The organism is Roseateles sp. NT4 (assembly GCF_051857475.1).
Classification (GTDB): Bacteria; Pseudomonadota; Gammaproteobacteria; order Burkholderiales; family Burkholderiaceae_C; genus Pelomonas.
Genome location: NZ_JBPZGZ010000002.1, coordinates 781787 through 833539 on the forward strand (window position 1 = coordinate 781787; position 51753 = coordinate 833539).

The 51753-nt window shown below is 68.0% G+C and carries 59 protein-coding genes (2 of these 59 only partly in view); 29 read left to right on the forward strand and 30 right to left on the reverse strand.

Going from position 1 to position 51753, the window contains the following annotated elements:
* Positions 1-88, forward strand: partial view of a LysR family transcriptional regulator BsrA gene (bsrA, locus tag ACS5PN_RS13220; RefSeq protein ID WP_439464422.1) — the end only. Its footprint begins 842 nt before the window's first position; the window shows 88 of its 930 coding nt (coding positions 843-930); the start codon falls outside the window, past its left edge; it ends in the stop codon at positions 86-88.
* Here bsrA and ACS5PN_RS13225 read toward each other — a convergent pair.
* The 5 genes from ACS5PN_RS13225 to ACS5PN_RS13245 form a co-directional block, all read right to left on the reverse strand.
* Positions 85-1317, reverse strand: coding sequence for a hypothetical protein (locus ACS5PN_RS13225; RefSeq protein WP_439464423.1), 1233 nt, complete (start codon positions 1315-1317; stop codon positions 85-87). The two genes, bsrA and ACS5PN_RS13225, sit on opposite strands and share 4 nt — an antisense overlap.
* Positions 1318-1508: 191 nt before the next feature.
* Positions 1509-2303, reverse strand: a complete 795-nt coding sequence (locus ACS5PN_RS13230) for a hypothetical protein (RefSeq protein WP_439464424.1) — start codon at positions 2301-2303, stop codon at positions 1509-1511.
* Between the two features lie 4 nt (positions 2304-2307).
* Positions 2308-2868, reverse strand: a complete 561-nt coding sequence (locus ACS5PN_RS13235) for a hypothetical protein (protein WP_439464425.1) — start codon at positions 2866-2868, stop codon at positions 2308-2310.
* 141 nt (positions 2869-3009) lie between these two features.
* On the reverse strand, positions 3010-3786 hold the full coding sequence (locus tag ACS5PN_RS13240; protein ID WP_439464426.1) for a helix-turn-helix domain-containing protein: 777 nt from the start codon (positions 3784-3786) through the stop codon (positions 3010-3012).
* Positions 3783-4163 (reverse strand): phosphopantetheine adenylyltransferase, encoded by a 381-nt coding sequence (locus tag ACS5PN_RS13245; protein ID WP_439464427.1) that lies wholly within the window; start codon positions 4161-4163, stop codon positions 3783-3785. The genes ACS5PN_RS13240 and ACS5PN_RS13245 overlap by 4 nt, the downstream gene beginning before the upstream one ends.
* A gap of 112 nt (positions 4164-4275) precedes the next feature.
* Between ACS5PN_RS13245 and ACS5PN_RS13250 the strand changes: the two genes are divergently transcribed.
* The gene (locus ACS5PN_RS13250) at positions 4276-4578 is read left to right on the forward strand and encodes a DUF2834 domain-containing protein (protein ID WP_439464428.1); all 303 of its coding nucleotides are present in this window, start codon (positions 4276-4278) and stop codon (positions 4576-4578) included.
* Here ACS5PN_RS13250 and ACS5PN_RS13255 read toward each other — a convergent pair.
* Together ACS5PN_RS13255 and ACS5PN_RS13260 are read right to left on the reverse strand one after the other, a co-directional pair.
* Positions 4527-5147 (reverse strand): HD domain-containing protein, encoded by a 621-nt coding sequence (locus ACS5PN_RS13255; RefSeq protein ID WP_439464429.1) that lies wholly within the window; start codon positions 5145-5147, stop codon positions 4527-4529. The two genes, ACS5PN_RS13250 and ACS5PN_RS13255, sit on opposite strands and share 52 nt — an antisense overlap.
* Complete coding sequence (locus tag ACS5PN_RS13260; protein WP_439464430.1) at positions 5144-5506, reverse strand: VOC family protein; 363 nt, start codon at positions 5504-5506, stop codon at positions 5144-5146. The genes ACS5PN_RS13255 and ACS5PN_RS13260 overlap by 4 nt, the downstream gene beginning before the upstream one ends.
* A 102-nt stretch (positions 5507-5608) precedes the next feature.
* On the opposite strand from ACS5PN_RS13260, the gene ACS5PN_RS13265 reads away from it, so the two are divergent.
* Positions 5609-6322, forward strand: coding sequence for a pirin family protein (locus ACS5PN_RS13265; RefSeq protein ID WP_439464431.1), 714 nt, complete (start codon positions 5609-5611; stop codon positions 6320-6322).
* Positions 6323-6433: 111 nt separating this feature from the next.
* On the opposite strand, the gene ACS5PN_RS13270 is transcribed toward ACS5PN_RS13265, so the two are convergent.
* From ACS5PN_RS13270 to ACS5PN_RS13285, 4 genes are all read right to left on the reverse strand, one after another.
* Positions 6434-7090, reverse strand: a complete 657-nt coding sequence (locus ACS5PN_RS13270; RefSeq protein WP_439464432.1) for a hypothetical protein — start codon at positions 7088-7090, stop codon at positions 6434-6436.
* A gap of 234 nt (positions 7091-7324) precedes the next feature.
* Positions 7325-8995 carry a long-chain-fatty-acid--CoA ligase gene (locus ACS5PN_RS13275; RefSeq protein ID WP_439464433.1) on the reverse strand — a complete coding sequence of 557 codons (1671 nt, stop codon included), beginning with the start codon at positions 8993-8995 and terminating at the stop codon, positions 7325-7327.
* 1 nt (position 8996) lies between these two features.
* Positions 8997-9866 carry a DMT family transporter gene (locus tag ACS5PN_RS13280; RefSeq protein ID WP_439464434.1) on the reverse strand — a complete coding sequence of 290 codons (870 nt, stop codon included), beginning with the start codon at positions 9864-9866 and terminating at the stop codon, positions 8997-8999.
* A gap of 7 nt (positions 9867-9873) precedes the next feature.
* The gene (locus tag ACS5PN_RS13285; protein WP_439464435.1) at positions 9874-10584 is read right to left on the reverse strand and encodes a TetR/AcrR family transcriptional regulator; all 711 of its coding nucleotides are present in this window, start codon (positions 10582-10584) and stop codon (positions 9874-9876) included.
* A gap of 111 nt (positions 10585-10695) precedes the next feature.
* On the opposite strand from ACS5PN_RS13285, the gene ACS5PN_RS13290 reads away from it, so the two are divergent.
* Entirely contained in the window at positions 10696-11145 is a 450-nt protein-coding gene (locus tag ACS5PN_RS13290) for a nuclear transport factor 2 family protein (RefSeq protein WP_439464436.1), read from the forward strand.
* A 447-nt stretch (positions 11146-11592) separates the two neighbouring features.
* On the opposite strand, the gene ACS5PN_RS13295 is transcribed toward ACS5PN_RS13290, so the two are convergent.
* The 4 genes from ACS5PN_RS13295 to ACS5PN_RS13310 form a co-directional block, all read right to left on the reverse strand.
* The gene (locus ACS5PN_RS13295; RefSeq protein WP_439464437.1) at positions 11593-11817 is read right to left on the reverse strand and encodes a cysteine-rich CWC family protein; all 225 of its coding nucleotides are present in this window, start codon (positions 11815-11817) and stop codon (positions 11593-11595) included.
* A complete protein-coding gene (locus ACS5PN_RS13300; protein WP_439464438.1) occupies positions 11814-12224 on the reverse strand; it encodes a DUF1801 domain-containing protein in 411 nt (136 codons plus the stop codon). The genes ACS5PN_RS13295 and ACS5PN_RS13300 overlap by 4 nt, the downstream gene beginning before the upstream one ends.
* Before the next feature lie 16 nt (positions 12225-12240).
* Positions 12241-12927, reverse strand: a complete 687-nt coding sequence (locus ACS5PN_RS13305) for a hypothetical protein (protein WP_439464439.1) — start codon at positions 12925-12927, stop codon at positions 12241-12243.
* Between the two features lie 74 nt (positions 12928-13001).
* Positions 13002-14327 (reverse strand): DUF4397 domain-containing protein, encoded by a 1326-nt coding sequence (locus tag ACS5PN_RS13310; RefSeq protein ID WP_439464440.1) that lies wholly within the window; start codon positions 14325-14327, stop codon positions 13002-13004.
* 227 nt (positions 14328-14554) lie between these two features.
* Between ACS5PN_RS13310 and ACS5PN_RS13315 the strand changes: the two genes are divergently transcribed.
* Positions 14555-16606, forward strand: a complete 2052-nt coding sequence (locus ACS5PN_RS13315; protein ID WP_439464441.1) for an FAD-dependent oxidoreductase — start codon at positions 14555-14557, stop codon at positions 16604-16606.
* Between the two features lie 240 nt (positions 16607-16846).
* Here ACS5PN_RS13315 and ACS5PN_RS13320 read toward each other — a convergent pair whose 3' ends face one another.
* Complete coding sequence (locus ACS5PN_RS13320) at positions 16847-17053, reverse strand: hypothetical protein (protein ID WP_439464442.1); 207 nt, start codon at positions 17051-17053, stop codon at positions 16847-16849.
* A gap of 251 nt (positions 17054-17304) precedes the next feature.
* Here ACS5PN_RS13320 and ACS5PN_RS13325 point away from each other — a divergent pair, with 251 nt between their 5' ends.
* A complete protein-coding gene (locus tag ACS5PN_RS13325) occupies positions 17305-17682 on the forward strand; it encodes a cupin domain-containing protein (protein ID WP_439464443.1) in 378 nt (125 codons plus the stop codon).
* Here ACS5PN_RS13325 and ACS5PN_RS13330 read toward each other — a convergent pair.
* Complete coding sequence (locus tag ACS5PN_RS13330) at positions 17679-18344, reverse strand: DNA alkylation repair protein (protein WP_439464444.1); 666 nt, start codon at positions 18342-18344, stop codon at positions 17679-17681. The two genes, ACS5PN_RS13325 and ACS5PN_RS13330, sit on opposite strands and share 4 nt — an antisense overlap.
* Before the next feature lie 48 nt (positions 18345-18392).
* Here ACS5PN_RS13330 and ACS5PN_RS13335 point away from each other — a divergent pair, with 48 nt between their 5' ends.
* From ACS5PN_RS13335 to ACS5PN_RS13345, 3 genes are all read left to right on the forward strand, one after another.
* Positions 18393-18821: a MerR family transcriptional regulator gene (locus ACS5PN_RS13335; protein ID WP_439464445.1), complete on the forward strand. Its 429-nt coding sequence runs from the start codon at positions 18393-18395 to the stop codon at positions 18819-18821.
* Positions 18818-19237 (forward strand): nuclear transport factor 2 family protein, encoded by a 420-nt coding sequence (locus ACS5PN_RS13340; protein WP_439464446.1) that lies wholly within the window; start codon positions 18818-18820, stop codon positions 19235-19237. The genes ACS5PN_RS13335 and ACS5PN_RS13340 overlap by 4 nt, the downstream gene beginning before the upstream one ends.
* 70 nt (positions 19238-19307) lie before the next feature.
* On the forward strand, positions 19308-20855 hold the full coding sequence (locus tag ACS5PN_RS13345) for a thioredoxin family protein (protein WP_439464447.1): 1548 nt from the start codon (positions 19308-19310) through the stop codon (positions 20853-20855).
* On the opposite strand, the gene gstA is transcribed toward ACS5PN_RS13345, so the two are convergent.
* Both gstA and ACS5PN_RS13355 read right to left on the reverse strand, forming a co-directional pair.
* Complete coding sequence (gene gstA / locus ACS5PN_RS13350) at positions 20856-21467, reverse strand: glutathione transferase GstA (RefSeq protein ID WP_439464448.1); 612 nt, start codon at positions 21465-21467, stop codon at positions 20856-20858.
* Between the two features lie 44 nt (positions 21468-21511).
* The gene (locus tag ACS5PN_RS13355) at positions 21512-22408 is read right to left on the reverse strand and encodes a LysR family transcriptional regulator (protein WP_439464449.1); all 897 of its coding nucleotides are present in this window, start codon (positions 22406-22408) and stop codon (positions 21512-21514) included.
* Positions 22409-22503: 95 nt separating this feature from the next.
* On the opposite strand from ACS5PN_RS13355, the gene ACS5PN_RS13360 reads away from it, so the two are divergent.
* The 3 genes from ACS5PN_RS13360 (at position 22504) to ACS5PN_RS13370 (ending at position 25158) form a co-directional block, all read left to right on the forward strand.
* A complete protein-coding gene (locus ACS5PN_RS13360) occupies positions 22504-23379 on the forward strand; it encodes an amino acid ABC transporter substrate-binding protein (RefSeq protein ID WP_439464450.1) in 876 nt (291 codons plus the stop codon).
* A 1-nt stretch (position 23380) separates the two neighbouring features.
* Entirely contained in the window at positions 23381-24079 is a 699-nt protein-coding gene (locus ACS5PN_RS13365) for an aspartate/glutamate racemase family protein (RefSeq protein WP_439464451.1), read from the forward strand.
* Positions 24080-24141: 62 nt separating this feature from the next.
* Positions 24142-25158, forward strand: a complete 1017-nt coding sequence (locus ACS5PN_RS13370; RefSeq protein WP_439464452.1) for a DUF3667 domain-containing protein — start codon at positions 24142-24144, stop codon at positions 25156-25158.
* On the opposite strand, the gene ACS5PN_RS13375 is transcribed toward ACS5PN_RS13370, so the two are convergent.
* Positions 25155-25439: a hypothetical protein gene (locus ACS5PN_RS13375; protein WP_439464453.1), complete on the reverse strand. Its 285-nt coding sequence runs from the start codon at positions 25437-25439 to the stop codon at positions 25155-25157. The two genes, ACS5PN_RS13370 and ACS5PN_RS13375, sit on opposite strands and share 4 nt — an antisense overlap.
* An 88-nt stretch (positions 25440-25527) precedes the next feature.
* On the opposite strand from ACS5PN_RS13375, the gene ACS5PN_RS13380 reads away from it, so the two are divergent.
* Genes ACS5PN_RS13380 through ACS5PN_RS13395 form a run of 4 tightly spaced genes read left to right on the forward strand, consistent with a single transcriptional unit; the run spans position 25528 to position 29415 of the window.
* A complete protein-coding gene (locus ACS5PN_RS13380; protein WP_439464454.1) occupies positions 25528-26985 on the forward strand; it encodes an alpha/beta fold hydrolase in 1458 nt (485 codons plus the stop codon).
* Positions 26982-27764 (forward strand): ABC transporter ATP-binding protein, encoded by a 783-nt coding sequence (locus tag ACS5PN_RS13385; protein ID WP_439464455.1) that lies wholly within the window; start codon positions 26982-26984, stop codon positions 27762-27764. The genes ACS5PN_RS13380 and ACS5PN_RS13385 overlap by 4 nt, the downstream gene beginning before the upstream one ends.
* On the forward strand, positions 27761-28924 hold the full coding sequence (locus ACS5PN_RS13390; RefSeq protein ID WP_439464456.1) for an ABC transporter permease: 1164 nt from the start codon (positions 27761-27763) through the stop codon (positions 28922-28924). Before ACS5PN_RS13385 ends, ACS5PN_RS13390 begins: the two co-directional genes overlap by 4 nt.
* The gene (locus ACS5PN_RS13395; protein ID WP_439464457.1) at positions 28921-29415 is read left to right on the forward strand and encodes a hypothetical protein; all 495 of its coding nucleotides are present in this window, start codon (positions 28921-28923) and stop codon (positions 29413-29415) included. Before ACS5PN_RS13390 ends, ACS5PN_RS13395 begins: the two co-directional genes overlap by 4 nt.
* On the opposite strand, the gene ACS5PN_RS13400 is transcribed toward ACS5PN_RS13395, so the two are convergent.
* From ACS5PN_RS13400 to ACS5PN_RS13410, 3 genes are read right to left on the reverse strand one after another with little or no spacing between them, the layout of a single operon-like run.
* On the reverse strand, positions 29412-29921 hold the full coding sequence (locus tag ACS5PN_RS13400; protein ID WP_439464458.1) for a hypothetical protein: 510 nt from the start codon (positions 29919-29921) through the stop codon (positions 29412-29414). The two genes, ACS5PN_RS13395 and ACS5PN_RS13400, sit on opposite strands and share 4 nt — an antisense overlap.
* A gap of 28 nt (positions 29922-29949) precedes the next feature.
* A complete protein-coding gene (locus tag ACS5PN_RS13405; RefSeq protein WP_439464459.1) occupies positions 29950-30210 on the reverse strand; it encodes a YkgJ family cysteine cluster protein in 261 nt (86 codons plus the stop codon).
* A 33-nt stretch (positions 30211-30243) separates the two neighbouring features.
* Positions 30244-31413, reverse strand: a complete 1170-nt coding sequence (locus tag ACS5PN_RS13410) for a M23 family metallopeptidase (RefSeq protein ID WP_439464460.1) — start codon at positions 31411-31413, stop codon at positions 30244-30246.
* A gap of 225 nt (positions 31414-31638) precedes the next feature.
* On the opposite strand from ACS5PN_RS13410, the gene mnmG reads away from it, so the two are divergent.
* The 7 genes from mnmG (at position 31639) to ACS5PN_RS13445 (ending at position 38570) form a co-directional block, all read left to right on the forward strand.
* Positions 31639-33588: a tRNA uridine-5-carboxymethylaminomethyl(34) synthesis enzyme MnmG gene (mnmG, locus tag ACS5PN_RS13415; protein ID WP_439464461.1), complete on the forward strand. Its 1950-nt coding sequence runs from the start codon at positions 31639-31641 to the stop codon at positions 33586-33588.
* A complete protein-coding gene (rsmG, locus tag ACS5PN_RS13420; RefSeq protein WP_439464462.1) occupies positions 33585-34211 on the forward strand; it encodes a 16S rRNA (guanine(527)-N(7))-methyltransferase RsmG in 627 nt (208 codons plus the stop codon). The genes mnmG and rsmG overlap by 4 nt, the downstream gene beginning before the upstream one ends.
* A 125-nt stretch (positions 34212-34336) precedes the next feature.
* Positions 34337-35110 (forward strand): ParA family protein, encoded by a 774-nt coding sequence (locus ACS5PN_RS13425; protein ID WP_439464463.1) that lies wholly within the window; start codon positions 34337-34339, stop codon positions 35108-35110.
* A complete protein-coding gene (locus ACS5PN_RS13430; RefSeq protein WP_439464464.1) occupies positions 35107-35646 on the forward strand; it encodes a GNAT family N-acetyltransferase in 540 nt (179 codons plus the stop codon). Before ACS5PN_RS13425 ends, ACS5PN_RS13430 begins: the two co-directional genes overlap by 4 nt.
* Positions 35639-36385 (forward strand): GNAT family N-acetyltransferase, encoded by a 747-nt coding sequence (locus ACS5PN_RS13435; RefSeq protein WP_439464465.1) that lies wholly within the window; start codon positions 35639-35641, stop codon positions 36383-36385. The genes ACS5PN_RS13430 and ACS5PN_RS13435 overlap by 8 nt, the downstream gene beginning before the upstream one ends.
* A gap of 111 nt (positions 36386-36496) precedes the next feature.
* On the forward strand, positions 36497-37525 hold the full coding sequence (locus ACS5PN_RS13440) for an OmpA family protein (protein ID WP_439464466.1): 1029 nt from the start codon (positions 36497-36499) through the stop codon (positions 37523-37525).
* Between the two features lie 19 nt (positions 37526-37544).
* A complete protein-coding gene (locus tag ACS5PN_RS13445) occupies positions 37545-38570 on the forward strand; it encodes an OmpA family protein (RefSeq protein ID WP_439464467.1) in 1026 nt (341 codons plus the stop codon).
* Between the two features lie 22 nt (positions 38571-38592).
* On the opposite strand, the gene ACS5PN_RS13450 is transcribed toward ACS5PN_RS13445, so the two are convergent.
* From ACS5PN_RS13450 to argC, 3 genes are all read right to left on the reverse strand, one after another.
* Complete coding sequence (locus ACS5PN_RS13450; RefSeq protein WP_439464468.1) at positions 38593-39885, reverse strand: esterase/lipase family protein; 1293 nt, start codon at positions 39883-39885, stop codon at positions 38593-38595.
* Entirely contained in the window at positions 39882-42158 is a 2277-nt protein-coding gene (locus ACS5PN_RS13455; protein ID WP_439464469.1) for a hypothetical protein, read from the reverse strand. Before ACS5PN_RS13455 ends, ACS5PN_RS13450 begins: the two co-directional genes overlap by 4 nt.
* Positions 42159-42242: 84 nt before the next feature.
* Entirely contained in the window at positions 42243-43190 is a 948-nt protein-coding gene (argC, locus tag ACS5PN_RS13460; protein WP_439464470.1) for an N-acetyl-gamma-glutamyl-phosphate reductase, read from the reverse strand.
* A gap of 51 nt (positions 43191-43241) precedes the next feature.
* Here argC and ACS5PN_RS13465 point away from each other — a divergent pair, with 51 nt between their 5' ends.
* The 6 genes from ACS5PN_RS13465 (at position 43242) to ACS5PN_RS13490 (ending at position 50341) form a co-directional block, all read left to right on the forward strand.
* Positions 43242-43781, forward strand: coding sequence for an RBBP9/YdeN family alpha/beta hydrolase (locus tag ACS5PN_RS13465; RefSeq protein ID WP_439464471.1), 540 nt, complete (start codon positions 43242-43244; stop codon positions 43779-43781).
* Positions 43782-43796: 15 nt separating this feature from the next.
* Positions 43797-44696, forward strand: coding sequence for a ParB/RepB/Spo0J family partition protein (locus ACS5PN_RS13470; protein ID WP_439464472.1), 900 nt, complete (start codon positions 43797-43799; stop codon positions 44694-44696).
* 472 nt (positions 44697-45168) lie between these two features.
* Positions 45169-47091: a PrkA family serine protein kinase gene (locus ACS5PN_RS13475; protein ID WP_439464473.1), complete on the forward strand. Its 1923-nt coding sequence runs from the start codon at positions 45169-45171 to the stop codon at positions 47089-47091.
* Positions 47092-47106: 15 nt separating this feature from the next.
* Positions 47107-48387: a YeaH/YhbH family protein gene (locus tag ACS5PN_RS13480; protein ID WP_439464474.1), complete on the forward strand. Its 1281-nt coding sequence runs from the start codon at positions 47107-47109 to the stop codon at positions 48385-48387.
* Positions 48388-48440: 53 nt separating this feature from the next.
* The gene (locus tag ACS5PN_RS13485; protein ID WP_439465567.1) at positions 48441-49985 is read left to right on the forward strand and encodes a SpoVR family protein; all 1545 of its coding nucleotides are present in this window, start codon (positions 48441-48443) and stop codon (positions 49983-49985) included.
* An 11-nt stretch (positions 49986-49996) separates the two neighbouring features.
* Positions 49997-50341 carry a hypothetical protein gene (locus ACS5PN_RS13490; protein WP_439464475.1) on the forward strand — a complete coding sequence of 115 codons (345 nt, stop codon included), beginning with the start codon at positions 49997-49999 and terminating at the stop codon, positions 50339-50341.
* On the opposite strand, the gene ACS5PN_RS13495 is transcribed toward ACS5PN_RS13490, so the two are convergent.
* The 4 genes in view from ACS5PN_RS13495 to ACS5PN_RS13510 are tightly spaced (at most 20 nt apart) and all read right to left on the reverse strand, a layout consistent with a single transcriptional unit that may run on beyond the window.
* Positions 50338-50724, reverse strand: coding sequence for a VOC family protein (locus tag ACS5PN_RS13495; protein WP_439464476.1), 387 nt, complete (start codon positions 50722-50724; stop codon positions 50338-50340). The two genes, ACS5PN_RS13490 and ACS5PN_RS13495, sit on opposite strands and share 4 nt — an antisense overlap.
* The gene (locus tag ACS5PN_RS13500; protein WP_439464477.1) at positions 50703-51125 is read right to left on the reverse strand and encodes a hypothetical protein; all 423 of its coding nucleotides are present in this window, start codon (positions 51123-51125) and stop codon (positions 50703-50705) included. The genes ACS5PN_RS13495 and ACS5PN_RS13500 overlap by 22 nt, the downstream gene beginning before the upstream one ends.
* Positions 51126-51145: 20 nt before the next feature.
* Positions 51146-51580 carry a hypothetical protein gene (locus ACS5PN_RS13505; RefSeq protein ID WP_439464478.1) on the reverse strand — a complete coding sequence of 145 codons (435 nt, stop codon included), beginning with the start codon at positions 51578-51580 and terminating at the stop codon, positions 51146-51148.
* A gap of 9 nt (positions 51581-51589) precedes the next feature.
* Positions 51590-51753 carry the 3' portion of a hypothetical protein gene (locus tag ACS5PN_RS13510; RefSeq protein ID WP_439464479.1) on the reverse strand. Its footprint extends 259 nt past the window's final position, so 164 of the gene's 423 nt are visible here — the last part of the coding sequence; its start codon lies off the right edge, out of view; it ends in the stop codon at positions 51590-51592.

A 51753-nucleotide genomic window follows, 5' to 3' on the forward strand; every position in this document is an offset into this window, starting at 1 on the left:
CTGGCATCGCCAGCAGGAAACGAATCGCGGCCTGCAGTGGCTGCGCCAGCAGATCGTGGCGGCGGTGGCCGGTCTGACGGCCGGCTAGGGCGCGGTGCGCGCGGCCAGGGCCTGCATCGCGGCCTCGGCGTGTTCGCGCTCGACCTCCAGCCGCGCCGACAGCGCCTGGGTGCGCGCATCGGCTTGCGACTTCAGCAAGGTCTCGCGGATCTCGGCGTAGCGCTTGTGGCTGTCCAGCGCCGCACGCCAGTGCTGCTGTGCCTCCTGCAGCAGGCAGTTTTCCAGATGCACGCGTGCCAGCGGCTCGGGCGACTGGCCTTCGCCCAGCAACTCCAGCGCCAGCGCAATATGGGACGCTGCGGCGCGGTACTGGCCGGCCAGCCTGTCCACGTAGGCCAGCCGCCACTCCAGCAGGCCGAGCTCCGGGCCTGCGCCGGTGGTGCGCGCCGACTTCACGCCACGCCACAACCACTCGCGGGCTTCGTCCATGCGGCCGAGCGCGAACATCGCGTCGGCCGCGGCGTTCACGCTCTCGGGCACGAAATGGTGGCGCTCGTCGGCGATCAGCGCTTCGATGTGGGCACGGATGCCGTCCAGCGCCTGCAGCAGCTCGTCGTTGTGCAGCGATGCATCACGCGCCAGCTCGCGCTCCAGCCGGTAGATCAGCAGGTTGCCGTGGCACACGGCGCGCAGATTGGGTTCGTCGAAGGCGTGCAGCAGGCCGATGGCCCGGACGGCAGCGTCCACCGCCTCGGGCAGGCGGCCGAGTGCGTGATAGGCGGCACCCGCGTTGTTCCACAAGATGCACTGCTCGCCCGGCAGGTCGTTCACCTCGGGCAGCAGGCGCAGCGCGCGCCCCAGCAGGCCGAGCGATTCCGCCACGTCGCCCATGCGCGCCATGCCGATGGCCTGCAGCCCCAGCACGCGCAGCAGCCGGCCCGGCGCCTGCGCGCGGCTCAGCAGGTCCATGGCCCGGTAGCCGGCCAGGGTGGATTCCTTCATGCGGCCGGCGTACTGCTGGCTGAGCGCCACCATGTGCTCGCAAATGCCTTGCGACAGCAGGTCACCTGCAGCCACCAGCCGCGGCTTGAGCGTCTGGCACAGGGACAGGGCTTCCTCGATGCGGCCGCCACGGGCGCAGCGTTCGGCGCGCGACAGCATGTCGCCGGTCGATTCTTCGGCGCTGGCCACCGCCGGCACCCGGGAAGCCTTGGGACGCCTGCGCGTGACCTCGGTCGGCACCGCGATCGGCTCCGGCACCTGCAACGCGCTCACCAGATGCGCAAAGCCGATTTCGCCGGCCGACGGCAATGCCAAGCGTTCCGGTGTTTCGCGAGTGGGCGATGGAGAAAGAGGGGGTGCCGGGAGGGGCATCGTTGCAGGCCGCGAAGAAAGGCGCGCCATGCTACGGTCAGCCCCCGACGCTGCACTCGAGGAAAGCCCGCCCTCTGCGTAACTCCCGTTGCTGAAAGCGCAGCCAGTCACGACAACTCCCACCGGCGGCCGCCTCAGGTGCCGGCCGGCTTTCTGGCCTGCAGCGCCGCCCAGAGCCGGTCCGCCGCCTGTGCGGCCTGGTTGCGCTGCATGTCCGTGAGGCGCCGGTAGTCTTCGGTGGTGAGGAACCAGTCCGCGCTCAGCTTGTCACCCGAGCGCTGCGCGACCAGGTTCCAGGCCGCGGCATCCACGGTCTGGCGCTGCATCAGATAGCTTTCTGACAGCATGGCCGCCGCATGGCGGTTGCCCAGCACATAGGCCGCCTGCAGCGCCTCGCGGGCGGCCTGCAGATAGGCAAAGCCGGGCTCGTAGCCCTGGGCCTGGGGATGGCCGTCGAACTCGAACATATAGCGCTCGGCCAGATGCGTCAGGGCCTGCACGTCCTGGGCCGCGGCGGCCCGGCGCAGCGCGTCCAGGCCCATCTTGTAGTAACGCTCGTCAATGAAATAGCCGAGCTGGCGCAAGGCGTCATTGGCCGCCTTGTCGGCCGCCGACAGGGGCGGCGGCGTGGGGTCGGTCGCGGCTGAAGCAGCCGGTGTCTGGGCCGCCGCGGCGGGCAGGCCGGCAGCCGCGACTGGCTGCGCGGCCGACGATGCCGGCCATGCCAGAGGAGAGGCCAGCGGCGTGGGTAGGCCGCTGGCCTGGGGAGGCACCGAGGCGAGCAAGCTCTTGTGGATCTCGCTCTTGCCGGCGCCGGCTGCAGGGCCTGTCGCCTGCAGTCCGGCCGAGGGCGCATCCGGGTGCTGCCACAGCGTGTATGCGCCCCAGCCCGCAATGCAGGCGACGCCGATCAGGAGCGCATAACGCATGGGCCTACAGGCTGTTGAGGCAGGTGTTGGTGCTGGTGGCGTAGCCGCGGCGCGCGTAGTAGTCACGCTGCGACGGCGTGCCATGCGTGCCGTAGTCGGCCGCGGCGCGCGCGGAACGCACCGACGCCTCGATGAAGGACGGGTAGCGCAGGCTGGTCTCGGCGTACTTGGCGAAGCTGCCGGCCACGCAATCGGCCTGCAGTTCCTGGTAGGGCGCCTGGTAGCGGATGCCGTAGTTGAACTGGATGGTGTGGCCCCATTCGTGGGCCAGCACGAACTTGGCCACGTAGCTGCCATAGGCTTCCTGCTGCTGCAGGAAGTTGCTGCCCACGCTGATGACGTAGGGGCTGCAGGCCATGGCGCTCAGCTGCTGCTCGCCGCAGGCGTAGGCGTTCAGGTAGACGCGCGGCTGGCTGTAGCCGCCGAGCAGGCGGGAGATTTCAGAGGCACTGCTCTGCACATAGCTGCTGGTGACGGTGACCGCGTTGGCGGACGCACAGGCCGCAACGGCAAGCGCGGCCGCGATGCGCAGGCGGCGCCGCATGGGTGATGAAGGCTGGCTCATGAGACGGGTTCACTGTTGAGACCGCGCGGAAGGCACGGCGCCTGGCACGCATCGCGGAGGGACACGCGCTTTTTTCAGTGTGTGGAACCCGTCTCCTGCACGGTCAAGGGTTTCGCCGAGTCTCGCAATTACCGACTGACATCACTGCGCATCTGAGGCGGGCGTGCCCATCAAGGCCGCGCGCGTCGCCTCGTCGGCCGGGAACAGATGCTCCACTTTCAAGGACGCCAGCGTGATGTCCAGCGGCGTGCCGAAGCTGGTGAAGGCGGAGAAGAAACTCAGCGTGCGGCCATCGGCCGCGCGCAGGCGCAGGGCCAGCACTGGCAGGCCGCCAGTCTCGACCGGGCCCCAGGGCTGCACGTCGGCGCGCAGCTCGTCGAGCAGGGCGCGCAGCTTGGGCAGATGCTCGGCCTCGCGGCTGGCGCGGGCCCACATCTCGCCGCACAGCTCGGCCTCGTTGACGCACAAGTCCCGCAGGCCGCCCTCGCTGAAGATGGCGCGCAGCAGGTTGAAGGGGCCGGCCAGCAGGTGATCGGACGGCAGCCCCAGCAGCCCCAGCAGCCGCACCAGGCCGGCATTGGCCATGACGAGGTTGTATTCGCCGTCCAGCACCAGGGCCGGTGTCGGGTCGTGGGCGTGCAGCAGCTGCTCCAGGGCCAGTCGCACCGGTGCCATCTCCGGCGCATCCAGCGCACGCTCGGCGTGGGCGGGTGCGTAGCCGGCCGCGAGCAGGGCCTGGTTGCGTTCCTGCAGCGTGGCGCCCAGGGCGTCGAGCAGGGCGATCAGCGTCTCGCGGCCGGCGCGGGAACGGCCGGTCTCGATGCAGCTGAGGTGGCGTTGCGAGACGCCAGTACGCAGCGACAGCTCCAGCTGGCTGACGCGGCGCGACTTGCGCAGGGCGGCGAGGGTGGCGGTCATGGTGAGGGCGTGGGCAGCAGATGCACGATGCCGGCGGCGAGCAGCAGTATCAGGGCCGCCGCGTCCAGCCTGACGACGGTGACCAGCGCAGGCGTCAGCAGGCCGACCGGCATAGCGAACAGCAGAAAGGACGCGACGCTGACCCCGCCGGCAACCAGGCCCGGACCGCGCAGCGCGGGCTGCCAAGCGGCATAGGCGAGAAAGGCGGCCAGCAGGCCGAAGAGCACGGCGCGGTGGCGCAGCAGCAACTCAAGCGCGGGATCGCGGGCATCGACGCCATACAGGGTCGACAGCTTGGACGCGCCCAGCACGCCGGCCAGTGGCAGCGCATGCAGCAGGGCGACAAGGACCAGGGCGATGGGGACGAGCAGCTTCATGGCGCCGGACCATAGGCCAGCCGGAGCGCGGCGGCGATGACCTCCGAGGTCATTGCGGCGATGCGCGCAGCTGCCGAGCATGGCGCCATCAACCACCGCAAAGGAGATCCTCATGCGAACCGCCCTCGTCATCGTCCTGGCCGCCTTCGGCCTGTTCTCGACCTATGTGATGTGGCAGGTTGGCTATCTCGGCATCTGGCAGGCCGGCATGAGCAGCGTCGGCGCCTGGCAGGTGCTGGCGGACCTGATCATCATGTCCTGGATCGCGCTGGGCTTCATCTGGCGCGATGCGCGCCAGACCGGCCGCACCGTCTGGCCCTTCGCGCTGATCACGCTGGCCGCCGGCTCCATCGGCCCGCTGCTCTATCTGCTGCTCACGCCCTCGGGCCGCGACAGCGCGCTGAGGGCCGCCTGAAGATTGGCCCGCGCGGGCGCCTCGAAGCGCTCGCGCAGGGCCGGCGTGCCGTAGAGCACCGGCCGGGCGAGAAAGCCGGCCAGGATGGCGCCCCGCTTCTCGTTGAAGACCGCCTGCGGCACGTAGGCGTACTCGACGCGGATCTGCGCTTCGTACTCGGCAAAGCGCGCCGGTGCCGCGCCGAGGATGGCGAGGTCGATGTCCACCAGCAGTTGCTCGTCAGCCGTGGCGGGCGCCACGCTGTGGCGCGTGGCCAGCACCAGGGCCGCGACACGCTCGGCCGCGTCGGCTGGGGCGCCCGCGTCGAGCAGGGCCGCGCGCGCCCAGTCGGCGCTCAGGGCTTCGTTGTCATGGCGGTGCACGTCGTAGATGGCATCGTGGAACCACAACGCGATCTCGACCTCGGCGGGCCGCTCGGCCAGATGGGCGAACTCGCCGAACAGGGCGAGGCATTCATGCAGATGCTGCTGGGTGTGATAGCCGCGATGCGGCTCGGCGTAACGGGCCAGCAGCTCGGCTTGCAGGGCTTCGCCATCGCGCGCGCCGAGCGCGGTCCAGGCCCGCTTCATGACGTCGGCTGGCCGAACATCATGCGATGCCCGTCCATCGTCCGGATGCCGAACTCGCGCATGCCCCAGGGCTCGTCGCGCAGCGGCTTGATGAACTCGGCACCCTTGGCGGTGAACTCCGCGTGCAGCGCGTCTATGGCCCCGACCTGCACATAGGCGAAATAGCTGTGGTCGCCCAGCTGGGCCGGTGGGGTCGCGTCCGGGCACTCGCCGGCCATGATGACGCAGGCATCACGCTCCAGCCACCGCCAGCCGGGGTCGCCCATGTCGTGGACGGTGAAGCCGAGCACGTCGCGGTAGTACGCGGCTGAGCGCGCAAGGTCGGGGACGGCGAGGACGTAGCGAGGCTGGGTCAGCATCTGGCCATGTTAGGCCGGCTTGCACGCCCTGGTCTCGGCCTTGTTTCGCCGTCGAGCCCGCTATAAAGCCGGTATGCAGGTTCCCCCTCGGCAGCAAAGACCATGAGCGATGTGTTTCACGATCGGCAGGCCCGTGGCTGGGCAAGGACGGGGTGGCTGCAGGCTCACTACACGTTTTCGTTCGGCTCCTTCAACGACCCGACGCGGATGGGCTTTCGTGCGCTGCGGGTGATCAACGAGGACATCGTTGCCGGCGGGTCGGGCTTTGCCGAGCACGCTCACGATCACTTCGAGATCCTGACCTTCATGTTGTCGGGGGAGCTCGAGCACAAGGACTCGGCCGGCCATCACGGGCGTCTGCGCGCTGGCGATGTCCAGCTCATCAGCTCCGGCACCGGTGTCAAGCACTCGGAGCGAAACCCCGCCGAGGCGCCAACGCATCTGTTCCAGATCTGGCTGCACGGCAACGCAGACCACCTCCAACCACGCTATCAGCTGCTGCAAGGAGCGCTGCTCGGCACGAATGGCCCACGCCTGGTGGCGGGTGCGGCGGAGCAACCGGGCGTGTTGCAGCTTCGTGCGCCAGTGAACATCTGGGCCGTGGCCGGCCAGCCCGGCGAATGCTGCAGCCACGACATCCAACCGGACCGTTTTGGCTGGCTGCAGGTGCTGGAAGGCGTCGTCCTGGCCGATGTCGATGGCGAGCCACAACCGCTGGAGTTGCGGGGCGGCGATGGGCTGCAGCTGTCGACGGTCAAGCAGATCTCGGTGGCGCCGCAAACCGAAGCTCGGTGGGTTTGGTTTGACTTGGCTTAGGCGGCTTCAGGCGGATTGCAGTCCTTCGGGCCGGCTACACCGGTGCCGACTAGCAACTCAACGACGATATTCCAGCCCGCGATCTCTGTAGCGTGGAGTGCGCCAGAAGCTCTATTCGTCCTGGCGTTGATGCGGAGCCTTTGCAATCAGCAAATCACCGATCAGCATTTGAGCCGCCTTGATAAGCAAAGGCAAAACCCGGTGAAGTTCTTGCTGCAGGTCTAAAGGTACCGGCTCAATTGTGGTGGTCACGTAATGGGGCGCGTGACGAACCGCAAATTCGCTTCCGTCGGCGTGCCCGATTTGTTTATCGCGCAGACGCAGAACGCGCATCATTGTCTCGCCGAAGGCGACACGGTTTGGTTCGTTTGGAAAAGCCAGTTCTAGAAGCCGTTGTCGAAGTTCATCGCCCGCATCGCTCTTGTTCTTCGCTACGACACCGGCAGCTGGGTTCCCACTTGAGTACAACTGGGCCAGATAGACAATGGCAATCTTGTGCAGGTGAAAGGCACCTAGGTGGCATTCGCGCGGTGTGGGGAGTGCTGGACGAAAACGCTCGAGCACCTCGGGATCACCCGAATATCCTCGAAGCCGGTCGTACGACCGACCGGTCTCGGCTTGATAAAACGCTTCGAAGTTGACTTCCTCGGCGACGACTGCCGAAGCCGACGCTGCATGGCTAAGCCGGTCAGCAAGGTCTAGTGCCTGTTTACAGTCCGCCAGCGCGTTCGACCAAAGCTGCGCCCGTCCAATTAGTTCGTCATGCATCGCAGGACTCAAGTTAGGTCAGCCGGTACGCGATTGCTGCCGTCGGCGGACGTTGGCTCCTGGTCCGCAGCGTACATCCGCCTAGGTCCATGCGAAGGACCGTTTCCGCTGCAAAAGCGGCGTAGGCCAGGGAGCCGGGGGCGACCCTCTGCTTCGGGCTTGCGGCAGACGCAGGGACGGCAGTCCGCTGAGTTCAAGCCACCGGGGGCCGCCGCGCGCGTATGACCGTCTCTGTCACCCGCCCCGCGCCTTCTCCCTCTCCTGCAACGCCCGCCACATGACCTTGCCCGCGCCGCTCTTGGGCAGCGTGTCGACAAACTCGATCAAGGCCGGCACCTTGTAGGCGGCCATGTTGGCCTTGCACCAGTCGCGCAATTCGGCCTCGGTGAGCGACTCATGGCCCGCACGCTTGACGACGACGGCCTTGACGGTCTCGCCGCGGTAGGCGTCGGGGGCCGAGATGATGCAGGCCTCGGCGATGCCGGGGTGGGCATGCATGAGGTTCTCGACCTCGCTCGGCCAGACCTTGAAGCCGCTTGCATTGATCATGCGCTTCAAGCGGTCGGTCATGAAGAAATAGCCGTCGGCGTCGGCGTAGCCGATGTCGCCGGTGCGGAAGAAGCGCTGGCCCTCGAACTGGATGAAAGCCGCCTCCGTCGCGTCGGGCCGGCCCCAGTAACCTTCGAAGACCATGGGACCGCGCACGATGATCTCGCCGGCCTCGCCGGCCGGCAGCTCCTTCAGCGTGTCGGGGTCGATGACGCGCGCGTCGCAGCTCAGATAGGGCACGCCCAGGCATTGCTGCTTGGGGGCGTCGTAGGGGTTGCTGTGGCTGGGCGCGGCCGTCTCGGTGAGGCCATAGCCTTCCATGTAGCGCAGGCCCCAGCGCTGCCACAGCCGCTCGGCAATCGCCTGCGGCATGGCCGCGCCGCCGCCGCCGATGGTGACCATGCTGCTCATGTCGAAGCTGTCGACCTGTGGGCTGGCCATCAGGTCGATGACCATGGTGGGGATGTTGGTCCAGCGCGTGACGCGGTGTTCGGCGATGAGGCGGGCCGCGTACTCGCGCTGCCAGCGTGGCATCAGCACCAGGGCCGCGCCGGCCGCCAGCGTGCCGTGCATGACGACGACCATGCCGGTGATGTGGAACATGGGCACGACGCCGAGCACCACGTCTTCGTGGCTGACATTGGCCCACAGGCCGCCCGCGAAGATGTTGTGCTGCAGGCTGCGGTGCTTGTGCATGCAGCCCTTGGGGTTGCCCGTGGTGCCGCTGGTGTAGGGCAGCAGGGCGAGGTCGTCGGCGCCCACGTCGAGAGTGGGCGGGGCGCCCGTGCAGGCCAGGGCCTGGCCCCAAGCGGTGGCGCCGGCGGGCAGGGCGATGTCGGTGTTCAGCCAGTCGGCCCAGCCCGGGGGAAGGCCTTCGCCATCGCTGCGGCCGCCGGGCAGAACCTCGGCCAGGCGGGTCACAACCAGGTTCTGGGCGGCCATGCCGGCGGCCAGCCACTCGGCGCTGAGGTCGGCACTGGTGATGGCCAGCACGGCGCCACTGTCCTCGATGAGGTGCTTGATCTCGGCCGCCTTGTTCATGGCGTTGACCGGCACGACGACGGCATTCGCGCTGAGGATGGCGTAGTGGGCGATGACGAGCTGGGGGCAGTTCTGCAGGCCCACCAGCACGCGGTCGCCTCGTCTGATGCCACGCTGGGCCAGCCAGGCCGACAGACGCGCCACCTGGGCGGCCAGTTCCGCATACGTCGTCTTCTGGCCCAGGAAGACCAGCGCCGTGCGCTGCGGAAAGCGCCGCGCGTTGATCATCAGGTTGTCGGGCAGGGCCGTGGCCGGCGGCTCGATGGCATGCGGGATGCGGACGGGCCAGACCTTGTGGTGCGCTCGGGTCGTCATGTCAGGATGTCTCCGGTTTCCTCGCGACGACGAGATAGACGCCGAGCAGCGTCACGCCCATGCCCGCGATGGCTTGTGCGCCGAGTGTCTCGCCGAACAGCAACCACGCCATCACGGAGGTGACAGAGGGCACCAGATACATGGTGCTGGACACCGCCGTGACGCGGCCATGCCGCAGCATGTAGAACATCAGGCTGATGCCGCCGGCCGTCAGCACCAGGATGCTCCAGGCCATGGCCACCATCACCGAGGCGTTCCATTCGATGCGCATGGGCTCGAACCACCAGGCCGCGGGCAGGGTGACGGCCAGCGAGGCCGCGAACTGCACGACCTGGCCGGTGCGCAGGTCGAAGTGGGGCACGAAACGCTTCTGGTACAGCGTGCCGCCGGTGATGGCCAGCAAAGCCATCAGGCAGAGCAGCAGCGGCGGGCCATAGCTGGAGCCCAGGTTGAGCTTGTGCCAGATGACGAGAACGACACCCACGAGGCCCAGGGCCACACCCGCCCACTGACGTGGCGCGACGCGCTCGCCGATCAGCGGCGCCGCCGCGGCCACCAGCACCGGCTGCAGGTTGACGATGAGGGCCGCCGTGCCGGCCGGCAGGCCCTGGCGGATGGAGACCCAGACGCCGGCGAGATACAGGGCCTGGATGCCCAGGCCCGAGACCGCCAGATGGGCCATGTCGCGCCGCGACGGCCAGGCCGCCCGCGCCGCCAGGGCCAGGCCCAGCATCAGGGCCACGACGCCGGCATAGCGCCAGGCCAGGAAGGTCAGCGGGTCGGCATAGGGCGCCGCCAGCTTGGCAACGATATAGCCGGTGGCCCAGATGAAGATGAAGAGAGGTGGGGCAATGCGGTCGAGCAGCGGCATGGAGCCATCATGCCAAGACCCGCGCGCTCATGAGGCGCACAAGGTCGGCCGGCTCGGGCAGGGGGCCGGGCAGGGGCAGGCCGGTGAAGGCCGCATCCAGGCTCAGATGCGACAGGCCATGGGCCAAGCTCCAGCCGGTCAGCGCGATCAGCGGACCGGACGCGGCATCGAAACGCGTGGCCGCGTCCAGCAGCACGCGAAAACTCGCTTCGGCCGCGCGGTCCAGGCCCGGATGCTGGTGGCGCGAGGCCAGCACGGGGCCGAACATCAGCCGGAAGCGCGCCGGCCGTCGCCGCGCGAAGTCGACATAAGCTGTGGCGATGGCCAGCAATTGCTCCCGGGCATCTGCCGGGTGGGCGTCGACGCCGGCCTGCATGGCCGCACCCAGCTGCTGGAAGCTGCGCTCGGCCAGGGCCGCCAGCAGTTCGGGCAGGCCGGCGAAATGGTGATAGGGCGCCGCATGCGACACACCGGCGCCACGCGCCACGTCGCGCAGGCTCAAGGACGCCGCGCCGCGCTGGGCCAGCTGGGCCTCGGCGGCGTCCAGAAGGGCCTCGCGCAGCTCGCCATGGTGATAGGCGCCAACCGCCTTGGCGCGGGGCCGCGGCGGCTTCTCGGCGGCGGGCTGGCCCGCGGCCTTGACGGCCCGCGGCGAACGCGCCGGTTGAGCTGGGGAGGCTTTCGCGGCAGGGGGGCGAGCCGAAGCAGGCTTGTTCATGCGCCACATCTTGCCATCGTCAAGATCGAGGTGGATACTGCGCCCATCTTTACATCGTCAAGATCATGTTTTCCATCGCATGACTGGGCGAAGCGAAAGGAGAGAGCGGCCATGTATCACGCCATCGTCAAGCGCAAGCTGTTGAACGCCTTTGCCGAGTTGAACGCGGGGCGCTACGACGGCATCCCGGCGCAGTTCGCCGCGGCGCATCGCCATTGCATGGTGGGCGACCACGCCCTGGGCGGCGAGCGTCGCGACCTGGGCGCAACGACGCGCTGGTACGGCCGGCTGCAGCGTCTGCTGCCGGGGTTGCGCTTCGAAGTCGACGGCGTCTGGGTCAGCGGTTGGCCCTGGTGCACGCGTGCCGTCATCAGCTGGCGCGACCGCTTCCGCCTGCCGGGCGGCCGCGAGGGCAGCAATGTCGGCATGCACGAGTTCGAGCTGCGCTGGGGCCGCGTCAGCGCGCTGACGGTGCACTGCGACACCGCTCGGCTGGCGGGCTATCTGGCCGAGGTGGCTGCAGCCGGTCAGCCTGAGGCGCTGGCTGAACCCATCGTTTGACGCGATGACTACGTCGAGACCTTGGTTCGCCTCGCGTAGATGACGGCGCGAAGGCAGCCGAAAGGCGGAGTCCTGATCATGTGCAATCTTGGCGCTGCCAGCAACGCATAGCCGGATGCTTCCCTGGCCCGGCATCTGGCTGCGAAGAGCTTGTGCGGGGCGGAGCGAGACAGCCCGAGATTCCGCTTCGCGCCGGCTACGAGCTCGCGCGTGGTTTTGATCGGGGCCTCTCCAGTCGCCGTGAGATAGAAGCCTTTCCAGTCGCCCATGCGAGCGAACGACCGGCCATAGATGCCGGGTGCGTGAAGGCGGATGCCAAGTGCTCGTTGTTGGAGGCTGATGGGCCAATCTCCGCGCTTCTCCTCATGGAACACTCTGGAGTCCTGAGCGCCCTTCGGTGTCCGCAGCAACCAGAGTCCATACCGAAGGACGGTGCGCGCCAATTGTTCAACCTTGCTGTGGGCTAGCCGTCATCGCCCGGCGTGCATCCGCCTCGATCAGTTCCCGCAGGCAAGGCAGGCACAGGCAGCCGCTGTACTGCTCGGCGAGTTCGACGCGCAGCCTCTCGGTCAGGCGGATGCCGAAGCAGGCGCAGTGGCCGGCCTGCACACCGCATTCGAAGCCGCCGCCACAGCGCGGGCAGTTGGTGTCGAGCATGGAGCCCGTGTTCATGCCCGCTTCTCCCGCAATGCTGCAGCGCAGAGTTGCTCCAGCACGCCCGAATCCACGTCGGCCAGGCGCTTGATGTAGAGGCAGCCCTTGCCCTGGCGGTGCTTGCCCAGCCTGGCGATCAGGGCTTCACGTTCGGCGCTGGTGCCGATGTAGAGGCTGATGTCGCCCTTGCCGCCCGCGCCGCTGGCGAAGCCGATCTCGAAGATGTCGCCTTCGCGGCCACTGTCGTAGACGTAGTGGTGGTGGCCGAAGCCGACCATGCGGCCCCACATCACCGGCGGGTGGCCGCTGGCGCGTTGCATCAGCGCGATCAGCGCCCGGCAGTCGGCCGCGCGCGCTTCGGGCTGGGCCGCGAGATGGGCCTCGACGTCGGCATCGGTGGGGACGGTCTTGTTGGCAGCGGCCATGGCGCAGTCGCGACGGTCAAAGCGCGGATTGTGGATCTTCGGGCGCAGGCAATGGCGTGGCGCGGGCCAGGGCCATCCAGGTCGCGAAGTCGGGTTTGTGGGCCCGCTTGGGCGCCGGCCGGGCGAGTTCGAGATGGCTGTCGTGGCCGATCAGCAAGCCGTAGTCGGGCGGGATCTCCTCGGGCTGGGCGATGCCGGCCTTGATGACGAACCAGCACTGGCCGCACAGGGCCCGGTAGGCGGCGGACTTGGCCGGGCGGCGCAGCTCGCCGAGCAGGTCGGCACGGCTGACCTTGATCTCGTGGATGGCGGGTTCGAGGTAGTCCTCCACCGTGCTGTGGCGGATGGAATAGACGTCGGGCATGGCGTTGACCCACAGCATCTTGCCGTCTTCACCAGGCAGGCCGGCGCGCAGCGCGAGGCCGCGCCAGGCAATGCGCCCGGCGCGCTGCATCTCGGTGGCGACGCGCTCGACCAGGCTCTCATGGGCATCGCGCGCAGCGCGGTTGCGGGTCAGCGAGGCGGCGATATGGGCGATGCCAGCGTCCGTGACGCGCAGGCGTTCGCGGCCGTCGGCCTCCTGCAGGCGCTCGACCCAGCCCGCCGCCAGCAGCTCGACCTCGACGAGGTCCTGGCTGGGCCAGCCGGCGCTGCGCCACAGCAGGCGCAGGCGTTGCAGGTGAACGCGGGTGGGTGTCGACACGGTGCGATCTTCGCGCCAGAAAGAAAAAGCCCCCGGCCGCGAGGCTCGGGGGCTTTTGCCAAGGTCAGCCTGGCTTACGGGCGCTCGCGCTTGGGCAGGGCGGACAAGCCCGGCACCGGCGAGTTGGTCGTGGCCGTCGTGGCCGTGTTGGGCACGGCGAAGAAGGTCCAGACGCTGTTGGCCGGGAAGGCCAGCGTGGAGTTGGTGTAGATCGGCGTGGCCGAGGTCGGCACCGTCACGTCCACCTGCGAGGCGGTCGTGGACGAGATGCTGTTCGGCGTGGAGGCCGTGCCCGGCAGCACATTGGCAGCGATGGTGCTGAAGTCCACGTTCAGCGACACACCAGCCGGCTGGGAGGCGATGGCGTTGACCATGCGGATCTTCACGTTGCCGTTCACGGTCGGCAGGCGGTTGTCGTCATTCAGCACGGACAGCTTGGGCGCCGCGGCGTCACCCCAGACCAGCAGGGTGTAGTCGTTGCCGGCGGTCAGCGTCGGCGGCGTGAAGCTCACGGCGGCGCCGTTGACGGTGGTGGTCAGCGTGCTGGCGCCGGAAGACGTCGTCACGTAGTCGCTGATCAGGGGGCTGATGGCGCTGCTGAACATCTGCTGGCCGTTGACGGTCGAGCCGACGGCGGCGCCATTGGTCAGCGCGGCCACGGTGCGCACACGGCTCTGGGCGTTGGGGTAGTTCTTGACGGCGCCCTTCTGAACCATGGAGATGCCGTTGACCAGCACACCGCCGTCAGAGGCGGTCAGGATCAGGGTGTTGACGGTCGCGGAGTCCAGGGTCAGGGCCGGGAGGTCCAGGCGCAGGTCGCTGCGCTTGTTGTAGCCGGTCACGCGGACGCGGAAGGTGCCCGAGTTGATCTGGACGTAGCCGCTGCTGGTACCGCCTTGCAGGTTGGTCGTCAGTGCCGTGGCGGAGTTGATGTCGTCGGTCGCCGTCGTCACGTAGACGTCCAGCGCGCCGGCGTCGGGCGCCAGGTTCAGGACCAGCAGCTTGGACTTGTTGGCGTCAGGCGCGGTTTCAGCTTCCTGCAGCAGCGTGGTGCGGACGGCACCGGCGAAGCCGTAGGTGATGAAGGTGTAGTTGCTGCCCGAGGCCAGCGTCGGCGTCGTGGCCGAGACGCTGGTGCCGACGTCACTGGTCAGCACCTTGGTGGCGGTGTTGTTGGTGTCGACGGTGCCGTAGTCACCGACGGCGGCATAACCCACCTTGGTGTTGATGGACTTGTCGTTGACCGTCAGATCCAACTGGGGATAGGAGCGCGAGGCATTGAGCAGGCGCACTTGCGTGTCGCTGCCGCCGCCGCCGCCGCCGCCGCAGGCCGTCAGGAAGGCGGTGGCCGAAAGGCTCAGCGTCAAGACCAGTCGAGTGGCCCAGGGGGTGAATCGCATCGAAAACTCTCCGAAAAAACCAAACCGCCGGGCCCTGTTGCAAAGCTGCGGCCAAATACGCGGACTCGCGATTAGAACTCAAGCTGAGGATGTCACGGTTTCCGCCACCTAGCGGCCGGTGAAGAACTGTTGCTGGTGATTGACGACCGACCGTCACCACAGCGTCACCCTCGGCGCTGAGGAGAACACTCCAATTCCGGCGCCTGCGCGTCGCTAGCATCGCCGCCATGAACTATCCCCATCTCCTCGCCCCCCTGGATCTCGGCTTCACGACGCTGAAGAACCGCGTGCTGATGGGCAGCATGCACACCGGCCTGGAGGACGGGCGCAAGCATTTCGAGCGCATGGCCGTGTTCTTCGCCGAGCGTGCCCGGGGCGAGGTGGGGCTGATCGTGACGGGCGGCTTCGCGCCCAATATCGAAGGCTGGGCCAAGCCCTTTGCCGGCACGCTGGCGACCTCGGGCGCGGCGCGGCGGCACAAGATCATCACGGACGCCGTGCATGCCGAGGGCGGCAAGATCGCGCTGCAGATCCTGCACACCGGCCGCTATGGCTACTCGCCGCTGTGTGTGGCGCCATCGCGCATCCAGAGCCCGATTTCGCCCTTCACGCCGCGGGAGCTGAGCCCGCGCGGCATCGAGCGCCAGATCAAGGCCTTCATCCGCTGCGCCAAGCTGGCCCGCGAGGCCGGCTATGACGGCGTGGAGGTGATGGGCAGCGAGGGTTATTTCATCAACCAGTTCCTCGTCGAGCACACCAACCAGCGCAGCGACGCCTGGGGCGGCTCGTATGAAAACCGCATGCGCCTGCCGCTGGAGATCCTCGCCCGCATGCGCGAGGCCGTCGGGCCGGACTTCATCATCATCTACCGCCTGTCCATGCTGGACCTGGTGCCCAACGGCAGCAGCTGGGAGGAAGTCGTCGAGTTGGGCCGGCGCGTGGCCAAGGGCGGGGCGAACATCATCAACACCGGCATCGGCTGGCACGAGGCCCGCATCCCGACCATCGCGACCAGCGTGCCGCGCGCCGGCTTCGCCTGGGTGACCGCCAAGCTGCGCGCCCAGTTGCGGGAAGAGGGCATCACGACGCCGCTGATCACCAGCAACCGCATCAACACGCCCGAGGTGGCCGAAGGCGTGCTGGCCGACGGCAGCGCCGACATGGTGTCCATGGCCCGGCCCTTCCTGGCCGACTCGCATTTCGTGCAGAAGGCCCGCCAGGGCCGGTCGGACGAGATCAACACCTGCATCGCCTGCAACCAGGCCTGCCTGGACCACACCTTCGCGCAGAAGATCTCGACCTGCCTGGTCAACCCACGCGCGGCCTATGAGCAGGAGATCGTGCTCAAGCCGGTGAATGGTGCGAAGAAGCGCATCGCCGTCGTCGGTGCCGGCCCGGCAGGCCTGGCCGCGGCGACGACGCTGGCCGAGCGCGGCCATGCGGTGACGCTGTTCGACGCGGCCCATGAGATCGGCGGCCAGTTCAACATGGCTAAGCGCATCCCGGGCAAAGAGGAGTTCCAGGAGACGCTGCGCTACTTCGGCCGCCGCATCGAGATCACCGGCGTCGAGCTGAAGCTGAACTGTCGGGTCTCGGCCCAAGACCTGAAGGGCTTCGACGAAGTGCTGCTGGCCACCGGCGTCAGCGCCCGCAACCCGAAGATCAAGGGCCAGGACGAGGGCCAGGCCCGCGGCCAGGTGCTGAGCTATATCGACGTGCTGAGGCACGAGAAACCGGTGGGCGGCCGCGTCGCCATCGTCGGCGCCGGCGGCATCGGCTTCGACGTGGCCGAATACCTGCTGGAGGCCGGCCATTCGCTGACGCTGGACCCGGCGGCCTGGCGCCGTCACTGGGGCGTGGGCGACCCCGAGCAGGTGAGGGCGGGGCTGCTGCGCCCGGCGCCCGAGGCGCCGACCCGCCAGATCACGCTGCTGCAGCGCAAGGCCGGCAAGCCGGGCGCGGGCCTGGGCAAGACGACGGGCTGGATCCACCGCGCCGCCCTGAAGATGAAGAACGTCGACATGCTGGCCAGCGTCAACTACGAGCAGATCACGGCCGAAGGCCTGTGGGTCAGCTATGGCGAAAAGCGGACCGACGCCCAGCTCATCGAGGCCGACACCATCGTGCTGTGCGCCGGCCAGGAGCCGCTGCGCGAACTGGAGGCGCCGCTGAGGGCCGCCGGCGTCAACGTCCACCTGATCGGCGGCGCGCTGGAGGCCGGCGAACTGGATGCCAAGCGGGCCATCCTGCAAGGGACCAAGCTCGCCTGCACCCTCTAGTCTTGCTGCGCCGCCGCAGGCCGGCGCTCCCTCGCGCAACTCCCGCCGATCCGGCTTTGGCTCCGGCATCACATCACTGCGCGATATGAGCCTTCACCGCAGCGCAAGCGCTGTGCCGGGCGGCTGACGTTGCCAAGGCCAGAGGCCTTGTCCTTCGCCAGGCACCAACAGTCCTCAGGACTGTTGATGTCCGGGCTCAGCCCCCTTGAGGGGGCGGCCGTCAGGCCGTAGGGGGTGGGCTCAGTTCAGGGAGAGTTCCCAGAGCTGGTACATCGTGTCGTTGTCCTGCTCGATGACCTCAAGCCCCTCAGCCAGGTCGAAGCTGGAGTCGTACCAACCGCAGTCCAGCTTGCGGGCGCTGACGGCACTGTTGACGCAGCGCAGCGGCGCGCCGTTGGTCAGCTTGGCGTTGGACTTGGACGACTGCAAGGAACTGAAGAATTGCATGGTGTCGGCTCCGTGTTGCTGAAGGGGCGGCGTCGTGTTCAACGCCATGCCGTCAGCATCGCGGCCGGGCCCTTTCCGGGACATCACCCGGAGGGTGGAGCGAGGGGGGATGAAGCCCCGGCGCATCCCCCGCCCCTCCCCCCAAAAGAGGGACTGAAACTGGGGTCAGAGTCGATTTATGAGGCCGCAAACCCTGACGAAAGCCGTTCCGGGTCGGCTGAGCTAGGCTGAGACTCCAGCCAGGAGCCCGCATGTCCACCACCGCCGCCATCAGCCCCGTCGACGTCGCCGCCAGCCTGACCGAGTTCTGGTCGCCCCGCGTCGTGGGCGCCTTCGACGACAACTACGTCAAGGTCGCCAAGGTGCAGGGGACCTTCGGCTGGCACCGCCATCCGGACGAGGACGAGCTCTTCCACATCCTGCGCGGCCGGCTGCGCATTGACATGCGCGACGGCGCCGTCACGCTGGAAGCCGGGCAGATGTTCGTCGTGCCGCGCGGCGTGGAGCATTGCCCGGTGGCCGAAGAGGAATGCCTGCTGATGCTGGTGGAGCGCAAGACGACGCTGCACAGCGGCGACACGCCCAACGAGAAGACGCGCTCCATCGAGGAGCAGCTCGGCGCCGCCTAGGCCAGGCGGCTCAGCTCGCGCCGGGCATCGTTGCCAATCCAGCGCGCCGACTTCTCCTCACGCTGGCACAGGCGCTCCGCCACAGTGAGCGCAGGCTCACGCAGCTCTGCGCTGCGCTTGCCGATCTGGCGCAGCGCCCAGTTGACCGACTTCTTGACGAAGTTGCGCTCATCGTCGGCCGCCGCTTCGATGAGGGGCAGGCGGGCGAGGAAGTCGGCGTCCGGCCGAGTCTTCTGGTGCACCGCGGCGACGGCCAGCAGGCTGAAGGCGGCCCGTTTCTCGAACTCGGGCCTGCGCCTGGCCCAGCGCGCGATGGCCGCCCAGGCCAGCGGGCTCTTGACGAAGGCATTGGTGCAGGCCTGGTCGCAGACGTCCCAGGCGCCCATGCCGGCCACCCAATGGTCCATCTCCGCCACAGTCAGCCGAGCCGGCTCGGCCACCATGCCGGCCAGGATCTGGGCGTCGGGGATGCCGCTGTTCCACAGCGCTAGGGCCAGTTCATGGTCGCGCTTGAACTCGCGGGCCAGGGCACGCAGCGTGGGCACGGCCAGGCCCAGGCGGGCGTCGCCGGTCAGGCCGAAGCGGGCCATGGCCTCCAGGGCTTCGGGTCGGGCGGCGGCACGCAGGCGGCCCAAAGCGAGATCGAGTCTTGTGCTGCTCATCGAACGGGTCCTTGACTTCGAGTGCACTCTAGGTCGTCCAATGGCTTCATGACCACTCTCGACGACCCTCCCCTGCTGCTGATCGGCGCCCTGGCCGCGCGCTGCGGCAAGTCCGTCCATGCGATCCGCTGGTACGAGGCCCAAGGCCTGGTGCCCGGCGTGGCACGCGACAGCGGCGGCCGGCGGCGCTACCGCGAGCAGCACGTCGCCTGGCTGGAGTTGATGGAGAGGCTGCGCACCACCGGCATGTCCATCGCCGAGATGCGCCGCTACACCGAACTCGTCACCCAGGGCCGCAAGAGCCTGGCCGCGCGCCGCGACATGCTGGCCGCCCATCGCGCCGACGTGCTGGCCACCATCGCCCGCTGGCAGGAGGCGCTGATGGCCCTGGACCAGAAGCTGGATTTCTACGACGACTGGATCGCCACCGGCCACCGCCCGGCGCGCGACCCGCTGCAACCCAGGAGCAAGCCATGAACACCACCACTGCTGCCAACAAGGCCCTGCTGCAGGCCATCTACGCCGCCCTGGCCGACGGCGACGGCCGGCCCCTGCGCGACGCCATGGCCGAGGACTTCAGCTGGACCATCGCTGGCCACTCGGCCTGGTCGCGCAGCTGGCAGGGCCGGGAGGCCGTGCTGCAACAGCTGCTCGCCCCACTGATGAAGCGCTTCGCGACGCGCTACCGCAGCCACGCCGACCACTTCATCGCCGAAGACGACACCGTCGTCGTGCAGTACCGAGGCGAGGTGATGACAACCGGCGGCGAGGCCTATGACAACCACTACTGCATGGTCTATCGGGTCGCCGACGGCCGGCTGCTGTCGGTGACCGAATACATGGACACCGACCTGGCCTGCCGCGTGCTGGGGGAGCCAGCACCGGCCGAATAACCTTGTGACAGAAGCGAGCAAGCGGCCGAGCACAATCGAGGCTATCGCTGCTGCGAATCCAAGCTTCTTCATGAAACTGCATCTCCTGGCGCTGACTGCCGCCCTCGCCCTGACCCTGGCCGCACCGGCCACCCATGCCAGCACCGGCCCGGGCGTGTCCTGGCAGGCCGCCGCGGCCGATGCCGACATCGACCGCTACTTCGTCCAGGCCAAGGCCGAGAAGAAGCCGGTGCTGCTGTACTGGGGCGCCAAGTGGTGCCCGCCCTGCAACCAGCTGAAGGCGACGCTGTTCAACCGCGCCGACTTCATCGAGCAGAGCAAGGCCTTCGTCGCGGTGGGCATCGACGGCGACGGGCCCGGCGCGCAGAAGCTGGGCACGCGCTTCAAGGTGCGCGGCTACCCGACCCTCATCCTCTTCAACCCGGCCGGCAACGAAATCACCCGCCTGCCCGGCGAGGCCGATGCGGCCCAGGTCATGAAGGTGCTGCAGCTGGGCCTGTCCAGCGGCCGCCAGGTCAAGACGGTGCTGGCCGACGCCAGGGCCGGCAAGAAGCTCAATGCCAACGAGTGGCGGCTGCTGGGCTTCTACGGCTGGGAGACCGACGAGCAGCAACTGCTGCCGGTGACCGAACGCCCGGCCACGCTGGCCCAGCTGGCCAAGGCCAGCGAAGGTGTCGACGCCGAGACGACGACGCGGCTGTGGCTGAAGTCGGTCGGCGCCATGGCCGAAGGCAAGGCGGCCGACACCGCGCAACTGCCGCGCCTGCGCGCGGTGCTCGGCGACGCCGCCCAGTCGCGCGCCCAGATGGACGTGCTGACCAACGAGGCACCGGACCTCGTCAAGGCCTTTGCGCCTCAGCCGGGCGAGGCACGCACCGCGCTGGTCGCCGAGTTCGACGCGTCACTGAAGCGGCTCAACGAGGACGCCACGCTGTCCCGCGCCGACCGCTTGAACGCGCTGCAGGGCCGCATCGACCTGGCCCGCATCGATTCGGCCAAGGACGAGCCCAACCCCAAGGGCATCCCGGCCGCCCTGCTGACCGAAGCGCGTGACCAGGCCGGCAAGGCCAACCGCGAGATCACCGATGGCTACGAGCGCCAGGCCGTCGTCACCGAAGCCGCTCACCTGCTGGGTCGCGCCGGCCTGTGGAAGGAGAGCGACGAGCTGCTGAAGTCGGCCCTGGCGCGCAGCCACTCGCCCTACTACCTGATGAGCCAGCTCGGCAGCAATGCCAGGAAGCAGGGCAAGAAGGTCGATGCACTGCGCTGGTACGAGGAAGCCTTCAACAAGAGCGAGGGCCCGGCCACGCGACTGCAATGGGGCTCCAACTACCTGGGCGCGCTGATCGAGCTGAGCCCCGAGGACACGCCGCGCATCGAGAAGGCCGCCGCCCAGTTGTTCGCCGAGGCCGAGAAGGACCCCGGCGCCTTCTACGAGCGCAGCGAGCGTTCGCTGAAGAAGGTCGGCAGCTTGCTGACGACGTGGAACCAGGGCCCGACCCAGGCCGCCGCCGTCGGCCGCCTCAAGGCCCAGCTCGACGGCGTCTGCGGCAAGTTGGACGCCGGCGACGCCAAGGCCAAGTCGGCCTGTGCCGGCCTCATGAAAGCCAAGGCCTGATCAGGCCGCGGCCTGCTGCTCCATCTGCAGCGCGGCCTGGACGGCCGGGCGCGCCTTCATGCGCGCCTGATGGCCCGCCAGGTTCTCCAGGCCCGCGATGTCCACGCCCATGCGGCCGGTCCAGCCCGTGATGACGAAGAGATAGGCATCCGCGACCGAAAAGCTCTCCCCCATCAGGTAAGACTTGCCGGCCAGCTGCTTGTCCACCCAGGTGAAGCGGTCGACCAGCTTCTTCTTGAAGAGGGCCTTCACCTCATCCGGCACGGCTGGGTTGAACAGCGGCCCAAAGCCCTTGTGCAACTCGCTGCCGACAAAGGCCAGCCATTCCTGCACCCGCGTGCGCGCCAGGCTGCCGGCCGGCGGCAGCAGGCCCTTGGCGGGCGCCAGGTCGGCGATGTACTGCACCAGGGCGGCGTTCTCGGTCAGGCGCTCGCCGCTGTCCAGTTCCAGCAGCGGCACATAGCCGCGCGGGTTGATGGCGTAGTAGTCGCTGCCGTCGGCCAGCTGGTGGGTCTTCAGGTTGACCTGCACGGCCTCGTGGGCGATGCCCGCTTCGTGCAGGACGATATGGGGGCACTGCGAGCAGGCGCCGGGGCTGAAATAGAGCTTCATGGCGGGATGTCTCCGGGTTGACGGGCCAAGGGAGCCGGCAAATCCTATGCCGGCGCGATGACGCTGCGGAAGGCCGCAATGAAGTCGGCCACCGCCCGCGGCGAGCGCAGGCCCTGGGGCTGCACGGCATGGATCTCCACCGGCACCTCGGGCAGCAGCGTGCGCACCTGCAGGGCCTCGCCCGAGGCAGCCTGGGCGGTGAAGGAATCGATGATGGCCGGACCGAAGCCCTGCTCGGCCATGACCATGGCGATGTGATGCGTCTGCACCGTCATGCCGGCCTGGGCCTGCAGGCCCAGGCGTGACCAGTGGTCGGCCAGCACGGCGCCCAGCGGGTCGCGCTCGTCGATGCGGATGAAGGGTTCACGCAGCACCTCCTGCAGGGTCACCGTCGTGCGCTTGTCGGCCCGCGTCTTGCGGGCGGACACGCAGACCAGGCGCCCCGTCGCCACCAGCTCATCCTGCAGCGCAGGATGCGGCAGCTTGCCGTAAACGATGCCGACATCGGCTTCCTGCAGGGCCATCGCGCGGGCGATGTCGTTGGAATGCAGGGTGCGCACCGACACCGGCATGCCGGCGTGAGCCTTGCGGAAGATGCGCAGCGCATCGGGCAAGGCGCGCACGGCCAGCGACGGCACGATGAGGATGCGAAACGGGCTGTCCTGGTCCTGCCGCAGCGCCGAAGCCATGCGGCGCAAGGACTCCAGCTGGAGCATCAACGCCTGCACTTCCGGGTAGAGGGCCTGGGCCTCGCGCGTGGGCACGAGGCGGCGCTTCTGACGTGTGAACAAGGCATAGCCCAGCTGCAGCTCGGCGTGTTGCAGCGTCTGCGTGATGGCAGGCTGGGTGACGTGCAGCAGCCGGGCGGCGGCACCGACGCTGCCAGTCAGCATGACCGCGTGGAAGACTTCGACGTGCTTGATGCGCATGGCGGACTTCATTAGTCCAGCTTATGAACTCGACGTCAAACGCGATGCACGACGCGGGGACGTTTTCTTAGCATTCAACGCATCCGATCCACACACCCGAGAACGCCATGAAGCTCGTCGCCCTCGCCGCCTCATTCTTCGCCGTCACCGCCCACGCCGAGCCCGGCACGCTCGACAAGGTGAGGGCGTCCGGCACCTTCACCGTTGCCTACCGGGACTCGTCCATTCCCTTCTCCTACCTCGGCGCCGATGCCAAGCCCACCGGCTTCGGCTGGGAGATCTGCGCCAAGGTCGTCGAGCAGGTGAAGAAGGCGACCGGCCGCGCCGACCTGCAGTTGGCCACGCAAGCCGTCACGTCGGCCAACCGCATCCCGCTGCTGTTGAACGGCACCATCGACATCGAGTGCGGCTCCACCACCAACAACAGCAGCCGCGGCAAGCAGGTCGCGTTCTCCATCAACTACTTCTACACCGGCACGCGGCTGCTGGTGAAGGCGGGTTCGCCGGTGCACGGCTTCAACGACCTGAAGGGCCGCAAGCTCGTGTCCACCACCGGCACCACCAACATGCTGGTGCTGCGCCGGTTCAACGCCGAGGAAGAGGCGGGCTTCGAACTGCTGGGGGCCAAGGATCATGCCGAGGCGGCGCTGCTGGTGCAGCAGGGCCGCGCCGATGGCTTCGGCATGGACGACATCCTGCTGTTCGGCCTGCGCGCCAGCAGCACGGACCCGGCCGCGCTGGCCGTCGTCGGTGACCCCCTGCAGGTGGAGCCTTACGCCATCATGCTGCGCAAGGACGACCCGGCCTTCAAGAAGCTGGTCGACGACACCCTGGGCGCCATGATGAAGAACGGCGAGTTCGAGGCGCTGTACAAGAAGTGGTTCCTCTCGCCCATTCCGCCGCGCGGCATCAACCTGAATGCACCGATGAGCAAGGAGCTGCGCGACAACCTGAAGACCCTCTCCGACAAGCCGGCAGTCTGACATGGACGTCGTGGGCGTGCTCGGCGGCATGGGCCCGCTGGCGACCATCGACTTCATGCGCAAGGTGCTGGACGCCACGCCCGCCGCGCGCGACCAGGACCATGTGCCCATGATCGTCAGCTGCCTGCCGCAGATCCCGGATCGCACGGCGGCCTTTCGCGGCATGGGCGATTCGCCGCTGGACGCCATCGTCGACTGCGGCCGGCGGCTGGAGTCGGCGGGGGCGGACCTCATCGTCATGCCCTGCAACACGGCCCACTTGTGGTTCGATGCCGTCCAGGCCCGGTTGCAGCGGCCCATGCTGCATCTCGTCGACGCTGCCCTGCGTGAAGCGCAGCGGCTGGCCGGCCCGCAGGCCCGCCTGGGCCTGTTGGCAACGGACGCGACCATCGCCTCGGGCCTCTACATCAATCGCCATCTGCCCGGCGCGACGGCCCCGACCTGGCTGCTGCCCACGGCCGGCGAGATGCTGGAGCAGGTCATGCCCGGCATCGACGCCGTCAAGGCCGGTCGGCTGGAGGCCGGCCAGGCCCTGCTGACCGAGGCAGCCCAAGCGCTGAGCCGACGCGGTGCCGATGTGCTGGTGCTCGCCTGCACCGAGATCCCGCTGGTGCTCGATGCTGCCGCCTGCGGGCGGCCGGTCGCGGACGCCACCGCGGCGCTGGCGCGCGAGGTCGTCGCCCGCATCCGGCCGGGTTGAGATGCCCCATCGGAGCGCCGGCTGCGGCAAACTCCGCGCCGGCGACTCAGAAGGGATGGACTATGGATGACGCGGGCTTGAGCGGCCTGGCCGGTGGCGCTGCCGCCGTGGCAGCCTCGGCCGAACTGGCGGGCCTGGCGGCCGGCGGCGGCCACGGTGGCCATGGCGCCAGCGGCGACTGCCTGAACTGCGGTACGACGCTGGCCAGCCAGGCACGCTTTTGCAGCCAGTGCGGCCAGGACACGGCCAACCATCCGCCGTCGCTGATGGAGTTCGTACACGAGTTCGTCAGCCACTACATCGCCGTCGAGGGCACGCTGTGGCGCAGCCTGTGGGGCCTGATGGCCAAGCCGGGCTTCCTGACGCGCGAGTACCTGGCCGGCCGCAAGCAGCGCTATGTGCTGCCGCTGCGCCTGCTGCTGACCCTGGGCCTGCTGTTCTTCCTGGCGCTGAAGCTGATGCCGGGCAGCACGCACACGCTGGGGCTGGATGACGAAGCGGACAACGAGGTGGTGCAGATGGTGCCCGAGGCCGCTTCGGCGGCGGCGTCGGCATCCAAAGGCATGGCCAAGGTCAAGAAGAAGCTGGCCGAGCACAGCGGGGAGATGCACATCCTGAACCCCGAGATTGCCACCCAGCTGCCTCACGGCATGCAGGACCGCCTGCACCGCGCCGAAGACCATTGGCGCGCCGATCCCAAGGGCTCCATGCACGCCATGGGCGCGACCATGCTGGGCCTGGCGCCCTATGCGGTGCTGTGCTCCCTGCCCTTCTTCGCCGGCCTGCTCAAGCTGCTGTTCTGGCGCCAGCCCTATGGCGCCCACTTCGTCTTCGCCATGCATCTGCATGCGGCTTGGTACGGCATGCTGCTGCTGGCAGTGCTGCTGCCCTGGGGCGCCGTGGCCTTTGCCATCTGGGCCTGGTCCAACATCTATCCGGTGGTGGCGCTGAAGCGGGTGCACGCGGGCAGCTGGTGGACGACGGTGCTGCGCGCCGCCCTGCTGGCGGTGCTGCACTGGGTCATCATCACCCTGGGCCTCGTGTTCCTGACGATGGCCGGTGCGTTGGCGGCGGGCTAACCGAAAGACAGCTCGGGCGGGCGCCGCAGGTCGGCGTCCACATCCATCAGCACGCTGGCCAGCTCCAGTGTGCGCCACAGTCCCTCGGGCATGGCCAGGATGGCCTCGGGGGTGCGCGCCTGGCTGACCCAGGCACCGATCTCGGCATGCTGCTCATCGGTCAGCAGGCAACGGTCACGCATCTCGTCGAGTGTCTGCACAGCCAGCCTTTCTACGCCACCATCCGGTGGAGTGGGCGCAGCATAGCCGCCATCCACCCGGCCTGCTTGCCATTCACGCATCTGCCCTCGCCACTCGTCCGGCTGTCGCTGGAGGCGTCGGGATGGCGGCAGATACTGCTCGCCATCCCAACGACAACAAGAGACTGGCATGCGTGACTGGAGAGGCCGCCTGGGGGTGGCGCTGGTGATGACGGGCCTGTGCAGCGCGGCCTCGGCAGCGTCGCCGCTCAAGCCCTGCCGCATCGACGGCATTCCCAACGAGCTGCAATGCGGCACCCTGCAGCGCCCGCTGGACCCGGCCAGGCCGGACGGCGTGAAGGTCGACATCCATTACCTCGTCGTGCCCGCCCTGGCGCGCAACAAGCAGCCCGACGCCGTGCTGCTGCTGGCCGGCGGCCCCGGCCAGAGCGCCATCAAGGTGGCCTCGCGCGTGCTGCCGCGCCTGTCCCGGCTGAACAACCGCCGTGACCTGGTCTTCATCGACCAGCGCGGCACCGGCCAATCGGCACCGCTGGACTGCCCGGACGACAGCAAGCTCTCGGTCGCCGAGCAGCTTGAGCCGGGCGCGCAGATGCGCCGCATCGACGAATGCCGTGTCGGGTTGGAAAAGCTGCCCTATGGCAAGGACGGTGGCCTGCGCTTCTTCACGACCACCATCGCCATGCAGGACATGGACGCCGTGCGCGAACAGCTGGGCGTGCCGCAGTGGAATCTCGTCGGTGCCAGCTACGGCACGCGTGCCGCGGTGGAATACCTGCGCCTGTTCCCCACCAAGGTCAGACGCACCGTCATCGACGGCGTCGCGCCGCCGGACATGATCCTGCCGGCCAGCTTCTCCACCGACGGCCAGGCCGCCCTGGACAAGCTCTTCGAAGCCCATGCCAAGAGCCAGCCCGAGCTGCGCGCCGACTGGCAGAAGCTGCTGGCCTCGCTGCCGCGCCAGGTCGCCGTGCAGCAGCCGCTGACCGGCGTGCTGGAGCGCTTCAGCGTCGACCGCGACCTGGTGATGCGCTCGGTGCGCGGGCCGCTCTACCAGCCGGCCCTGGCCGCCGCCCTGCCCGCTGCCATCCACGCCGCGGCCACCGACGGCAACTTTGCGCCGCTGTTCGGCCTGACGACAGCCTTCGGCAGCAGCCCGTCCATGCGCCTGGCCATGGGCATGCATTTCTCGGTCATGTGCGCCGAGGACGCGCCGCGCATCGGCGACGCCAAGGACGCGCCGGGGCCTGATTTCAGAACCACCGACGCCGAGATGTATGCCCGCGTCTGCAAGGCCTGGCCGCGCGGCGACGTGGCACCGGACTTCTACAAGATGCCACCCGCGCCCAGCCCCGTCCTCGTGCTCAGCGGCGGTGCCGACCCCGCCACGCCGCCGCGCCACGGCGAGCATGTCGCCCAGGCCCTGGGCGCCGGCCATCCGGAACGCGTGCAGCACATCGTCGTCGCCGAAGCCGGCCATGGCGTGTCCGGCGTGGGTTGCATGCGCGACCTGATGTTCCGCTTCATCGACGCCAAGACCGACGCCGCGGCCCTGCCCCAGGACGCCGCGTGCGCCATGCGCATCCCGCGACCCGTCGCCTTCCAACCCGTGCAGGCCGCGAAATGATCGATATCCAGGACGTTCACAAGCAGTTCGTCGCGCAGAGCGGCGGCAGCCTGTTCAAACGCGGCGCCAAGCGCATCGTGCATGCGGTGCAGGGCGTCAGCGTGAAGGCCGCCAACGGCCGCATCACCGGCCTGCTGGGCGCCAACGGTGCCGGCAAGACGACGACGCTGCGCATGCTGGCCGGCCTGCTGCCGCCGGACGCCGGCCACATCACGGTCGACGGCATCGCGGTGAAGGACGCGCCGCTGAAGGCGCTGTCGCGCATGGGCATCCTCGGCGACGCCCACGGCCTCTACCCGCGGCTGTCGGCGCGCGAGAACATCGTCTACTACGGCCGCCTGCAGGGCATGACGCCGGATGCCGCGAATGCGCGTGCCGACGAGCTGGCCAAGCTGCTCGACATGGGCGGCATCCTGGACCGCCGCGCCGACGGCTTCAGCCAGGGCGAGCGCATGAAGACGGCCCTGGCCCGCGCCCTGGTGCACGACCCCGCCAACATCGTGCTGGACGAGCCCACCAACGGCCTGGACGTGCTGGCCACCCGCGCCCTGCGCGAGGCCCTGCGCTGGTTGCGCAGCCCCGCCGGCGGCGCCAAATGCATTGTCTTCTCGACCCACATCATGCAGGAGGTGGAGCAGCTCTGTGACGAGGTCATCATCGTCTCCAAGGGCCGCAGCGTGGCCCACGGCAGCGTGCCCGGCCTGCTCGAGCAGGCGGGTGAGTCCCGCTTCGAGGACGCCTTCGTGAAACTCGCCTTCCCCGAAGAGGTGGCCGCATGAAACAGGCCCTGATCGTCTTTGCCAAAGAGCTGTCCGACGCGCTGCGCGACCGCCGCACGCTGCTGCGCCTGCTCATCCCCGCCGTGCTGATGGGGCCGCTGCTGCTGATGGGCCTGTCCGGCCTGATCGCCTCGCTGGAGGAGCGCGCCGACAAGCGCGAGATCCTGGCCGTCGGCATCGAGGCCGCACCGACGCTGAAGAACTACATCGAGCGCCAGACCTACACGCTGAAGCCTGCGCCCGCCGACTATGAGGCGGGCCTGCGCGCCACCACGCTGCTGGAGCCCGTCCTTGTCGTGCGCAAGGACTTCGAGGCCAAGCTGCTGGCCGGCGAGGCGCCGACGGTGGAGGTCGTCAGCGACAGCGCCAACCAGCGCGCCAACGCCGGCGTCGGCCAGATCGCGCGCCTGCTGGGCGGCTTCAACCGCGAGCGCGCCATGCTCAACCTGGCCATGCGCGGGGTGTCCACCGAACTGCTCGAACCCGTCGACGTGCAGGAGCGCGACCTCGCCAGCGCCCAGGCCCGCGCGGCGCGGCTGACCGGCATCATCCCGATGTTCATCATCATGGCCGTGCTCTACGGCGCGCTGACCGCGGCCCTGGACAGCACGGCAGGTGAGCGCGAGCGCGGCTCGCTGGAACCGTTGCTGATGAACCCCGCGCCGCACGGCGCCATCGTGGCCGGCAAATGGGGGGCCGTCGCGCTGCTGGGCATGGCCGTGGCCCTGCTGTCGAGCCTGAGCTTCGTGCCGGCGCAGTGGCTGCTGAAGAGCGATGTGCTGCAAGCCCAGTTCAGCTTCGGCAGCGGCGAGGTGCTGGCCTTCTGGCTGCTGCAGATCCCGCTCGCCGCCGGCCTCTCGGCCCTGCTGATGGCCCTGGCTATCCGCTCCAAGACCTTCAAGGAAGCCCAGGCCGGCAGCACCCTGGTCATCACGGCCGTCACGCTGATGCCCATGGTCAGCCTGCTGAATCCGAGCGGCGAGGCGGCCTGGTACTACTGGGTGCCAGGTCTTGCCCAGAACACGCTGATGATGGCCGTGCTGAAGGGTGAAAGCCTGCGCATGGGCCAGGTCATGCCGGGCGTCATCGTCGGCTTCGCGCTGGCCGCCTTCGCCTTGGCCTACGTGGCTCGCTCGATGCGTGCCGCGGTGGCCCGATGAAGGCCGCCCTCGCCCTGGCCAGCGCGCTGGCGCTGGCCGGTTGCGCCGGTTTAGAGCCCGCCACGCCGCCGGACTACACCGGCCCCACCGTCAACGTGGCCGACCAGGCCGTACCCGCCGGCGGCCAGTTGCTGCACGTCTTCGAGATGACCCAGGTGGACGGCCGGCGCCTGATGGCCACCAGCATGGCGACGGTGCGCGCCAACCAGGGTCGCGGCTTCGGGGTATCGCCCGTGGCGCTCAGCAACGAGCTGCCGCTGCGTCCGGCCCGCGTGCGCCTGCAGGCCCTCACGCAGTACGGCACGCCCATCCTGGCCATGACGAACCCGACCTGCCGGACCGAAGGCGAAGTGGTCTTCACGCCCGAGGCGGGCAAGGCCTACCGCGTGGCCGGCCGCATCGCGGCCGAGGCCTGCGAGGTCTGGATCGAAGACTCCGCGACGAAGCAGTCCGTGACGGACAAGGTCAGCGGCAAGGGCGCCGGGCCCTAGATGCGCTGAAGCCGCCGGGCCGCCGCGGCCAGCAGGGCGCGCGAGTACAGGCGGTGAAAGCCCAGCAGCGCGTGGAAGACCCAGCTGAAGCGCGGCTCGCCGCCCGGCCCCTTGCGGCGCGACACGACGGCAGAGCCGAACCACAGCGCCGTCGCACCGGCCGTCGTGGCCGGCTCGACCCTGAACCAGGAGCGGGTGGCGCCGCTGTCCTCGTGCATCAACAGCTCGTCGCCCTCGCGGGCCTGCACCGTCCAGACCGCGAAGCGCTCGCCCTCGCCGCGCGCGACGGCCCGTGCCATGGCGTCGCTGGACGGCTTGCCGAACAGGCCCAGCAGGGCCCGCTCAACCCGGAAGAGGCGCGTTGTGTAGAAAGCCTCGACGAACTCGGCCAGGGTCACGGCACGCGGCAAGCAAAGCGTGTAGGCATCGGCAAAGGCGTCGCGCTCGGCGGTGAGACGGCCCAGCAGGCTGGCGGGTGGAACGGGGATGTCGGTGACGGCAGGCATGGCGCGGCCGATTGTGCGGCCGCAAGGGTCAGTGGCCCGGTGCCGTCTCGGTTTCCATCCAGCCCAGCCAGCGCATGGCCTGCTCACGGTTCTCGCCGCACATCTCCTCGTGCGGCGGCAGCGAGCCGCAGACGGCCGGCCTCTCGGGTCGGCCGAAGATCTTGCAGCGGTCCTCGTCGTCGAGCTGCACGCAGCGCACACCCGCCGGCTTGCCATTCGGATGGCCGGGGATGGGCGAGCTGATCGAGGGCGCGATGCAGCAGGCGGCGCAGCGGGGCCGGCATTCCATGGGCAGCAGCGATTTTGCCTGCCGGGCCGTGCCTCACTTGGCGACGACGATGTCGCCGGACTGCAGCTCGCGCAACTGATCCACATAAGGCAGCTCGATGTTGTCAAAGCTCGCGGGCACACCGGCGCAGCGCAGCGCCAGGGGCCGGTCGCAGACATGGAAGTGCAGGTGCGGCTCGGTGGAGTTGCCACTGCTGCCCAGCAGGCCGATGACCTGGCCGGCACGCACGGTGTCGCCCACCTTGACGCGCACGCTGGCCGTCTTGAGGTGGGCATACACGGTGGACTCGCCTTGGGCATGTTCGATCAGCACATAGTTGCCGATGAGGGCGTCCTCGCCCTGGGCCATGCGCTTGTCCTGCAGCTCGCCGACGCGCTTGAGATAGGCGGCCTGCTCCTCGCCCGGGCGACGCAGGTCGTCTACGGATTCAGGCACATCCTGGCGTGCGACCCGCACGATGCCGTCGGCGGCTGCCAGCACCGGAGCGCCATAGGCGAAGTAGTCCGAAAGCCGGCTGCCCTTGCCGCGATAGCTCAGCCCACCCTCGCCGATGCGCGCGATGTCGAGCGCGAATTCCTGCGGCACCACCCAGCGGTGATGGGAGTGTGCGGTCGGGCCGGCACCGATGAACCAGGTGCCCGCCAGCGGAAAGCGGTACTTGTTCTTGGCGCCGCTGAGGATGGGCAGCGAAGCGATGGCAGTGACTGCCTGCTGGCTGGCGTCGTGGCCAGCGACCTGCAACGTGACGGCCGGCCGCTTGCCGCGGTAGCTCAGGAACTGCTGCACCAGCATCAGCGTCTCGCCCGGCGCCAGCGTCGCCGAGGCCGCAAAGACCGGCTTGGGGCCCAGCAACGCAGCGCCGCCGAACTGGAAGCCGAGCTGCTCGATCATGCCGGCGTCGTTCATCTGCTTGCCGCGGGCGGCACTCCTGGCCAGGTCCGCGGCTTCCAGCAACCGGGAGTCGGTTGGCGTGCCTGGGCCCTTGACGGCCAGCGTCACCGAATCCAGCGTGATGGGTGTGCTGCCGTCGTTGCTGATGGCGATGTTCTGCACCAGCACGCCTTGAATGCCTCGCACCGAATCGACGGCGTAGGGCTGAACGCCTTGCGTCGGATAGAAGCGCACGGACAGCGCTTGCGACCAGGCCGGCTGGCAGAGGGATGCGGCAAGGCAGGCCGACAAAAACACGAAGCGGTGACGCATGGGAGCCCTTTCAAGACGTGCCGCATTGTGGACAGCAACGCCCACCCCCGCCCGGGCGAAGCGACCACCTGCATTCCCCGGGTCTTCAAGCGTCCGGATTGCGCTCAATGCGGCATGGCCGACCGCGCGCCAAGGCCATATGGGATGACTTATCCACACCCACTCTTTAAAATTGGCGGTTGGCCCGAGCGCACTCGCGCGGGCATTGTTCTTTCCAGGACCGAGATGCTTTACCCCAAGGAATTCGATGTCATCGTCGTCGGCGGCGGCCATGCCGGCACCGAGGCGGCGCTCGCCGCCGCCCGCATGGGCGCGCAGACGCTGCTGCTGACCCACAACATCGAGACCCTGGGCCAGATGAGCTGCAACCCCAGCATCGGCGGCATCGGCAAGGGCCACCTGGTCAAGGAGGTCGACGCCCTGGGCGGCGCCATGGCCCTGGCCACCGACGAAGGCGGCATCCAGTTCCGCATCCTGAACGGCAGCAAGGGCCCGGCCGTGCGCGCCACCCGCGCCCAGGCCGACCGCATCCTCTACAAGGCCGCCATCCGCCGTCGCCTGGAGAACCAGAAGCATCTGACGCTGTTCCAGCAGGCGGTGGACGACCTGATGGTGGAAGGCGACCGCGTCGTCGGCGCCATCACCCAGGCCGGCATCCGCTTTCGCGGCCGCGCCGTCGTGCTGACGGCCGGCACCTTCCTGGACGGCCGCATCCACGTCGGCCTGGAGAACTACAGCGCCGGCCGTGCGGGTGACCCGCCGGCGGTGTCGCTGTCGGCTCGGCTGAAGGAGCTGAAGCTGCCGCAAGGCCGGCTCAAGACCGGCACGCCGCCGCGCATCGACGGCCGCACCATCGACTTTTCCAAGTGCGAGGCGCAGCCCGGCGACCTGGACCCGGTGCCGGTGTTCAGCTTCATCGGCAGCACCGCCATGCACCCGCAGCAGGTGCCCTGCTGGATCACCCACACCAACCTGAAGACCCACGACATCATCCGCAGCGGCTTCGACCGCAGCCCGATGTTCACCGGCGTCATCGAAGGCGTGGGCCCGCGCTACTGCCCCAGCATCGAGGACAAGGTCAACCGCTTCGCCGACAAGGACTCGCACCAGATCTTCCTGGAGCCCGAGGGCCTGACGACGCACGAGTTCTACCCCAACGGCATTTCCACCTCCCTGCCCTTCGACATCCAGCTCGCCGCGGTGCGCAGCATCCCGGGCCTGGAGAACGCCGACATCCTGCGCCCCGGCTACGCCATCGAGTACGACTACTTCGACCCGCGCGGCCTGAAGGCCAGCTTCGAGACCAAGGTCATCCAAGGGCTCTTCTTCGCCGGCCAGATCAATGGCACGACGGGCTACGAGGAGGCGGCAGCCCAGGGACTGTTCGCCGGCCTGAATGCGGCGCTGCAGGTGCGCGGCGATGGCCCGTGGACGCCGGCGCGCGACCAGGCCTATCTGGGTGTGCTGGTTGACGACCTCATCACCAAGGGCGTCACCGAGCCCTACCGCATGTTCACCAGCCGCGCCGAGTTCCGGCTGCAGCTGCGCGAGGACAACGCCGACCTGCGCCTCACCGAAACCGGCCGCCAGCTCGGCCTGGTGGATGAGGAGCGCTGGGCTGCCTTCAACCGCAAGCGCGACGCTGTTTCACGTGAAACCGAGAAGCTGAAGAGCACCTGGGTGCACCCCGGCATCCTGCCGGCGGCCGACGCCGAGCGGCTGGTGGGCAAGGCGCTGGAGCGCGAGTACAGCCTGGCCGATCTGTTGCGCCGTCCGGGAGTTGTGTTCGACACGGTCGCCGAAGTCGCCACGATCGCGCGACCCGAAGTCGGTGTTTCACGTGAAACCTTGAACGCCGAACTCGGCACCGAGCTGGCGGCCCTCGTCACCGAACAGGTCGAGATCAGCACCAAGTACGCCGGCTATATCAACAAGCAGGTCGACGACGTCGCCCGCGCCGCCCACTTCGAGCACCTGAAGCTGCCCGATGAGCTCGACTACAGCATCGTCCATGCCCTCTCCTTCGAGGCGCGTCAGAAGCTGAACAAGCACAAGCCCGAGACCCTGGGCCAGGCCTCGCGCATCTCCGGCATCACACCGGCGGCGATTTCGCTGCTGCTGGTGCACCTGAAGAAGGGCAAGTTCAAGGGCTTCACGGAAGCAGAAGCGGCATGAGGGACACGCTCACCGCGGCAGCCACCGAACTCGGCCTCGAACTCAGCGACACCCAACTCGACCAGCTGCTGGCCTATCTGGCCCTGCTGCAGAAGTGGAACAAGGTCTACAACCTGACCGCAGTCCGTGACCCGGCGCAGATGCTCAGCCACCATCTGGTGGACAGCCTGTCGGTCATCGCCCCACTGCAAAAACACGGCGCGCCGGCTCGACTGATGGACGTGGGCGCCGGCGGCGGACTGCCCGGTGTCGTCATCGCCATCTGCTGCCGCGGCACCGACGTCAGCTGCGTGGACGCCGTCGCCAAGAAAACCACCTTCATCCAGCAGGTCGCGGCCGAGCTGAAGCTGCCCAATCTGCACGGCGTGCACAGCCGCGTCGAGCAACTGGAGACCGAGCCTTTCGGCGTCATCACCTCGCGCGCCTTTGCGTCGTTGGTCGACTTCACCCGTTTGACCCGCCAGCACTTGGCCGAGGGTGCGGTTTGGATGGCCATGAAGGGCCAGCATCCGGCCGACGAGATCGCCGCCCTGCCCGCTGACGTGGATGTGTTTCACGTGGAACAACTGGCCGTCCCTGGCCTGGACGCCCAGCGCTGCATCATTTGGATGCGGCCGAAGTAGAAACAAAGCCGCAGAGGCACTGAGGCACGGAGAAATTCAGCCTCTCACCTCTGTGTCTCTGTGCCTCTGTGGCTGTGTTCGCCTTTATCCTCGCGCCTCGACCCCGCCGACCAATAGATCAACAGATGGCCAAGATTTTCTGCATCGCCAACCAGAAGGGCGGCGTCGGCAAGACCACCACCACCGTCAACCTCGCCGCCGGCCTGGCTCAGATCGGCCAGCGGGTGCTGGTCGTCGACCTGGACCCGCAAGGCAACGCGACCATGGGCTCCGGCATCGACAAGCGCAAGCTGGAGCTGACCGTCTACGACGTGCTGCTGGAGTCGGCCACCCTGCCCGAGGCCAAGGCCCGGGCTGACAAGGCCGGCTACGACGTGCTCGGCGCCAACCGCGAACTGGCCGGTGCCGAGGTGGACTTGGTGGCGCTGGAGCGTCGCGAGGCCCGGCTCAAGGCCGCCCTGGCCGAGGCGGCCAAGGACTACGACTTCATCCTCATCGACTGCCCGCCGTCGCTGTCCATGCTGACACTGAACGGCCTGTGCAGCGCCCATGGCGTCATCGTGCCCATGCAGTGCGAGTACTTCGCGCTGGAAGGCCTGACCGACTTGGTCAACACCATCAAGCAGATCCACGCCAACCTGAACCCCGACCTGCAGATCATCGGGCTGCTGCGCGTCATGTTCGACCCGCGCATCACGCTGCAGCAGCAGGTCAGCGACCAGCTCAAGGCCCACTTCGGCAACAAGGTCTTCGACACCGTCATCCCGCGCAATGTCCGCCTCGCCGAGGCGCCGAGCTATGGCCTGCCGGGCGTCGTCTTCGACCCGGCGTCCAAGGGCGCCCAGGCCTTTGTCGACTTCGCCAAGGAAATGGTGAAGCGGATCGAGACGATGCGGTGAGCAAGGTCTCGCTGCGCCCCATGCGTGCCGACGACGCCGATGCCGTCGCCGCCCTGCACGCCACCAGCTGGCGCAGCGCCTACCGCGGCATGCTGAGCGATCAGTACCTGGACCACGAGGTCGACGCCGACCGCCGGTCCGTCTGGCGCGAGCGCCTGCAGGGGCCGGACGCCGCGGCCGCCTTCGGCATCGTGGCCGAGGATGCCGAAAACCAGATGATCGGCTTTGCCTATGTGATGCCCGCTCATGATCCCGAGTGGGGCACGCTGGTCGACAACCTGCACGTCCACCCCGACGCCAAGGGCGGCGGCATCGGCCGCCGGCTGCTGCAGGCCGTGGCGCGCGAGCTCGGCCCGGCGCACGCCCAGCCCCTCTTCCTGTGGGTGCTGGACGCCAACGAACCTGCCAAGCGCTTCTATGCCCGCATGGGTGCCGAGTTCACCGACCAGGGCATGAGCACACCCTTCGGCGGCACATCACTGCCCAAATGGCGCTGCGTCTGGCGCGATCCCCAAGCGCTGCTGAGCGATGACTGACGCCCTCGCCCTGCGTGCAGAACGCGCCGGTCTGGACGCCAGCGCGCCGCCGCAACAGGCCGACATCGACGGCTGGCTGATCCGCCTGTCGCCCGGCAAGGCCAAGCGCTCGCGCTGCATCAACGCGCTGCGCCAGGGCACCCTGCCGCTGGACGAGTTGCTGGCCCGCTGCCAGCAGGCCTATGACGCCGCAGGACTGCCTCTGGCCGTGCGCGTGACGCCCTGGAGTCAACCGGCCGACCTCGATGCCCACCTCGCCGCCAAGGGCTGGAGTGCCTTCGACGCGGCCGACGTCATGGTGATGGCCACCCTCGCACCCGAGACTGCACCGGTCGCCCTCCAGGCCCTCGACGCCGCGGCCTATGCCCGCCTCGTCGGTGGGCTGCGCGGGTCTTCCGACACCGCCATCGCCGCCCACGCCGAGCGCATCGCTAACGCTCCAGTCACCTACCAGGGCTTCGCGCTGAACGACGCCGGCGGTGCCTTGCTCGCCTGCGGCCAGATGGTCGTCGACCGGGACATCGTCGGCCTCTACGACATCTTCTCGGCCGTGCCGCGCCAGGGCCATGCCGAGCGCCTGTGCCGCGCCCTGCTGGCCCTCGCCCACGATCAGGGCGCCCGACAGGCCTATCTGCAGGTGGGCAGCGACAACGAAGTCGCCAAGCGCCTGTATGCGCGCATGGGCTTTGTCTTCGCCTACCGCTACCACTACCGCAGCCCGGAAGCCGAGCTGCTCTGAGCGCTCGCTGGGGCGCGTCACCCCTTTCGGCTCCCACGTTTGCAGGTCGTCCGCGACTCGGGCCGCTGCGTTGGCTGCATCAACATCGCGCCACCCAACCCGCCGCCACTCATGACGCCCATCCGCGCCGCCCTGCTCGCCTCCCTGATCCTCTGCACCGCGGCCTTTGCCGATGCGCCCAAGACCGACGTCGCCAAGAGCGCCGACCACCCGGTCCTGAAGCGTTTCACCGGCAGCGTGTTGGCGGGTTATGCCCAGCAGGACTGGGAGCAGCGCAACTTCCCGGATGCGCGCGGTGTGTCCAAGACCGAGAACGACAAGTTCGCCAACCCGGTCAGCGTCGAAGGCAAGGTCACCCGCCTCTTCTATCTGGCGCCGCTGGGCAAGAGCCCGCTCGAGGTCTACCGCAACTACCAGCAGGCGCTGACCGCCGCCGGCTTCAAGGTGACTTGGCAGTGCGAGAGTGAGGCCCAGGGCTGCACCACGGCCTACTTCGCGCTGGAAGGCTCCGAGCGTGCCAAGGGCATGCGGTGGGCCGAGGGCAACCTGCCGGCGGCGGACGGCGCGCACGCGGGCGCCGCCTGGAACCTCGAGATGGCCCTCAGCCACGAGCAGGCCCGCATGACGGTGGGCACGCTCACCAGCGGCGGCCGCACGCTGTACCTGCTGTTGTTCACGTCAATGGCCGAGAACGAATACACGCATCGCGCCGCCACCTATGTCGAGATCGTCGAGCCCAAGGCCATGCCGACGGGCCAGGTCATGGTGGACGCCAAGGCGATTGGCGCCGGCTTGCAGGCAGAGGGCAGGATTGCGCTGTACGGCCTGCTCTTCGACACCGGCAAGACCGACGTCAAGCCCGAGAGCGCGGCCCAGCTCGATCAGATGGTGGCCGTGCTCAAGGCCCAGCCGGCGCTCAAGGTCTTCATCGTCGGCCACACCGACAACGTCGGCGGCGTGGACGCCAACCTCAAGCTCAGCCAGGGCCGCGCCCAGGCCGTCATCGCGGCATTGACCCAGCGCGGCATTGCCGCGAACCGCCTGCTGCCGCACGGCAATGCGGGCTTTGCGCCCGTCGCGTCCAATGCCGGCGAAGACGGCCGCGCCAAAAACCGTCGTGTCGAGATGGTGCCTCAATAACTTCACAACAACACTGACCATGAAGACCTCCGCCCGCCTCGCCGCTGCCCTGCTGGCCCTGGTCGTCCAGGCCGGCGCCTTCGCCGCCGACGCCCCCGCGGTCGACCTGCCCGGCGCCGCCGACCACCCCCTCATCAAGCGCTTCGCCGGCTCCTGGCTGGCCGGCCAGCGCGTCTCCAACTGGGACAGCGCCGTGCTGCCCGCCGGCGCCGAGCTGTCCAAGGCGGACAAGCGCCAGTTCAAGGACATCCTCACCCTGGAAGGCAAGGTTACGCAGACGGTCTACATCGCCCCGCGCGGCAAGGCCTCGCTGGAGGTGTGGCGCAACTACGAGCAGGCGCTGAACGCCGCCGGCTTCAAGAAGCGCTTTGCCTGCGAGCGCGACTGCGCCGACCTCTACTTCGCCTGGTTGAAGACGAGTGCTCCAAGCAAGGCCTTCGTCTGGGCCAAGGGCTCGGTCGAGACACCCACCGGCAGCCGCTACGACCTGACCTCGGCCCTGTCCCCTGACGACGGCCGTATGCTGGTCGGCACGCTGGGCAAGCCCGGCCAGGAAGCCACCGTGCTGATCTACAACTCGCTGGCTGCCAACGCGACGACCGGCCTGGTCGCCACCTATGTCCAGGTCGTCGAGCCCAAGGCCATGGAGACGGGCCAGGTCACGGTCGACCCCGCCGCGCTTCAGGCAGGTCTCGCCGCCGAGGGCCGCGTGACGCTGACCGGCTTGTTCTTCGACACCGGCAAGACCGAGCTCAAGCCCGAATCCAAGGCCCAGCTCGATGCCATGGCCGAGTTGCTGAAGAACCAGCCCTCGCTGAAGGCGTACATCGTCGGCCACACCGACAACGTCGGCAGCTTCGACGCCAACGAGAAGCTCAGCCTCGCCCGCGCCCAGGCCGTCGTTGCGGCCCTGACTGCCGCGCCCTACAAGGTCGATGCCAAGCGCCTCGTGCCCAAGGGCCTGGCCAATCTGGCGCCGGTGGCCGGCAATGGCGACAACGCCGGGCGGGCCAGGAATCGACGGGTGGAACTCGTCGCCCAGTAGCGCACCCGAATCGCGCGGCCGCTCAGGACTGGATCGACAGCTGGTCGCCCAGATAGGCGATCACCCGCTCGTCGCGGAAGTAGTTGGTGTGGTGGGTGGTCGGGCCCACGCCGAGGGCTTCGAAGGCGATGTTGCCGCCCTCGCCCAGGCGGAACATCGAGTCCACGTCCACCACCAGGTCGTTGGGCCCGGGAAAGACCATGTCGGCGGCGCCGTATTTGACCTGGTCGCCGATGTGGCTGAAGCGCCGCCAGAACTTCCAGATCGGCTGCGCACTCTCATCGGGCTGGAAAGACGCGCCGATGCCGAACATCTTGGGCTTGCTGAGCCAGGGGTCGGCGAACAGCTGGCGCACATCGCTGTTGTTCTTGACCAGCTGCTGCGTCGCCAGCCCCGGCACCAGTCCCACGGCGGCATCCACGATGGGCGTGGTGCTGCCCAGGTGCAGCACCTTGCCGAAGATCTTGGCCAGCAGCGACACGCCTTCGGCGAAGGGCAGGATGCCCGTCGCCTGCTTGCTGACGGCCGCTACGGCGTCGGCATAGCTGGCGATCATGTCGAGGGCGGCACGCAGCTTGTCCGGCGCGGCCAGGCTGGTGCCCACCAGCGGCGAGGCCACGAAGACCACGCGCTCCACCGGCACGGCGCGCAGCCGCATCAACCAGCCCACCACCAGGCCGCCGCGGCTGTGGCAGACCACGTCGATGGGCGCACTGACGTTCAGCAGGGCCCGATGCAGATCGAGGGCGTTGGACCAGGCCGCCACCGACAGGGTGGCATGGCCAAAGGCCAGGATGGCGCTGTACTTCTGCTGCCAGCCGGCCAGCAGCTTGCGGCCGGCCTCGGTGGCCTGCAACTCGTCGAACCACATCTGCGACTTGCTGAAGGTGCCATGCACCAGCAGCAGCACGCGGCCCTTGTCGATCTGGGGCTGGGCATCGGCCACCAGATGGCCGTCCTGCCAGCGCTGCATGCCCTGATCGGGCGTCAGCCAGTTGTCGGCTTCGATCAGCTTGTCGGTGACCGCATTGGCGCCGAAGTCGTTGAAGCGAAAGCTCTGCACCACGTCGTCGGGCGCCACGCGGATCGAGCGGTAGGAGCGCCGCCCCGTGCCGCCCGGCGTGGTCGGCGGTGAATAGACCCAGCGCAGCAGGCCGTCCTCGTCCCGCACCAGCTCGACCTTGGCGCGGCCATCGGCGTCGCGCGTTGCGGCGCGCCGGCGGCGCTGGCCGATCGGCAGGGTGCTGAGCTGGGTCGGCGCCTCTTCCAACGCCAGCCTGTCGCTGACGTCGGCCCAGAGCTTGCTGCTGCTCATGGCCTCTCCTCCACAATGGGCAAGGGCGTGATGCCCTTCATGCGTGCCGTCACGACGTCCAGCACCGAATGGAAGTCTTCCGCTTCCGCCAGCGCATCGATGCCCGCCTCCACCGCCTCGACAAAGCCGCAGTGCTCGGTCAGCCTCACCGTCTCGATCGGCACCAGGCGCCGCGCGCGGATCAGCTGCCTCACCTCACGGTAGGGTGCGTTGCCGATGGCCTGCCAGGCATAGCGCTGCAGGCTGGCGGAGGAGTTGCGATCCGCCGCGCCGGCCATCGCGCCATGCGCGCCCTCGCCGCTGACGGCCAGATAGTCGGCCTGGAAGCTGTTGTGCCGCCAATAACCCGGCAGCGCATGGCCGTTGAGCAGGAAGATGACCGGGTAGACATCGATCAGCTCCAGGCAGGCGGCAAACAGCAGGGCGAGGTCGAGGCAGGTACCGGCCCGCCCGCCGAGGATGGCGCTGGGCGTGCGCAGGCGCTGCGAATCGAGCTTGCTGCTGTAGGACGGCGGCGGGTTGATATAGCCCAGCCGCCATTCATGCAGCAGGGCGGCCCAGATCGCCTGCACCTGGAGGTCGACCTCGCGCAGCTGTTCCTCCTCGGTGCTCGGCGCGGCCTGGTAGCCCTCGAAACCGGCGGCCGGGTTGTCGCGCAGGATGCGCACATAGCGCTGCGCCAGCTCCACCGCGCTGACGACGGCCGGATCGCGCGGCAGCACGAAGGACGGCAGCCACTGGCCGTCCTTGTCGTTGTCCCGCCATTGGTCGACGGGCAGCAGGCGCAGGCGATGGCTGTCGCGCGTCAGCACCTTGTCGTTGTGGCTGAGCTGGACCATCAGGGTGCTGTTGACCGCCTCCTGCAGCGAGCGCATCAGCGCCGCGGTCAGCGGTACATGCACCTCGTTGCTGAGGTCGAAGCGCGTCTCGCCGGCGACAAAGCGCTTGCGCCAGCGGGCCTGCTCGGGGCCGAGCTGCAGTTCCACATCGACGCTCAGCCAGTCGTCGGGCAGCGCGCTGCCCCGCTCCACGACGATCTGGCGGAACAGCCGCCCGTTGTTGTGCAGCACCGCGTAGTTGAGCTCCTCCTCCGGCACGGCCTGCAGCCGCGGCGGCGTACCGGCATCGCGCAACTCGGCCGCGGCAGGTTCACCCTGGTTGAAGGCGGCCTCGTTCAGCGGCGCGCCCATCCACAAGGTGACGCCGGTGGCTCGCGTGGCCCGGGGCTCCTTGCGCACGCGCATCCAGGCGCTCTCGAAGGCCAGCGGCAGGTTCCACACGGCTTGGTCGAGCTGGCTGTAGACCAGCTCGAAGAAGAAGTCCACCAGCTGGTCCTCGATCGCGTCCTGGAAGCCGACGGCCGAGAGCGCCGCACGCTCCGCCACGATCAGCGCCGCCGTGCGAGCGGCCGAGTTCTCGAGGCTCACCGAGACGAAGTAGGCGCAGTGCTCTCCGCCCGCTCGCAGCGCCTCGGCCAGCCGCTGCGCACCGATCACGGCCGTGCCGGCGGCCTCACCGGCCAGCAGCATGCCGTCGGGCACGCTGGACTCCTTGGCCAGCACTTCGTCCAGGCGCATGGGGCCAAATTCGGCCTCCACCGCCTCGGCTTCGGGCACCAGGTCGCGCAGAGCCTTCAGGCCCGCCAGGTTGTCAAAGCCGCTCAGGTGGATGAGGTCGGGTTGGAGCTGCTTCACCACATCGTGCAGCTGCTGCCAGCTCGGATCCTTCAACTCGACCAGGCGGGTGCCACCCAGGGCGCGCTTCAGCCGCCTGGTTTCGGCGCTGAAGTCCCAGCTCTGCCGCAAGCCGCCGGGCGCGCTCTGCACATAGAGCAGGCTGGGCTGGCGGGACTTCTGCCAGGAGGCCGGCGCTTTGGGCACCAACTCGCGCATCACGGTGACGCGGTGGTTGTCCACGTTGCGATAGCGCCGCGTGGCCTTGGCCAGCAGGTATTCCCAGGGAAAGATGCGGGCCTGCCAACCCTCGTGCTCGGAGGTGTAGGGAATGCGCACAACGACGCGCGGGGCGCGGGCCAGGGCTTCCAGGTCGGCGTCCCTCAGTCCAAAGCCCTTCAGCGTGCGATAGGCCTGCTCTTCGCGGCTGTTGCTGGCGTCACTGGAACTGAGCCAACGTTCGCGGGCCCGCAGCACATAGGTCCACCGCATGGCTTCGCTGTCGAGCCGGCACGCGGCCACTCCTTCCTCGGGTTTGCCACCCAAGGCGATCGTGCGGCCCGGAATGACCAAAGAGATCCGGGCCAGAACAGGATCCATGCCTGCAGTCTTCGACATCGCGCCTCCCCACGAGAAGCGTCATCCTATGTCGCTGGACGGCGCCTCAGCGCCCCGATTTCCGGTTCAGACCAGCCCGAGGCTTTCCTCGACGCCCAGGTGCACGTTCATGCTCTGCACGGCCGCGCCGCTGGCACCCTTGCCGAGGTTGTCCAGGCGGCTCATCAGCAGCACTTGCGTGTCCGACGCGAACACGAACAGGTCGACGCGGTTGGTGTCGTTGCAGGCCTGCACGTCGAAGAAGCCGGCTTCCAGCGTGGCTGCATCGCGCAGCGGCTTCACATTGATGAAGCGCTCGCCCTCGTAGTGGGCGGCCAGGGCGGCGTGGACGGCCTCAGGCGTCGTGCCGGCCTTGAGCTGGCTCAGGTGCAGGGGCACGCTGACGGCCAGGCCCTTGTAGAAGGTGCTGACGATGGGCTGGAAGACCGGCGGCGTGGCCAGGCCGGTGTGGGCGGCCATCTCCGGCAGGTGCTTGTGCTTGAGCCCCAAGCCATAGGGCCGCGGCGCCTTCAGGTGCGCCGGCAGCGGCTGCTGCTCGTACTCGGCGATCATGGTCTTGCCGCCGCCCGAGTAGCCGGTGATGGACGTGGCGCTGACGGCCGCGTCCTTGGGCAGCAGGCCGGCGTCGACCAGAGGACGCACCGCCAGGATGAAGGCGCTGGAGTGGCAACCCGGGTTGGAGATGCGCTTGCTGGCCTGGATGGCGCCGCGTTGACCGCGGGCGAGCTCGGGCAGGCCGAAGGCCCAGCCGGGCGCCGTGCGGTGGGCCGTGCTGGCGTCGATGAGGCAGGTGCGGTCGTTGTTGACCATGAAGGCCGCCTCGCGCGAAGCCGCGTCGGGCAGGCACAGGAAGGCCACGTCGGCGGCGTTCAGCAGGCGCGAGCGCTCGGCCGGATCCTTGCGCTTGTCGGCGTCGATCTTCAGCACTTCGATGTCCTTGCGCGCCGCGAGGTACTCGTGGATGCGCAAACCCGTGGTGCCTTCCTGGCCATCCACAAACACCTTGAACGTCATCGCCGCTGCTCCAACCGCTGAAAATCGAACTGTGCAGGATAAGGGCAAACCATGAAATCTGAGCGTGTACTGCTTCTCCCCGGTTGGCAAAACTCGGGCCCGGACCACTGGCAAAGCCGCTGGGAGCGGCTGCACGGCGACGAACGCGTCGAGCAGCACGACTGGGACTGGCCGCGCCGTGGCGACTGGATGGCGCGCCTGGATGAGGTGCTGCTGCAGGACGACGCCCCGGCCCTGCTCGTCGCCCATTCCCTGGGCTGCCAGCTCGTCGCCGCCTGGGCCGAGCATTCCCAGCACACGGGCCGCGTGAAAGGCGCCCTGCTCGTGGCCCCGCCCGACACCGAGCGCGAGGACATGCCGCCCCAGCTGCACAACTGGCGCCCCATCCGCCGGCCCCGCCTGCCCTTCCCCAGCATCACCGTCATCAGCAGCGACGACCCCTTCGGCGCCGCCGAGCGCAGCAGCCAGATGGCGGCCGACTGGGGCAGCAGCGTCGTCGTCGCCGGGCCGCGGGGTCATCTGAACGCCGAGTCCGGCCTGGGGGACTGGCCGCAGGGGCGGGAGCTGCTGGAAAGCCTCTCGAAACGCTGACGGACAATCCGCGCCATGGTCACGAAGAAACCCAAAGGCCTCGGCCTCGGCCTGGAAGCCCTGCTCGGCCCCAAAGTCAGCGACACCCCGGCGCCTGAGCGCGACGGCACGCCCAGCACGCTGAAGCTCGAACAGATGCAGGCCGGCAAATACCAACCGCGCACACGCATGGACGAGGGCTCGCTGTACGAGCTGGCCGAGTCGATCAAGGCGCAAGGGATCATGCAGCCGATCCTGGTGCGGCCGATCACGCCCAATGGCGGCGTCGCCTACGAGATCATTGCCGGCGAACGCCGCTTCCGTGCCGCAAAACTTGCCGGCCTGCGCGAGGTGCCTGTGCTGGTGAAGGCGGTGCCCGACGAGTCGGCCGCCGCGATGGCGCTGATCGAGAACATCCAGCGCGAAGACCTCAATCCGCTGGAAGAGGCCCACGGCCTGAAGCGGCTCACCGACGAGTTCGGCCTCACGCATGAGCAGGCCGCCCAGGCGGTCGGCCGTTCACGCAGCGCAGCCAGCAATCTGCTGCGCCTGTTGAACCTTTCGGCGCCGGTGCAGAACATGCTGATGGCCGGCGACCTGGACATGGGCCATGCCCGCGCCCTGCTGCCGCTGGATGGTGCTGTTCAGATCACGACGGCCAGCGAGATCGCCGCCAAGAAGTTGAGCGTGCGCGAGGCCGAGAAGCTGGTCGCCAAGCACCAGGGCGCCGCCCGCCAGACGCCGCTGCTGCGCGTGAAGAGCGACAAGAGCCGCGACGTGCTGAGGCTGGAGGAGGAGCTGGCCGACGCCCTCGGCGCCACCGTCGAAGTGCGCGTCAAGAAGAAGAGCAAGCGCGGCCAGAGCGGCGAACTGGCCATCCACTTCGATTCGCTCGACGCTCTGTCGGGCATCCTCGAGAAGCTGCGCGGCAGCTGACTCGCAGGGTCCAACGGAATGAGGCGGCGTCCGACAAGATGCTGCGGGCGGGCGCTCAACACTTGGATACGGGGCGACGATGCCCCCTGGATTCAGTGGGGCGCTGGGGCCTCCGTGACACCCATCACTGTCGCAACAGTTCTTCACCGGCAGCCGCTGTCGGCACCCAGCCACAAGGCCCCCATGTTTGTGTGGTCTGACCGAAAAGTGCCAGGTCTTGCCCAAACTGCGGGCGTATGCTGGACCAGCACCCTGTCAACGAAAGAGCGAGCTTTGTTGTTGGTGGGCTGTTGACAGGAAGATTGCGGCTTATTCTTCAGATCGACGAGAGAGCCGCAGCGAGAAGCTGCTGATCAGCGAAGTGGAGAGTTCTGATGACGCCTTGCAGTTGAGGCGCGATCAGAACCCCCCAGTCCCCTCGGGCACGGATCGTGCCTGTGACTGCGTGGAGTTCAAACCGCAGGAGGTGGGCATGGACGTCATCAGCCATTTCGCAGCGCGCTACGAGCGCAGCAAGGTCGAGGAACTCACGCTGGAGGAGTACCTCGCGGAGTGCAAGAAAAACCCGCTTGCTTATGCGACGGCCGCAGAACGCATGCTGCAGGCCATCGGCGAGCCGCAGATGCTCGACACGCGCAACGACCCGCGCCTGTCGCGGCTGTTCGCCAACAAGACCATCAAGATCTATCCGGCCTTCGCCGAGTTCTATGGCCTGGAAGAAGCCATCGAGCAGGTGGTGTCCTATTTCAGGCATGCTGCGCAGGGCCTGGAGGAAAAGAAACAGATCCTCTATCTGCTCGGGCCTGTGGGCGGCGGCAAGAGCTCCATCGCCGAGCGGCTCAAGCAGCTGATGGAGCATGTGCCCTTCTACGCGCTGGCCGGCTCGCCGGTCAACGAGAGCCCGCTCGGCCTCTTCGATCTGATCGAGGACGGCCCGCTGCTGGAGCGCGACTACGGCATCCCGCGCCGCTACCTGAACCGCATCCTGTCGCCCTGGGCCGTCAAGCGACTGGACGAGTTCGGCGGTGACATCCGCAAGTTCAAGGTCGTCAAGCGCTATCCCAGCGTGCTCAAGCAATTGGGCGTGGCCAAGACCGAGCCGGGTGACGAGAACAACCAGGACATCTCCAGCCTGGTCGGCAAGGTCGACATCCGCAAGCTCGAGACCTATGCCCAGGACGACCCCGACGCCTACAGCTATTCCGGTGGCCTGTGCCTGGCCAACCAGGGCCTGCTGGAGTTTGTCGAGATGTTCAAGGCGCCCATCAAGGTGCTGCACCCGCTGCTGACCGCCACCCAGGAAAGCAACTACAAGGGCACCGAGGGTTTCGGCGCCATCCCCTTCGACGGCATCGTGCTGGCCCACAGCAACGAGAGCGAGTGGAAGACCTTCCGCAACAACAAGAACAACGAGGCCTTCCTCGACCGTGTCTACATCGTCAAGGTGCCCTACTGCCTGCGCGTCAGCGAAGAGGTCAAGATCTACGAGAAGCTGATCCGCGGCTCGTCGCTGGCCGAGGCCAAGTGCGCCCCCGGCACGCTGAAGATGATGAGCCAGTTCGCGGTGCTGACGCGTCTGAAGGAGCCGGAGAACTCGTCGCTGTATTCCAAGATGCAGATCTACGATGGCGAGAACCTGAAGGACACCGACCCGCGTGCCAAGAGCTACCAGGAGTACCGCGACTACGCCGGCGTCGACGAAGGCATGAGCGGCATCAGCACGCGCTTCGCCTACAAGATCCTGTCCAAGGTCTTCAACTTCGACAGCTCCGAGGTGGCCGCCAACCCGGTGCATCTGATGTATGTGCTGGAGCAGCAGATCGAGCGCGAGCAGTTCCCCAAGGAGACCGAAGAAAAGTTCGTCAGCTACATCAAGGAGCAGCTGTCGCCACGCTATGCCGAGTTCATCGGCAAGGAGATCCAGACCGCCTACCTGGAAAGCTACAGCGAGTACGGCCAGAACATCTTCGACCGCTACGTGACCTATGCCGACTACTGGATCCAGGACCAGGAGTACCGCGACACCGACACCGGCGAGGTCTTCGACCGCTCGGCGCTGAACGGCGAGCTCGAGAAGATCGAAAAGCCGGCCGGCATCTCCAACCCCAAGGACTTCCGCAACGAGATCGTCAACTTCGTGCTGCGGGCGCGGGCCAACAACGCGGGCAAGAACCCGCTGTGGACCAGCTACGAGAAGCTGCGCACCGTCATCGAGAAGAAGATGTTCTCGAACACCGAGGAGCTGCTGCCCGTCATCAGCTTCAACGCCAAGGCTAGCGCCGAGGACGCCAAGAAGCACGAAAACTTCGTGCAGCGCATGGTGGACAAGGGCTACACGGCCAAGCAGGTCCGGCTGTTGTGCGAGTGGTATCTGCGCGTGAGGAAGTCCAGCTGAACAAGGCGGTGGGGCATGTCGCTTCAGCAGATCATTGATCGACGCCTTTCGGGCAAGAACAAGTCCATCGGCAACCGCGAGCGTTTCCTGCGCCGACACAAGGAGCAGATCCGCGAGGCGGTGAAACGCGCGGTGGACGGCCGTGGCATCCGCGACATGGAGCGCGGTGAGGACGTCCACATTCCGAAGAAGGATCTCAGCGAGCCCGTCTTCGGCCACGGCGACGGCGGCGTGCGCGAGGTCGTGCGGCCGGGCAACCAGGAGTATGTGAAGGGCGACCGCATCGCCAAGCCCAAGGGTGGCCAGGGCGGCGGCGGTGGGGGCGGCGAGGCCAGCGACCAGGGTGAGGGCGAGGACGACTTCGTCTTCCACCTCAGCAAGGAAGAGTTCATGCAGGTCTTCTTCGAGGACCTGGCCCTGCCCAACCTGGCCCGCACGACACTGGCCGACACGCCCGAGTGGCGGTCACAGCGCGCTGGCTTCGTCTCCGACGGCACGCCCACCAATCTGCACGTCGTGCGTTCCATGCGCGGGGCCCTGGGGCGCCGTATTGCCCTGGGCATGGACAAGCGCCGCGAACTGCACGAACTCGAAGCCCGCGAGCAGGAGCTGCTGAAGGAAGACCGGCCGGAGACGCCACGCCTCTTGCTCGAAACCCGCGAGCGCATCCAGCACCTGCGCGAGCGCATCAAGGCCATTCCCTTCCTCGACCCCATCGACCTGCGCTTCCGTTCGCGCGTGCGCATCCCGGTGCCGACGACGCGGGCCGTCATGTTCTGCCTGATGGACGTGTCCGGCTCCATGGACGAAGGCCGCAAGGACCTGGCCAAGCGCTTCTTCATCCTGCTCTACCTGTTCCTGACGCGGCACTACGAGAAGATCGACGTCGTCTTCATTCGCCACCACACCCAGGCCCAGGAAGTCGATGAGCAGAACTTCTTCCACGCTACCGAGACCGGCGGCACCGTCGTCTCGTCGGCTCTCGTCCTGATGGAGCAGATCATCAAGGAGCGCTACTCGCCGACCGAGTGGAACATCTACGGTGCCCAGGCCAGCGACGGCGACAACTGGCACCACGACAGCGGTCGCTGCCGCGAGCTGCTGGCCGACAAGATCCTGCCGCTGTGCCGCTACTTCGCCTATGTGCAGGTGGCCGAGCCCGAGCAGAACCTCTGGGAGGAGTACCAGAAGCTCGCCGAGGACGCCAAGCACTTCGCGATGCGCAAGGCCGTCGAGGCCTCGCAGATCTACCCGGTCTTCCGTGAGTTGTTCAAGAAGGAAGGCGCGCCAGCATGAGCAGCCTCGAAGACAGACGCCACCCCGAGCGCGTTGCCGTTCCGCCCAAGGGCATGACCGAGCGCCGCCAGCGCCAGCCGCTGCAGCGCATGAAGCCGCTGCCGCAGCGTCCCAGCCAGCCCCTGCCCTCGCCGAACGACTGGAGCTTCGAGCTCATCGACGAGTACCACACCGTCATCAAGAACACGGCCGAGCGCTTCGGCCTGGACACCTATGCCAATCAGCTCGAGGTCATCACCGCCGAGCAGATGATGGATGCCTATGCCTCGGTCGGCATGCCGGTCAACTACCGGCATTGGAGCTACGGCAAGGAGTTCATCAGCACCGAGCGCAACTACAAGCGCGGCCAGATGGGCCTGGCCTACGAGATCGTCATCAATTCCGACCCCTGCATCGCCTATCTGATGGAGGAGAACACGCTGGCCATGCAGGCCCTCGTGATCGCCCACGCCTGCTACGGCCACAACAGCTTCTTCAAGGGCAACTACCTGTTCCGCATGTGGACGGATGCCTCGTCCATCATCGACTACCTCGTCTATGCCAAGAACTACGTGGCCGAATGCGAGGAGCGCTACGGCCTGGATGCCGTCGAGACCCTGCTGGACAGCTGCCACGCGCTGATGAACCACGGCGTCGACCGCTACCGCCGCCCCGCCAAGCTGTCCCTGGCCGAGGAGCGTGCCCGCCTCAAGGACCGCGAGCAGCATGCGCAGTCGCAGATCAACGACCTGTGGCGCACCCTGCCCAAGAAGCCCGACCGCCCGGACGAGGCCGCCGAGAGCCGCCGCTTCCCCGATGAACCGCAGGAGAACCTGCTCTACTTCATCGAGAAGAACGCGCCCCTGCTCGACCCCTGGCAGCGCGAGGTCGTGCGCATCGTGCGCAAGATCGCCCAGTACTTCTATCCGCAGCGCCAGACCCAGGTCATGAACGAGGGCTGGGCCACCTTCTGGCATCACAGGCTGCTGAACCAGATGTACGACGATGGCTATCTGTCCGACGGCATGATGATCGAGTGGCTCAAGTCCCACACCAACGTCGTCTACCAGCACCCGGGCGCCAACCTGAACCCGTATGCGCTGGGCTTCGCGATGTACACCGACATCAAGCGCATCTGCGAGAACCCGACCGACGAAGACCGCGACTGGTTCCCCGACATCGCCGGCAGCGAATGGCTGCCCACGCTCGACCACGCGATGCGCAACTTCAAGGACGAGAGCTTCATCGGCCAATACCTGAGCCCGAAGATCATGCGCGACTTCCGCCTCTTCTCCATCCTCGACGATGAGGCCAAGAGCGAGTACGAGATCTCGGCCATCCACGACGAAGGCGGCTACCGCCATCTGCGCCAGGCGCTTTCGCGCCAGTACGACCTGTCCACCCGCGAGCCCAACATCCAGGTCTGGAACGTCAACCTGCGCGGCGACCGGTCGCTGACGCTGCGCCACGTGCAGCACCTCAACCGCCCGCTCCACGACAGCGCCCAGGAGGTGCTCAAGCATGTGGGCCGCCTGTGGGGCTTTGGCGTGCAGCTCGAAAGCGTCAACCAGCGCGGCGACGTGACCAAGCGCTGGAGCGTGCCGCCCCAGGCGGGTTGATACTCGCCCCCATGCTTCGCTCCCTGCTGCTCACGTCCGCCCTGCTCGCCAGTACGGCGCTGCCAGTCCACGCTGCCGGCCTGACGGAACGCCAGGCCTGCCTCAAGCTGATCGCCACCGCGCGGGCCCTGCACCTGGCCGGCCCCAACAAGCGTGGCGACTACCGGTGCAGACGCCATGCCGTCGACACCGATCTCGTCTTCACGCTGCGCTTCGACGGCCCGGGCGAGCCCAAGGACGCGAGTCATCTGCTCGGCTATTACGCCATCGACAAGGCCACGCGCGAGGTCTACGAGTGGGATCTCACCACCCAGCAGCGCGGCGCGCCGCTGACGCCGCCCAAAGGCAAACGCTAGCCCGCGGCCCCGTAGGTCCTGATCTCGATCAGGTGATTGTTGGGGTCGTTGAAATAGAGCGTCGGCCCTGCGCCGCGCGCGCCAACCTCGCTGCCGGGCCCGGTGTTGCTGCCCACCGCATCGAAGGTCGGCCCAAAGCCCAGTCCCTGAGCCTTGATGCGCGCAAAGATCGCGTCGAACTCGGCCGGCGTCACCGCGAAGGCATAGTGCTCCATGCCCGACGTGCCCCAGGGCGCCAGCTGCAGCTGGCAGTCCGGCCCCGCCTTGATGACGGTGAAGGGTCCGTCGCGGCCGACGTCGCTGAAGCCCATCACGTCCACATAGAAGCGGACGCTGGCGGCCAGGTCATTGACCTTGAGGATCAGGTGGTCGAGCGTGGCCATGGCATCCCTCCGTTGGCGATACGCCGCGCAAACAGCACCGCCGACACCAGCAACAGCGTCAGCCCCGTCGTCGCCTCGGCCCAGATCGTCAGATTGGCCATCAGCGTGTGTTCGGAGCACAGGCCCAGGCGGTAGTGCAGCAGGCCGTCCAGGCCCAGGGCGCCATAGACGCCAAGGGCCAGCAGGCCCAGCGAGCGCAGGCCCAACCGGGTCAGCACCCAGGCCAGCAAACCGACGCCGCAGACAGCGAACCAGAACAGCCAGACCTTCTCCGGCGTCAGCCAGGCCGGCATGCCGGGATAGAAGGCGATGTACTGGGCGTTGTGGCTGAAGTGGGCCAGGCTGGCGGCGAAATAGGTCGCCGTCAGTGGCAGCAGGATCGGTGTTTTCAGAGTTCGCATGTCGTACTCACGGGCTCACGTCACCAGCTGGGACGAATGCTGAAGCCGCTTCTGTCGTCGTCATCATCGCGGCCCAGCAAGCCGACGGCGCTCAGGATCAGCAGTGCGCCACCCACCAGCTGGAAGAGCCGCCAATACTTGCTGTACTCGAAGGTCTCGCCATCGCGCTCGATCTGCACGCAACGCTTGAACAGCTTGGTGGCCTTCACTTCCACGCTGTCGCCGTCCTTCAGCGTCGTGTAGGTGGCGTAGCCCACATCACAGCTCGACAAGGCGCCCCCGACGAAATGCAGGGTGTAGCTGGTGTCGCTCCTGCCGCTCGACCGCGTGTCATTGGAAGTGCTGCTGGTGTGCCGGTCCACGTGCAGCTGGTGCATGCGCATCGGCAAGCCCGCATCGACCACCAGCACCAAGCCGAAGCAGAACAGCAGGCATCGGAAGAGGAATGTCAACAAGGGGAGGATCTATTCCAAAACAAGTTGGACCCGGCCGTCGGGCCCTATCTGTCGAAGCAAGTGGGCATGGGAACGGCTCAGGCAGTGAGGGCTGAGCTTCAGGAAATCACCCTTGCTCCTCGGATGCTCGGCGTAGGCCACGACGTCACTGCCCTTCACGAAGACCAGCAGAT

Bases quoted from the DNA above. Each gene is read 5' to 3' on its own strand.
- ACS5PN_RS13230 (WP_439464424.1), bottom strand. From the start codon at position 2,303: ATGCGTTATGCGCTCCTGATCGGCGTCGCCTGCATTGCGGGCTGGGGC.
- ACS5PN_RS13235 (WP_439464425.1), bottom strand. From the start codon at position 2,868: ATGAGCCAGCCTTCATCACCCATGCGGCGCCGCCTGCGCATCGCGGCC.
- ACS5PN_RS13240 (WP_439464426.1), bottom strand. From the start codon at position 3,786: ATGACCGCCACCCTCGCCGCCCTGCGCAAGTCGCGCCGCGTCAGCCAG.
- ACS5PN_RS13245 (WP_439464427.1), bottom strand. From the start codon at position 4,163: ATGAAGCTGCTCGTCCCCATCGCCCTGGTCCTTGTCGCCCTGCTGCAT.
- ACS5PN_RS13250 (WP_439464428.1), top strand. From the start codon at position 4,276: ATGCGAACCGCCCTCGTCATCGTCCTGGCCGCCTTCGGCCTGTTCTCG.
- ACS5PN_RS13255 (WP_439464429.1), bottom strand. From the start codon at position 5,147: ATGAAGCGGGCCTGGACCGCGCTCGGCGCGCGCGATGGCGAAGCCCTG.
- ACS5PN_RS13260 (WP_439464430.1), bottom strand. From the start codon at position 5,506: ATGCTGACCCAGCCTCGCTACGTCCTCGCCGTCCCCGACCTTGCGCGC.
- ACS5PN_RS13265 (WP_439464431.1), top strand. From the start codon at position 5,609: ATGAGCGATGTGTTTCACGATCGGCAGGCCCGTGGCTGGGCAAGGACG.
- ACS5PN_RS13270 (WP_439464432.1), bottom strand. From the start codon at position 7,090: ATGCATGACGAACTAATTGGACGGGCGCAGCTTTGGTCGAACGCGCTG.
- ACS5PN_RS13275 (WP_439464433.1), bottom strand. From the start codon at position 8,995: ATGACGACCCGAGCGCACCACAAGGTCTGGCCCGTCCGCATCCCGCAT.
- ACS5PN_RS13280 (WP_439464434.1), bottom strand. From the start codon at position 9,866: ATGCCGCTGCTCGACCGCATTGCCCCACCTCTCTTCATCTTCATCTGG.
- ACS5PN_RS13285 (WP_439464435.1), bottom strand. From the start codon at position 10,584: ATGAACAAGCCTGCTTCGGCTCGCCCCCCTGCCGCGAAAGCCTCCCCA.
- ACS5PN_RS13290 (WP_439464436.1), top strand. From the start codon at position 10,696: ATGTATCACGCCATCGTCAAGCGCAAGCTGTTGAACGCCTTTGCCGAG.
- ACS5PN_RS13295 (WP_439464437.1), bottom strand. From the start codon at position 11,817: ATGAACACGGGCTCCATGCTCGACACCAACTGCCCGCGCTGTGGCGGC.
- ACS5PN_RS13300 (WP_439464438.1), bottom strand. From the start codon at position 12,224: ATGGCCGCTGCCAACAAGACCGTCCCCACCGATGCCGACGTCGAGGCC.
- ACS5PN_RS13310 (WP_439464440.1), bottom strand. From the start codon at position 14,327: ATGCGATTCACCCCCTGGGCCACTCGACTGGTCTTGACGCTGAGCCTT.
- ACS5PN_RS13315 (WP_439464441.1), top strand. From the start codon at position 14,555: ATGAACTATCCCCATCTCCTCGCCCCCCTGGATCTCGGCTTCACGACG.
- ACS5PN_RS13320 (WP_439464442.1), bottom strand. From the start codon at position 17,053: ATGCAATTCTTCAGTTCCTTGCAGTCGTCCAAGTCCAACGCCAAGCTG.
- ACS5PN_RS13325 (WP_439464443.1), top strand. From the start codon at position 17,305: ATGTCCACCACCGCCGCCATCAGCCCCGTCGACGTCGCCGCCAGCCTG.
- ACS5PN_RS13330 (WP_439464444.1), bottom strand. From the start codon at position 18,344: ATGAGCAGCACAAGACTCGATCTCGCTTTGGGCCGCCTGCGTGCCGCC.
- ACS5PN_RS13335 (WP_439464445.1), top strand. From the start codon at position 18,393: ATGACCACTCTCGACGACCCTCCCCTGCTGCTGATCGGCGCCCTGGCC.
- ACS5PN_RS13340 (WP_439464446.1), top strand. From the start codon at position 18,818: ATGAACACCACCACTGCTGCCAACAAGGCCCTGCTGCAGGCCATCTAC.
- ACS5PN_RS13345 (WP_439464447.1), top strand. From the start codon at position 19,308: ATGAAACTGCATCTCCTGGCGCTGACTGCCGCCCTCGCCCTGACCCTG.
- gstA (WP_439464448.1), bottom strand. From the start codon at position 21,467: ATGAAGCTCTATTTCAGCCCCGGCGCCTGCTCGCAGTGCCCCCATATC.
- ACS5PN_RS13355 (WP_439464449.1), bottom strand. From the start codon at position 22,408: ATGAAGTCCGCCATGCGCATCAAGCACGTCGAAGTCTTCCACGCGGTC.
- ACS5PN_RS13360 (WP_439464450.1), top strand. From the start codon at position 22,504: ATGAAGCTCGTCGCCCTCGCCGCCTCATTCTTCGCCGTCACCGCCCAC.
- ACS5PN_RS13365 (WP_439464451.1), top strand. From the start codon at position 23,381: ATGGACGTCGTGGGCGTGCTCGGCGGCATGGGCCCGCTGGCGACCATC.
- ACS5PN_RS13370 (WP_439464452.1), top strand. From the start codon at position 24,142: ATGGATGACGCGGGCTTGAGCGGCCTGGCCGGTGGCGCTGCCGCCGTG.
- ACS5PN_RS13375 (WP_439464453.1), bottom strand. From the start codon at position 25,439: ATGCGTGAATGGCAAGCAGGCCGGGTGGATGGCGGCTATGCTGCGCCC.
- ACS5PN_RS13380 (WP_439464454.1), top strand. From the start codon at position 25,528: ATGCGTGACTGGAGAGGCCGCCTGGGGGTGGCGCTGGTGATGACGGGC.
- ACS5PN_RS13385 (WP_439464455.1), top strand. From the start codon at position 26,982: ATGATCGATATCCAGGACGTTCACAAGCAGTTCGTCGCGCAGAGCGGC.
- ACS5PN_RS13390 (WP_439464456.1), top strand. From the start codon at position 27,761: ATGAAACAGGCCCTGATCGTCTTTGCCAAAGAGCTGTCCGACGCGCTG.
- ACS5PN_RS13395 (WP_439464457.1), top strand. From the start codon at position 28,921: ATGAAGGCCGCCCTCGCCCTGGCCAGCGCGCTGGCGCTGGCCGGTTGC.
- ACS5PN_RS13400 (WP_439464458.1), bottom strand. From the start codon at position 29,921: ATGCCTGCCGTCACCGACATCCCCGTTCCACCCGCCAGCCTGCTGGGC.
- ACS5PN_RS13405 (WP_439464459.1), bottom strand. From the start codon at position 30,210: ATGGAATGCCGGCCCCGCTGCGCCGCCTGCTGCATCGCGCCCTCGATC.
- ACS5PN_RS13410 (WP_439464460.1), bottom strand. From the start codon at position 31,413: ATGCGTCACCGCTTCGTGTTTTTGTCGGCCTGCCTTGCCGCATCCCTC.
- mnmG (WP_439464461.1), top strand. From the start codon at position 31,639: ATGCTTTACCCCAAGGAATTCGATGTCATCGTCGTCGGCGGCGGCCAT.
- rsmG (WP_439464462.1), top strand. From the start codon at position 33,585: ATGAGGGACACGCTCACCGCGGCAGCCACCGAACTCGGCCTCGAACTC.
- ACS5PN_RS13425 (WP_439464463.1), top strand. From the start codon at position 34,337: ATGGCCAAGATTTTCTGCATCGCCAACCAGAAGGGCGGCGTCGGCAAG.
- ACS5PN_RS13435 (WP_439464465.1), top strand. From the start codon at position 35,639: ATGACTGACGCCCTCGCCCTGCGTGCAGAACGCGCCGGTCTGGACGCC.
- ACS5PN_RS13440 (WP_439464466.1), top strand. From the start codon at position 36,497: ATGACGCCCATCCGCGCCGCCCTGCTCGCCTCCCTGATCCTCTGCACC.
- ACS5PN_RS13445 (WP_439464467.1), top strand. From the start codon at position 37,545: ATGAAGACCTCCGCCCGCCTCGCCGCTGCCCTGCTGGCCCTGGTCGTC.
- ACS5PN_RS13450 (WP_439464468.1), bottom strand. From the start codon at position 39,885: ATGAGCAGCAGCAAGCTCTGGGCCGACGTCAGCGACAGGCTGGCGTTG.
- ACS5PN_RS13455 (WP_439464469.1), bottom strand. From the start codon at position 42,158: ATGGATCCTGTTCTGGCCCGGATCTCTTTGGTCATTCCGGGCCGCACG.
- argC (WP_439464470.1), bottom strand. From the start codon at position 43,190: ATGACGTTCAAGGTGTTTGTGGATGGCCAGGAAGGCACCACGGGTTTG.
- ACS5PN_RS13465 (WP_439464471.1), top strand. From the start codon at position 43,242: ATGAAATCTGAGCGTGTACTGCTTCTCCCCGGTTGGCAAAACTCGGGC.
- ACS5PN_RS13470 (WP_439464472.1), top strand. From the start codon at position 43,797: ATGGTCACGAAGAAACCCAAAGGCCTCGGCCTCGGCCTGGAAGCCCTG.
- ACS5PN_RS13475 (WP_439464473.1), top strand. From the start codon at position 45,169: ATGGACGTCATCAGCCATTTCGCAGCGCGCTACGAGCGCAGCAAGGTC.
- ACS5PN_RS13480 (WP_439464474.1), top strand. From the start codon at position 47,107: ATGTCGCTTCAGCAGATCATTGATCGACGCCTTTCGGGCAAGAACAAG.
- ACS5PN_RS13485 (WP_439465567.1), top strand. From the start codon at position 48,441: ATGACCGAGCGCCGCCAGCGCCAGCCGCTGCAGCGCATGAAGCCGCTG.
- ACS5PN_RS13490 (WP_439464475.1), top strand. From the start codon at position 49,997: ATGCTTCGCTCCCTGCTGCTCACGTCCGCCCTGCTCGCCAGTACGGCG.
- ACS5PN_RS13495 (WP_439464476.1), bottom strand. From the start codon at position 50,724: ATGGCCACGCTCGACCACCTGATCCTCAAGGTCAATGACCTGGCCGCC.
- ACS5PN_RS13500 (WP_439464477.1), bottom strand. From the start codon at position 51,125: ATGCGAACTCTGAAAACACCGATCCTGCTGCCACTGACGGCGACCTAT.